46 protein-coding genes (1 of these 46 only partly in view) are annotated in these 57,671 nt (G+C 50.9%); all 46 read left to right on the top strand.

What is annotated here, in order from left to right; all coding sequences use genetic code 11:
• Positions 1 to 1,135: the 3' portion of a F0F1 ATP synthase subunit beta gene (gene atpD / locus CJP46_RS20400; RefSeq protein WP_094597477.1), read on the top strand. 269 nt of this gene lie to the left of the window's left edge; the window shows 1,135 of its 1,404 coding nt (coding positions 270–1,404); its start codon lies beyond the left edge, outside the window; its stop codon occupies positions 1,133 to 1,135.
• A gap of 53 nt (positions 1,136 to 1,188) precedes the next feature.
• The gene (locus CJP46_RS20395) at positions 1,189 to 1,593 is read left to right on the top strand and encodes a F0F1 ATP synthase subunit epsilon (protein ID WP_094597476.1); all 405 of its coding nucleotides are present in this window, start codon (positions 1,189 to 1,191) and stop codon (positions 1,591 to 1,593) included.
• Between the two features lie 343 nt (positions 1,594 to 1,936).
• Positions 1,937 to 2,194, top strand: a complete 258-nt coding sequence (locus tag CJP46_RS20390; protein ID WP_076174666.1) for a DUF1146 family protein — start codon at positions 1,937 to 1,939, stop codon at positions 2,192 to 2,194.
• Between the two features lie 398 nt (positions 2,195 to 2,592).
• Positions 2,593 to 3,948, top strand: a complete 1,356-nt coding sequence (gene murA, locus CJP46_RS20385) for a UDP-N-acetylglucosamine 1-carboxyvinyltransferase (RefSeq protein ID WP_094597475.1) — start codon at positions 2,593 to 2,595, stop codon at positions 3,946 to 3,948.
• Positions 3,949 to 4,491: 543 nt separating this feature from the next.
• Positions 4,492 to 5,835 (top strand): stage II sporulation protein D, encoded by a 1,344-nt coding sequence (gene spoIID / locus CJP46_RS20380; RefSeq protein WP_094597474.1) that lies wholly within the window; start codon positions 4,492 to 4,494, stop codon positions 5,833 to 5,835.
• Between the two features lie 69 nt (positions 5,836 to 5,904).
• On the top strand, positions 5,905 to 6,660 hold the full coding sequence (locus CJP46_RS20375) for a M23 family metallopeptidase (RefSeq protein ID WP_094597473.1): 756 nt from the start codon (positions 5,905 to 5,907) through the stop codon (positions 6,658 to 6,660).
• Positions 6,661 to 6,907: 247 nt separating this feature from the next.
• Entirely contained in the window at positions 6,908 to 7,195 is a 288-nt protein-coding gene (gene spoIIID, locus CJP46_RS20370) for a sporulation transcriptional regulator SpoIIID (RefSeq protein ID WP_089549722.1), read from the top strand.
• A gap of 232 nt (positions 7,196 to 7,427) precedes the next feature.
• Positions 7,428 to 8,426, top strand: coding sequence for a rod shape-determining protein (gene mreB, locus CJP46_RS20365; RefSeq protein WP_179281268.1), 999 nt, complete (start codon positions 7,428 to 7,430; stop codon positions 8,424 to 8,426).
• 196 nt (positions 8,427 to 8,622) lie between these two features.
• Positions 8,623 to 9,507, top strand: a complete 885-nt coding sequence (locus CJP46_RS20360; RefSeq protein ID WP_094597471.1) for a flagellar hook-basal body protein — start codon at positions 8,623 to 8,625, stop codon at positions 9,505 to 9,507.
• Positions 9,508 to 9,539: 32 nt separating this feature from the next.
• Complete coding sequence (locus CJP46_RS20355; protein ID WP_094597470.1) at positions 9,540 to 10,364, top strand: flagellar hook-basal body protein; 825 nt, start codon at positions 9,540 to 9,542, stop codon at positions 10,362 to 10,364.
• 10 nt (positions 10,365 to 10,374) lie between these two features.
• Positions 10,375 to 10,593 (top strand): DNA-directed RNA polymerase subunit beta, encoded by a 219-nt coding sequence (locus CJP46_RS20350; RefSeq protein WP_094597469.1) that lies wholly within the window; start codon positions 10,375 to 10,377, stop codon positions 10,591 to 10,593.
• A gap of 286 nt (positions 10,594 to 10,879) precedes the next feature.
• Positions 10,880 to 11,317: a 3-hydroxyacyl-ACP dehydratase FabZ gene (fabZ, locus tag CJP46_RS20345; RefSeq protein ID WP_076174644.1), complete on the top strand. Its 438-nt coding sequence runs from the start codon at positions 10,880 to 10,882 to the stop codon at positions 11,315 to 11,317.
• A 36-nt stretch (positions 11,318 to 11,353) separates the two neighbouring features.
• Positions 11,354 to 13,075, top strand: a complete 1,722-nt coding sequence (locus CJP46_RS20340) for a phospho-sugar mutase (RefSeq protein WP_094597468.1) — start codon at positions 11,354 to 11,356, stop codon at positions 13,073 to 13,075.
• Positions 13,076 to 13,161: 86 nt separating this feature from the next.
• Positions 13,162 to 15,180, top strand: coding sequence for a DUF5693 family protein (locus tag CJP46_RS20335; protein ID WP_094597467.1), 2,019 nt, complete (start codon positions 13,162 to 13,164; stop codon positions 15,178 to 15,180).
• On the top strand, positions 15,153 to 16,283 hold the full coding sequence (csaB, locus tag CJP46_RS20330; protein WP_094597466.1) for a polysaccharide pyruvyl transferase CsaB: 1,131 nt from the start codon (positions 15,153 to 15,155) through the stop codon (positions 16,281 to 16,283). Before CJP46_RS20335 ends, csaB begins: the two co-directional genes overlap by 28 nt.
• Before the next feature lie 19 nt (positions 16,284 to 16,302).
• Positions 16,303 to 17,067 carry a WecB/TagA/CpsF family glycosyltransferase gene (locus CJP46_RS20325; protein ID WP_256992440.1) on the top strand — a complete coding sequence of 255 codons (765 nt, stop codon included), beginning with the start codon at positions 16,303 to 16,305 and terminating at the stop codon, positions 17,065 to 17,067.
• A 113-nt stretch (positions 17,068 to 17,180) separates the two neighbouring features.
• Entirely contained in the window at positions 17,181 to 18,302 is a 1,122-nt protein-coding gene (locus CJP46_RS20320) for a glycosyltransferase family 4 protein (protein WP_094597465.1), read from the top strand.
• Positions 18,303 to 18,538: 236 nt separating this feature from the next.
• The gene (locus tag CJP46_RS20315) at positions 18,539 to 19,060 is read left to right on the top strand and encodes a stalk domain-containing protein (protein WP_094597464.1); all 522 of its coding nucleotides are present in this window, start codon (positions 18,539 to 18,541) and stop codon (positions 19,058 to 19,060) included.
• Positions 19,061 to 19,320: 260 nt separating this feature from the next.
• On the top strand, positions 19,321 to 23,259 hold the full coding sequence (locus tag CJP46_RS20310; protein WP_094597463.1) for an S-layer homology domain-containing protein: 3,939 nt from the start codon (positions 19,321 to 19,323) through the stop codon (positions 23,257 to 23,259).
• Between the two features lie 133 nt (positions 23,260 to 23,392).
• A complete protein-coding gene (locus CJP46_RS20305) occupies positions 23,393 to 23,734 on the top strand; it encodes a hypothetical protein (protein WP_094597462.1) in 342 nt (113 codons plus the stop codon).
• A 455-nt stretch (positions 23,735 to 24,189) separates the two neighbouring features.
• Positions 24,190 to 27,489, top strand: a complete 3,300-nt coding sequence (locus CJP46_RS20300; RefSeq protein WP_179281247.1) for an immunoglobulin-like domain-containing protein — start codon at positions 24,190 to 24,192, stop codon at positions 27,487 to 27,489.
• Between the two features lie 124 nt (positions 27,490 to 27,613).
• On the top strand, positions 27,614 to 28,156 hold the full coding sequence (locus CJP46_RS20295; protein ID WP_094597460.1) for a hypothetical protein: 543 nt from the start codon (positions 27,614 to 27,616) through the stop codon (positions 28,154 to 28,156).
• 115 nt (positions 28,157 to 28,271) lie between these two features.
• The gene (locus CJP46_RS20290; protein WP_094597459.1) at positions 28,272 to 28,544 is read left to right on the top strand and encodes an alpha/beta-type small acid-soluble spore protein; all 273 of its coding nucleotides are present in this window, start codon (positions 28,272 to 28,274) and stop codon (positions 28,542 to 28,544) included.
• Positions 28,545 to 28,748: 204 nt separating this feature from the next.
• The gene (gene metK, locus CJP46_RS20285; protein ID WP_094597458.1) at positions 28,749 to 29,951 is read left to right on the top strand and encodes a methionine adenosyltransferase; all 1,203 of its coding nucleotides are present in this window, start codon (positions 28,749 to 28,751) and stop codon (positions 29,949 to 29,951) included.
• Positions 29,952 to 30,172: 221 nt separating this feature from the next.
• On the top strand, positions 30,173 to 34,231 hold the full coding sequence (locus CJP46_RS20280) for an Ig-like domain-containing protein (RefSeq protein WP_094597457.1): 4,059 nt from the start codon (positions 30,173 to 30,175) through the stop codon (positions 34,229 to 34,231).
• A 294-nt stretch (positions 34,232 to 34,525) separates the two neighbouring features.
• The gene (locus tag CJP46_RS20275; protein ID WP_094597456.1) at positions 34,526 to 37,240 is read left to right on the top strand and encodes a stalk domain-containing protein; all 2,715 of its coding nucleotides are present in this window, start codon (positions 34,526 to 34,528) and stop codon (positions 37,238 to 37,240) included.
• A 92-nt stretch (positions 37,241 to 37,332) separates the two neighbouring features.
• A complete protein-coding gene (locus CJP46_RS20270; RefSeq protein ID WP_089549739.1) occupies positions 37,333 to 38,487 on the top strand; it encodes a sensor histidine kinase in 1,155 nt (384 codons plus the stop codon).
• 4 nt (positions 38,488 to 38,491) lie between these two features.
• Positions 38,492 to 39,214, top strand: coding sequence for a response regulator transcription factor (locus tag CJP46_RS20265; RefSeq protein WP_076174607.1), 723 nt, complete (start codon positions 38,492 to 38,494; stop codon positions 39,212 to 39,214).
• A 165-nt stretch (positions 39,215 to 39,379) separates the two neighbouring features.
• Entirely contained in the window at positions 39,380 to 39,790 is a 411-nt protein-coding gene (locus CJP46_RS20260) for a hypothetical protein (RefSeq protein WP_094597455.1), read from the top strand.
• 204 nt (positions 39,791 to 39,994) lie between these two features.
• Entirely contained in the window at positions 39,995 to 42,217 is a 2,223-nt protein-coding gene (locus CJP46_RS20255; protein ID WP_256992439.1) for a helicase-related protein, read from the top strand.
• Positions 42,218 to 42,238: 21 nt separating this feature from the next.
• Complete coding sequence (locus CJP46_RS20250; RefSeq protein WP_143813006.1) at positions 42,239 to 43,360, top strand: ComFC family protein; 1,122 nt, start codon at positions 42,239 to 42,241, stop codon at positions 43,358 to 43,360.
• A gap of 128 nt (positions 43,361 to 43,488) precedes the next feature.
• A complete protein-coding gene (locus CJP46_RS20245; protein ID WP_094597453.1) occupies positions 43,489 to 43,899 on the top strand; it encodes a TIGR03826 family flagellar region protein in 411 nt (136 codons plus the stop codon).
• A gap of 178 nt (positions 43,900 to 44,077) precedes the next feature.
• The gene (flgM, locus tag CJP46_RS20240) at positions 44,078 to 44,362 is read left to right on the top strand and encodes a flagellar biosynthesis anti-sigma factor FlgM (protein WP_094597452.1); all 285 of its coding nucleotides are present in this window, start codon (positions 44,078 to 44,080) and stop codon (positions 44,360 to 44,362) included.
• 10 nt (positions 44,363 to 44,372) lie between these two features.
• The gene (locus CJP46_RS20235; RefSeq protein WP_094597451.1) at positions 44,373 to 44,873 is read left to right on the top strand and encodes a flagellar protein FlgN; all 501 of its coding nucleotides are present in this window, start codon (positions 44,373 to 44,375) and stop codon (positions 44,871 to 44,873) included.
• 156 nt (positions 44,874 to 45,029) lie between these two features.
• Complete coding sequence (gene flgK, locus CJP46_RS20230) at positions 45,030 to 46,589, top strand: flagellar hook-associated protein FlgK (protein WP_094597450.1); 1,560 nt, start codon at positions 45,030 to 45,032, stop codon at positions 46,587 to 46,589.
• 22 nt (positions 46,590 to 46,611) lie between these two features.
• Positions 46,612 to 47,568, top strand: coding sequence for a flagellar hook-associated protein FlgL (flgL, locus tag CJP46_RS20225; RefSeq protein WP_094597449.1), 957 nt, complete (start codon positions 46,612 to 46,614; stop codon positions 47,566 to 47,568).
• 21 nt (positions 47,569 to 47,589) lie between these two features.
• A complete protein-coding gene (locus CJP46_RS20220) occupies positions 47,590 to 48,156 on the top strand; it encodes a DUF6470 family protein (protein WP_094597448.1) in 567 nt (188 codons plus the stop codon).
• Positions 48,157 to 48,301: 145 nt separating this feature from the next.
• Complete coding sequence (gene fliW / locus CJP46_RS20215; protein ID WP_094597447.1) at positions 48,302 to 48,751, top strand: flagellar assembly protein FliW; 450 nt, start codon at positions 48,302 to 48,304, stop codon at positions 48,749 to 48,751.
• 3 nt (positions 48,752 to 48,754) lie between these two features.
• Complete coding sequence (csrA, locus tag CJP46_RS20210) at positions 48,755 to 49,048, top strand: carbon storage regulator CsrA (protein ID WP_094597446.1); 294 nt, start codon at positions 48,755 to 48,757, stop codon at positions 49,046 to 49,048.
• 94 nt (positions 49,049 to 49,142) lie between these two features.
• The gene (locus CJP46_RS20205) at positions 49,143 to 50,498 is read left to right on the top strand and encodes a flagellin N-terminal helical domain-containing protein (protein WP_094597445.1); all 1,356 of its coding nucleotides are present in this window, start codon (positions 49,143 to 49,145) and stop codon (positions 50,496 to 50,498) included.
• Between the two features lie 139 nt (positions 50,499 to 50,637).
• Complete coding sequence (locus CJP46_RS20200) at positions 50,638 to 51,006, top strand: flagellar protein FlaG (RefSeq protein WP_179281246.1); 369 nt, start codon at positions 50,638 to 50,640, stop codon at positions 51,004 to 51,006.
• Between the two features lie 15 nt (positions 51,007 to 51,021).
• Positions 51,022 to 52,575, top strand: coding sequence for a flagellar filament capping protein FliD (gene fliD / locus CJP46_RS20195; protein WP_094597444.1), 1,554 nt, complete (start codon positions 51,022 to 51,024; stop codon positions 52,573 to 52,575).
• A 25-nt stretch (positions 52,576 to 52,600) separates the two neighbouring features.
• A complete protein-coding gene (gene fliS, locus CJP46_RS20190) occupies positions 52,601 to 52,999 on the top strand; it encodes a flagellar export chaperone FliS (RefSeq protein WP_094597443.1) in 399 nt (132 codons plus the stop codon).
• A complete protein-coding gene (fliT, locus tag CJP46_RS20185) occupies positions 52,992 to 53,327 on the top strand; it encodes a flagellar protein FliT (protein ID WP_094597442.1) in 336 nt (111 codons plus the stop codon). The genes fliS and fliT overlap by 8 nt, the downstream gene beginning before the upstream one ends.
• 335 nt (positions 53,328 to 53,662) lie before the next feature.
• On the top strand, positions 53,663 to 57,028 hold the full coding sequence (locus CJP46_RS20180) for an S-layer homology domain-containing protein (RefSeq protein ID WP_094597441.1): 3,366 nt from the start codon (positions 53,663 to 53,665) through the stop codon (positions 57,026 to 57,028).
• Positions 57,029 to 57,254: 226 nt separating this feature from the next.
• On the top strand, positions 57,255 to 57,452 hold the full coding sequence (locus CJP46_RS20175; protein WP_094597440.1) for a cold shock domain-containing protein: 198 nt from the start codon (positions 57,255 to 57,257) through the stop codon (positions 57,450 to 57,452).
• Positions 57,453 to 57,671 lie beyond the last annotated feature (219 nt).

Raw genomic sequence — 57,671 nt, 5'->3', positions numbered from 1 at the left:
TGGACGCGTATTTAACGTGTTGGGTCAGCCAATCGATGAAGCAGGCGAAGTGGCTTCCGAGGTTTCCAGCCCGATTCACCGTGAAGCTCCGAAATATGACGAACTGTCGACCCAAGCGGAAATGCTGGAGACAGGGATCAAAGTTATTGACCTTCTCGCTCCTTACCAAAAGGGCGGTAAAGTCGGTCTCTTCGGTGGTGCCGGTGTAGGTAAAACCGTTGCAATCCAGGAATTGATCAACAACATCGCTCAGGAACACGGCGGTATCTCCGTATTTGCGGGTGTAGGTGAACGTACCCGTGAAGGTAACGACCTGTACCACGAGATGAGCGATTCCGGCGTTATCAGCAAGACGGCGATGGTATTCGGTCAAATGAACGAACCACCGGGAGCCCGTCTTCGCGTAGCATTGACAGGTCTGACGATGGCCGAATATTTCCGTGATCAAGAAGGCAAAGACGTGCTGCTGTTTATCGATAACATTTTCCGCTTTACCCAAGCGGGTTCCGAAGTATCCGCCCTCCTCGGACGGATGCCTTCCGCGGTAGGTTACCAGCCAACGCTGGCTACCGAGATGGGTCAGCTTCAAGAGCGGATCACTTCCACGAAAAAAGGTTCGGTTACGTCGATCCAGGCGATCTATGTGCCTGCGGATGACTATACTGACCCGGCTCCAGCTACAACGTTCGCCCACTTGGACGCAACGACAAACCTGGAGCGTAAAATTTCCGAGATGGGTATCTATCCGGCGGTGGACCCGCTGGCATCGAGCTCCCGTATCCTGACGCCTGAAATCCTGGGCGAAGAGCACTACAACGTCGCACAAGGCGTTAAGCGTCTCCTGGCCCGTTACAACGAGCTTCAGGATATCATCGCCATCCTCGGTATGGATGAGCTTAGCGAGGACGACAAGCTGATCGTGGGCCGTGCCCGCAGAGTGCAGCGTTTCTTGTCCCAGCCATTCCACGTGGCCGAGGCGTTTAACGGCATGCCGGGGATTTATGTACCGGTTAAGGAAACGATTCGCAGTTTCAAGGAAATTCTCGAAGGCAAGCACGACGACCTTCCTGAAGCAGCCTTCCTCTTCGTTGGAACGATTGAACAAGCCGTAGAAAAAGCGAAGACGTTGGAATAGTATCCTGCCGGGAGCAAGCCGCTTCCGAAGTGAGCATTCAGGGAGGGATGTAAGTGAGCACCTTTTTATTGGAAATCGTCACACCGGACCACGTGGCTTATTCCGGAGAGGTGGACAGCCTGGTTGTACGCGGTGTGGAGGGTGAGCTCGGCATTCTGCCGAACCACATTCCGATGGTCACCCCGCTGCGGGTTGCTCCGATTGCCGTGACGAACGGCAAGAAAACTACCGAGATTGCGGTTAACGGCGGCTTTGTTGAAGTACGCAAAGACAAAGTTGTCGTTCTGGCTGAGAGCGCAGAGCTTCCTGAAGAGATCGATGTTGAACGCGCACGTGCCGCCAAAGAGCGCGCCGAGCGCCGTTTGGCAGCGGGCAAGCAGGATCAGATCGATTTCCGCCGTGCGGAAATGGCCCTGCAGAAAGCAATGAACCGGATCAATGTGGCCGGTCATAAATAATAGTAAAGAGAGCCTGTCTCGTTAAAGAGACAGGCCTTTTTATTGATACGGGTAAGCGCATGAAGGTATAGATCCTTGGAAACAAGGGGATTCTTCACTCATACATCCCGGAACTCCTTTTAGAACATCGGCGCTTACTAGTCCAAATGACCTATTTATTTCCGAGGAAATTAGACAGAAAGCGCTTTACGATAAATTATTTTAAAATAACGGATTTGGAACTGGATTCTTGAGGTCAAGGCAAGTATTATATAATAGTCCCTTGATGAGCTTGGTTGCCGGAAGGGACACTGCAGCGTTCATCGTTCTTCTTTTTAATCCAAGTGATGATGGAGGTAAGGGCATGGATTCGGACGTATCACAGAACATATCAAGCACCATCGGAGTCAGCGGTCTGATGTCCATTGTGGTGTCTTTGTTCTGCATCGGTTTGTCTTGGTGGGCACTCCAGAACCTGAAGCTGGATCTGTTTATCAGGCATCCTAAGGGAGCTCAGGGTAAACTGCTGCAGCTGCTGCTGGCGGTAGTTCTGGGGCATTTCGTTGCCAAGTTTCTGCTCGACTATATTGGCTGGAGCAACATGATCCGGTATATGTTTTAACAGGACAACGTTTGGTTATATCACTGGTAGGCTGCTTATAGGACTTCAGCAACCGGACGCGGTTGAAAGATGTCGAATAATAACATTTTTTTATGTCAACAATGAAAAAGAACAGTTTAGGTAAGGCTAGCGGTTCCACTTGCCATGGATGGCGAGAAAGCCTTACACGTTTAAAAAAATGTGGACATGGAGCCCGAAAAGTCTGATTTCGTAACTCATCCCGCCTAGCGTGCCCTGGGTACCGGCCGGCTTAAAGCGATAGTTCCTCCGGAGCATATTCGCCAAAAAACGCTTGTATCCGTCAAAAGGTCAGTGTTATGATGGAAGTTAGGGAATTAGCAATGTAATTTCTTGAATATCCAGAAATAATGGAAAAAATGGACGCGGAGGGAATCATGATGAGCAAATTTATCGTCCGCGGTGGCAATAAACTGACCGGAAGCGTGAAAGTCAGCGGGGCAAAAAATTCTGTTCTTCCGATCATCGCTGCCTCTCTTCTTGGGGAAGAAGGAGAAAGCATCATTATCGATGCGCCTCCTCTTGACGATGTAATTACAATCAGTAAAGTATTGGAATCCATAGGTGCAGTCATTACATATGAAAAGGATGTAATGAGGGTCAATGCCCAAACGATTACCTCATGTGAAGCGCCTTATGAGTGGGTGCGGAAGATGCGAGCGTCATTTCTGGTCATGGGTCCTCTGCTCACGAGAATGGGCCATACGCGAATTTCACTGCCGGGCGGGTGCGCCATCGGTACAAGACCTATTGATCAGCATTTGAAGGGTTTTGAAGCGCTGGGAGCCGAAATCAACCTGGGACATGGATACATTGAAGCGAAAAGTAATGGCAGACTGCGCGGGGCCAAGATCTATTTGGACGTGGCTAGCGTAGGTGCTACTGAAAATATTATGATGGCCGCCACGCTGGCTGAAGGCGTGACGGTGATCGAAAATGCGGCGAAAGAGCCGGAAATTGTCGATTTGGCGAACTACCTGAACGGTATGGGCGCGAAAGTGCGCGGCGCCGGTACCGGAGTCATCCGCATCGAAGGTGTGGAGAAGCTGCACGGTACTGAGCATACCGTCATTCCGGACCGGATCGAAGCAGGCACCTACATGGTGGCAGCCGCGATTACGGGCGGAGACGTATACGTTGAAGGCGCGATTCCGGACCATTTGGGCCCGGTGATTGCCAAGCTTGAGGAGATGGGCGTTGAGATCGAACCAGGCGAAAACGGCGTACGCGTGAAGGCGGATCACCCACTCAAAGCGGTTGATATTAAGACGCTGCCGTATCCGGGCTTCCCGACTGACATGCAGTCGCAAATGATGGCGCTGCTGCTTAAGTCGGAGGGCACGAGCGTCGTGACCGAAACCGTGTTCGAGAACCGTTTTATGCATGTGGATCAGTTCCAGCTGATGAATGCGGAGATCAAGGTAGAGGGCCGTACGGCCATCGTAACCGGCGGTGCCAAGCTGACGGGCGCCAAGGTATGCGCTACCGATCTTCGGGCCGGGGCAGCGTTGATTCTGGCGGGCCTCGTTTCGGAAGGAACGACAGAGGTCAGTGGAACGCATCATATCGACCGGGGTTACGTTCACCTGGCAGAGAAGCTGCAAGGCCTGGGAGCGGATATTTGGCGGATCTCCGTCGATGAGCCGACCTTAACTCAGCCGGCAGCGGCCAAGAAAGAGGCGGACAGCAAGGAAGAGGAAGTTAAGCTGGTGAACGTGCAGCCGACTTGGGTGTAAGTCCTTATTTGATCTTGTGATAGGCGGAACATTTACTGGAAACGATTCATTGTACTGTAAAGAAACAAATGGCCTTGAGTATGTGGCCATCCACCATAAGCAACCGAGAAAAGACCAGGCCCGTGCGGCCTGGTCTTTTCTGTCATTCTCTTTTCTGCGATTCCATCATGACCTTCATACTCTTCCTTATTATAATAAGAACATTTCAAAAGGGATGGGCACCATCCTACTCATTTTATTAGGCTATATTGATTAGCCCCATTCCATCCTTCTCCAGTGCAATTCGACCAACCTCTTTTGGGCAAGGCGCTGCCTATTTCTCCTCTTAAGGAATGAAAGGTTCCGATCCAAAAGGACAATCTCTGTTTCTCTTAAAAAGGGTTCTATCACTCTCAAGCCTCTCATAAGTATGAGTATCGGATGTGAACGGTGAAGACGGGAGCGGACTAAACTCGGCTTCCCATCGATTTCTGCCCGCCGCGCAGCCGGTATCCGGAAGGTCTAGTAACGAAGGACGAAGCATGGACGGAGGTTTGAGAGAATATGAAGGATCCACGCACACAATTAAAAATTCCCGTCGCTCCCAGAAGCGAAGCGCTCACGCCGGATGATCCGAGAAGCACGGCCCCGAAGCCGGGCAGGCCGCAGCTGACGCTGCTGCCCGGCAATGCTGCGCAGCCGCCAGAGGCTGCAGCGCCGGCCAGGCCGGAGCGCCAAAGCACGCTCCGGCCCGAAACCCCGGGCGCGCCTGGCGGCGCCCGGCACACCCCCGGGCGGCGCCCATGGACGCCGCCGCCAAGCCGCGGCCCGGCCAAAGGGCCGCGCCGCCCGGGCAGCGCCCGCAAGGTGCCCCCAGCCGCCCTGTGGGGGGCGGGCGGGGTGCTCGCATTGGCGCTGCTGCTGCCCACGCTGGTGGTGGTGACGACGAACCACCACCCAGCGCCGATGCCCGCGCCCATCCCGGCGCCGGCACCGGCCAAGCCAACCAAGCCGGCTGCGCCGCAAGCGGAGGCGCAGCTGCCGAACGTGTCCGTCTATCTGACGAAGACGGGACAAGTGGAAGTGCTGCCGATGGAAGACTACGTCACCGGCGTGCTGGCGGCCGAGATGCCGGCGGACTTTGAGCTCGAAGCGCTCAAAGCGCAGGCGATCGCGGCCCGCACCTTTATCGTCCGCCGCCTCGTCGACGGCGATATGAGCGGCGTGCCGGACCGCAAGGCCATGGTGACCGATACGGTCAGCCACCAGGCGTACATTTCCAAGGAAGTGTTAGACAAGGAGTGGAAGGGGCAGGGGAAAACTGCGGAGCTTGCTAAACTGCGCCGGGCGGTGCAGGAGACTCGCAATACGATCATGACGTATAAAGGCAAGCCGATTACGGCATCCTTTTTTTCTACCAGCAACGGGTATACCGAGAATTCGGAGGATTATTGGAAGGAAGACATTCCGTACCTCCGCAGCGTAGCCAGTCCTTGGGACAAAGCGTTGGCGCCGGGATATAAGGAAACGGTCACGATCAGCCGTAAAGATTTTCTCACGAAGCTTGGTTTGGCGGGACAAGCCATCACGGTATCAACGGGACAACCTTTTCTACAAGTCTTGTCTACGACGGAGGGGCACCGGATCAAAGAGATTTCCATCGGCGGACATGTCTTCAGCGGCCGGGAAGTGAGAGAGAAGCTGAACCTGCGCTCCAGCGAATTTTCTTGGGAGACTTCGGGCGCCGACATCCAGATCACCACATACGGATACGGGCATGGCGTCGGGATGAGCCAGTGGGGAGCGGACGGGATGGCCAAGGAAGGGTCCACCGCCACGCAAATTCTCAAACACTACTATACCGGCATCGACTTTATGCAAGCTTCAAAACTGCTCTCTAACATTTGAAAAAATAATATAAAGAGATACGTATAAAAGATTCCGCCCCGGTAACAATGTTACTGAGGTGATAAACATATGAATGAACAAAACAAAAGTAACCAAAACCACGGCGAAGCTCCTAAAAAAGTGCAAGGAGAGCCTGTAAATCAGCCTTCTTCGTGGAAAAAGCTGTTGTCCAAACGGTGGGTATACCCGGCAGCTTACGTGGCCGCAGCAGCAATTATACTAACCTTAGTGTGGGTCTACCAGGATACCAGCCAGAAGAACCTTACCCAAGACCCCGCTAATGTAACGGAGCAATCTACTACCGCTTCGAATGCTGCAGCCGGCAAGGACACTGCTACAGACGCCAAGGACAATGCTGTTGAAGTAACCGCCAATGCCGAAGGCATGGCTTGGCCGGTGGCGAATGCCAAAGACGTAAAAGTCGTGAAGCCGTTCTATGATGAAAATGGTAGCGAAGAAAATCATCAAGCCGCGATGGTTCAGTACGATGACACGTTCACTCCGAACGTCGGCGTCGACCTGGCCCGCGCAGATGACCAAGCATTTGACATCAAAGCCGCCCTCGGCGGAAAAGTAACTCGCGTCGACCTGAACCCGCCGTTGACCGGAACCGTGATTGAAATTACCCATGACAACAATCTGAAGACCGTATACCAAAGCCTCTCGGACGCCAAAGTTAAACTGGGCGACACCGTGAAGCAGGGAGATACGATCGGCACGGCCGGACGCAGCGAAATCGAGAAGGAACTGGGCAACCACGTACACTTTGAAGTGTATGACAATGGAACGCCGGTTAACCCGGAGACTGTTCTTCCGAAGCAATAACGTAAGGCTTTTCGCCAAACATGCAAAAAATAAGCCTAAAGGCAGGGATAATCCCTGCCTTTTTGTGTGCGATTCCTTGAGCATGCCGGGAATGCGCTTTGGGCAGAAACCCCGCTTTGCGGGGTTATTTTGCGCTGCCCGCAAAAATAAATGGGCCTTGCGGAGCTTGTCAGGCTTGGAAAGCGCGAATATATAGGCACGCCCCTCATATAATGTACCAAACTATCCACAGTAGGGAGGCGGGAACGTGCACGATTACATCAAAGAACGGACCATTAAAATTGGTCGTTGTATCGTGGAAACGAGACACACGGTCCGGACCATTGCCAAGGAATTTGGCGTATCGAAGAGCACAGTGCATAAGGATTTGACCGAACGTTTGCCGGAAATCAATCCCGATCTGGCTGATCAGGTTAAGCACATTCTTGAATACCACAAATCGATCCGTCATCTCCGGGGAGGCGAAGCGACCAAGATTAAGTATAAAAAGACCAGCGGGAAGAAACGGGAAGCCGTCGCTTCCGCCAAAGCCTGACCTGCTGGGCTTCCGGGCCCGGTTCATATGAACTTGCGTCAGGGCACACCTGTGCCCATTGTATCCCTCCCCTGAAGTATGATATGTTAAAAGATGGTATAAGGTCGAAAAATGTGATCCCTTTTTCCCAAAAATACATAACTTCCTGCCACATTCTGTCGAAATGGGACTTCGATAAGCGGTAACGGGGACTCTTTTACCATAAAATAATACTTTGGGGGCTCTTTTCATGATGTTTAGCAAGGATATTGGAATTGATCTTGGCACGGCCAACGTGCTGATTCATGTCAAAGGGAGGGGGGTTGTACTCAACGAGCCTTCTGTCGTGACGATCGAAAGCGAAACCAAAAGAGTCCTTGCCGTCGGGGAAGAAGCCCGGAGAATGGTTGGCCGCACGCCCGGCAATATCGTGGCGATTCGTCCGCTGCGCGATGGGGTCATTGCGGATTTTGCAATTACGGAAGCGATGCTGAAGTACTTCATCAGCAGTGTGGGAGGACGCAGCTGGAGCAGCCGGCCGCGGATTCTGATCTGCGCACCTACGAATATTACCTCCGTTGAACAGAAGGCCATCCGGGAAGCCGCCGAGCGAAGCGGGGCCAAGGATGTGTTCCTGGAAGAAGAACCGAAAGCTGCAGCCATTGGCGCGGGTATGGATATTTATCAGCCGAGCGGCAATATGGTCGTCGATATCGGCGGCGGAACGACGGATGTAGCCGTCCTGTCTATGGGCGACGTCGTTACCGCCTCTTCTATTAAAATGGCGGGGGACAAGTTCGACGAAGCCATCGTGAGGTATATTAAAAATAAATACAAGCTGCTCATCGGTGAACGCACCTCGGAGGATATCAAGATCAAGGTAGGCACCGTCCGTCCGGGCGGACGCCAGGATGAGATCGATATCCGTGGGCGCGACATGGTCAGCGGGCTGCCGCTTACCGTGACAGTCTCTTCCAACGAAGTTCAGGAAGCGCTGTGGGAACCGGTCTCGATGATCGTGGCTGCTGCCAAGTCGGTGCTGGAACGGACGCCTCCCGAGCTGTCCGCCGACATTATCGACCGCGGCGTCATTCTCACCGGCGGAGGTGCTTTGCTTGACGGGCTGGACGAGCTGCTCGCCGATGAACTGCACGTACCGGTGCTGATCGCAGAGGACCCGATGCATTGTGTCGTTAAGGGCACCGGACTGATGCTTGATCACTTGGACAAGGTCACCAAAAAAGCGTTCTAATCATACTTCCCCGGCCATGGGCCAGTTGAGCTTTGGAACTCTAAAAAAACCCGGACCAACGTCCGATATATGTACTAAGGATCGCGGGCTCTGAGGAGCCCGTTTATATAGATCGACGATGCCACTATATTATATGAAGATAAAATTTTAATTACCCAGTGTACAAGCACATGAAACAGGGAGGGACCCCATCTCAATGCTGAGAGGACTTTACACCGCCGCTGCCGGCATGATGACGCAGCAGAGCCGCCATGACACCGCCGTCCAAAATATTGCCAATATCAATACCCCCGGTTACAAGCAGGTGAATAGCGTAGCCCGTTCGTTCCCCGAGGTGCTGATTTCGATGATCGGCGGGGGAGCGGAAAATCCGAACCCGCAGATCGGCAAGCTGAACACGGGCGTTTTTGCTGAAGAAAGCTTGTCCATGTACCAGCAGGGCGTCATCACGGAGAGCGAGAAGCCGACCGATTTTGCGCTGGTGTCCGATATCGAAGTCACCGATCCGGCGACGGGCCAGAACATTCCGTTTGACGCATCCGGCAAGTATGTCGATGCGGACGGCAATGTGACCTACAAGCCGGAGGCGTACTTTACCGTCCGCAACGCGGATGGGGAAATCGGATATACAAAGGACGGCAGCTTCCAGGTCACTCCGGACGGCTTGCTGCTGACTTCGGCTGGATACCAGGTATTGGATGCCAATAATCAGCCGATTCGGTTGACAGGCTCGGTGGACAGCCTTAAAGTGAACGAGCAGGGGTTTATTGTGAATCCCGCAACGGGTGCGCCCGGAACAACACGGCTCGGCATTGCCGTCGTGGGGCAGCCCGGCCAGATGGTGCGCACGGGTGACGGATTGTTCAAGGTGGATGATACCGCAGCTGCCGGAGTCCGCGCATTGGGTAACACCGACCGCGTAGAAGTGCGGCAGCATTATTTGGAGCAGTCCAACGTGGATTCCTCTGCGGCGGTCGTAGACATGAACACGGCGCTTCGGGCCTATGAGGCCAATCAAAAGGTCGTGCAATTTTATGATAAAAGTTTGGACAAGGCTGTCAACGAGGTCGGCAAGGTATAGAGGATGCTACGCACTAGGGAGGGTGGACGTAAATGAATAACTCCATGATCAGCGCGATGGTATCCATGAATGCGTTACAGCGGAAGCTGGACGTGATCGCGGATAACATCGCCAACATCGATACGGACGGGTACAAACGGAAGGAGAGTTCCTTCGAGGACGTGCTGACGACGGTAACGCAGCAGCCGGACGGCTTCAAGCAGAACGGACGGGTTTCCGCGCTTGGATACACGAACGGTTTTGGCATGCGGATGACGGAAATCACCCGGGATATGCAGCAGGGACCGCTGAATCAGACGGGCAATCCGATGGATCTCGCCATTGAAGGCACGGGCCTGTTTGCGGTCGAAGCGGGCGGACGTACGGCTTATACCCGGGAAGGCGCCTTCCATTTTGTGCCCGATCCCGACCCTGCCAAGCCGGATAACATGGTGCTGGTCAACAATCAGGGGTATTTCGTTCTGGATGCGGACGGCAAACAGATCTCCGTTGCGAATGATGCCAAGGTAGCCTTTGATAAGGACGGACGCCTGATGGTGTCGGATGCGACCGGGACAACCGCCGTGACTACCATTCAGTTGGCGTCGCCGGTCCGCCCGGATGCGCTCGTGCAGATGGACGGCAACCTGTTTGTCATTCCCGCCAACCTGACGAAAGCTCAGGTGTTCGGCAATGCCCCTTATACCGCAGCCGCCTCCGGGACAACCATCCGTTCGGGATATTTGGAACAGTCAAATGTCGATTATGCGCAAGAAATAACGGATATGATGCAGGCGCAGCGCGCTTATCAGCTATCCGCCCGGGCACTGACATCCAGCGACACGATGATGAATCTGGCGAACAATATCCGTGGATAGGAGTTCTGCAATGAGTGAGAAAACCCAAGCAGCTGTCAAAGCGAAACCGGCCGTGCGGAAGACGGCAAGATGGAGAATCGTCATCCGCTGGATGATTCCGCTGTTTCTGCTGCTCGCTCTGGTTGGCGGGATGACCTTCGGTTATGTCTTTATCGGCAAACAGAGCCTGTCCGAGGTGTTTCAATGGAAGACTTGGCAGCATGTGATCGATTTGGTATTTGCGCCATGACGGCGCTTCTAACCGCTGACTTTTGACAGAAAACTCCTTCCATTCGGGAGTTTTCTTTTTTTGCTCGGAAAATGTATAATGATGGGGGACTTGCGAAGCCCATACAAAAGGGCCTCCCCCGTGCCGTTCATCAGGATCGGCATACCGGAGAAAGGCCCCTTATCTGAACCTTCACTTCTGCAGAGGGTGAAGGATAGTTTAATTTTTACCGAAATCTATGGATTTTATGCAGTATAACCCTTGAAAGTTGCGGTGATTTGTCTATTTTGAAAGGAGTTTGAGAGACGTGCTTAACGTGAAAGAAATTCAGGAGATCATCCCACACCGGCCTCCGTTTTTGCTGGTGGACCGCATTATCGAGATGGAAGTTGGCAAACGTGCGGTCGGGATCAAGAACGTTACCATTAATGAGCCTTTCTTTATCGGCCACTTTCCGGAGTATCCCGTGATGCCGGGCGTGCTGATCACCGAGGCGCTGGCGCAGGTTGGGGCAGCCGCCATTTTGAAGGAAGAGAGCAACCGGGGCAAAATCGGCTTTCTGGCCGGTCTCGACAACTTCCGCTTCCGTGGGCAAGTGGTGCCTGGCGATACGCTTCGCCTTGAGGTGGAGATTACCCGCTTGAAAGGAAGCATCGGAAAGGGACACGCCGTAGCCAAGGTCGACGATAAAGTGGTCGCTGAAGGCGACATCATGTTCGCCCTGTCCGACCCCGCACAATCTTAAGTACGATCATTCTTATTATGGAAAGGAGAAGCAGTAATGACACAGCAGCTAAGCAATCAAGCAAGTGAAAATGTCAAGCAATGGCTTCAAGATCCTTCTATAGATGAAGAAACGAAACGGGAGCTCGAAGGGCTGTCTGAGCAGCCGCTGGAGCTGGAAGACCGTTTCTACAAAGATTTGGAGTTCGGCACAGGCGGCCTCCGGGGCGTGATCGGTGCAGGAAGCAACCGCATCAACCGGTATACCGTCGGCAAGGCGACGCAAGGATTTGCACGCTACATACTGGAGCAGCACGGTTCGGCCGAAGGCAAGCCATCGGTCGTGATCGCCCATGATTCCCGCCACTTCTCGCCGGAGTTTGCACTTGAAGCCGCTCTGGTACTTGCAGGCAACGGCATCACAGCCAAGCTGTTCCCGTCCCTGCGCCCGACGCCGCAGCTGTCGTTCAGCGTGCGCCATCTGGGAGCGACCGGCGGCATCGTCATTACGGCGAGCCATAACCCGCCGGAGTATAACGGATACAAGGTGTATAACACCGAGGGCGGACAGCTCGTACCGGATGAAGCGGAAAAGGTCATTTCGTACATCCAGCAGATCGATTCTTTTGCTGCGGTGAAGCGGCTTGATCAGCAGGAAGCGGAGGCGAAGGGGCTGCTCGTGTGGCTCGGCCAAGAGGATGACGATGCGTTTATCCGTACTGTTGCCGATGTCAGCGTAAACCGCGAGGCCATTGCTTCGACGCTTGGCAAAGATTTTAAAATCGTCTACACGCCGCTTCATGGAACAGGAAATATTCCGGTTCGCCGCGTGTTGGAGGAAGTCGGTTTTACGAATGTGCATATCGTAGCGGAGCAGGAGCAGCCGGACGCCGAATTTTCGACCGTGAAGTCTCCGAACCCGGAAGAGCGCGAAGCGTTCACGCTGGCCATGAAGGTGGGTCAGAAGATCGGCGCCGACCTGCTGATCGGAACCGACCCGGATGCCGACCGCATGGGTGCGGTGGTGAAGAACCAGGCGGGCGAGTTCGTCGTATTGTCCGGTAACCAGTCCGGGGCACTCATGATTTATTATTTGCTCAGCCAGTTAAAAGAAGCCGGCAAGCTGCCAAGCAACGGGGCGGTCATCAAAACGATCGTGACCAGCGAGATGGGTGCGACGATTGCCCAGCATTTTGGCGCGGAAGTGTTCAATACGCTGACCGGCTTTAAATATATCGGGGAGAAAATGACCCAGTTCGAGGAGACCGGCTCCCACACGTATCTATTCGGATACGAGGAGAGCTACGGGTACCTCGCCGGCAACTATGCCCGCGACAAAGACGCCGTGCTGGCTTCGCTGCTCATCTGCGAAGCGGGTGCCTACTATAAAGCTCAAGGCAAGACGCTGTACGAGGTGCTGCAGGAGCTGTATGAACAGTTTGGCTATTTCCAGGAGAAACTGGAGTCCCGCACGCTGAAGGGCAAGGACGGCTTGGCCCAAATCCAGGCGAAAATGTCCGATTGGCGCAGCAACCCGCCGCAGACGGTGGCAGGAAAGACCGTTACGCAGGTGCTGGATTATTCGGAGGGGCTGGACGGCCTGCCGAAGGAAAACGTGCTGAAATATATGCTGGAAGACGGTTCTTGGTTCTGCCTGCGTCCATCGGGGACGGAACCGAAGATCAAGGTTTACTTTGCCGTGAGAGGCGATTCTCTGGACGATGCAAATGCGCGCATTCAGAAATTGTCCGATGAAGTGATGGCTAAGGTAGACGCCTAACATTTAAGAAATGGATATTCCGGGAGGCCGCGTGTTCGTCGAAGAACGCTGCGGATTCCCGGAGTTATTATGAGGAGGTACTTTTGGTGCATCAGAAATGGCAGCGTTGGAACACGGCATCCCGCAAATGGCTGTGGATTCTCGTCGTGCTGGGCATTATCGCCGCGATTCCGGTGATTTATGACCGCTACCGGACGGAGTCATCTTCCAATAACGTAGAGTTGGTGTATAACTATCGCGGGCTGGTGGAGACGGCTTCGTATCAAGCCCATCCGGAGGAATACCTTCAGCAGCAGCTGGATCAGCTGAAGGCGGCGGGCGTGACGAGCATGGCGATGTTCGAAAGTACGCTGGACGATTTTAAAAAATCCCGCCGCATCATGATGTATAATGCCGGGGACGTCGCCTCGATGACGAAGAGCGTCATCCCGACCAACGATAACTATACCTATATTCTGTTTACAAACGAAGAGAATGCGGGCCGCCTGTCTCCCCTGATCGAAGACACATTCACGGGGATCGGCATCACCGTCAAGCCATGGGAATTCAATGGGCAGAAGGGCTTGATTCTGGAAACTTCCCCGGAGGATGCCGTGCTTAAGCCAATGCAGCCAGATCCGATTGCATTCGAAATGCTGCGCAGCAAAGGGTTCAACATCGTACCGCGGATGTCCGATAGCCTTCCTTACAACCAGGAAGCGATGGAGAAGCTGCTGGCTTACTATCAGGCGAACGGCGTCAAACGCGTATTGTTTGAGGGCGATTCCGTTAAAGGCTTCAATGACAATGAGGACATGAACAGCCTTCAGGGCTTCGCCAACCTGCTGAACCAATACGGGATCGGCATTGCGGCCATCGAGAACCTGAAGCAGCCGCAGCAGGGGCTGTCCAAGCTGGCCTACGATACGGATTACAACGTAGCCCGTCTGTACTCCCTTAGCGACCGGGATGCTGCTGCGCTGAGTCCGGAGACGCTTGCCGACCGGTTTGCGCTGGCGACGAAGGACCGGAACATCCGGATGCTGTATATCAATGTGGCTCCTTCCCGCAACATGACCAAGGCCACGATTACCGATTCCGTGGATAACATCGTGAAAACCTTGCAGGAGCCGGGAAATGCCATCAAACAGATGGAAAACAACGGCTTCAAGATGGGACAAGCGGGAGCATTCCATATTTATGATTCGGCCGGACAGCGTTATTTTAAAATGGTCGTTGTGCTCGGAGGGGTTGCCTTTATTGCGCTCCTGGTTTCTTACTATATCCCGGCACTGACCCTTATCGCGTTTGTGCTTGGTCTAATCGGCAGCGCAGGACTGTATGTTCTCAAGCCAACCCTGTTTGAACAGGCGCTGGCGCTGCTCGTGGCCATCAGCGCACCGACCATTGCCGTGCTGCTGGCGGTGAGAAAGCTGAACGAGATGAATGCCGCCAATGCCGGGCTTGCGCCTGGACGCCGATTGGCTCATGCGGTCGTGACTTATATCAAGACGGCGATTATTTCACTCTGTGCGCTTCCTTATGTCATTGGGCTGCTGAACAACATTACGTACAGCCTCGTGCTGAGTCAGTTCCGCGGCGTCAGCCTGCTGCATGTGGCGCCAATCGGTCTCATCGCGATTTATGTCGTGCTGTACCGCGGCGGCAAACCGCTGCAGCAAATCGGTAAATTATTCCGCACCCCGATTACGCTGACCTGGGTAGTGGCAGCAGGGGTCATTGGTGTGTTAGGCTTATATTATCTGAGCCGCACCGGCAACGGGGGAAGCGTCAGCTCGATCGAAATGACGTTACGCACGATTCTGGAAAACACGTTCCACGTTCGTCCTCGGAACAAGGAGCTCGTTGCGCACGCGCTGTTCTTGCTTGGCATCTTCGTGTCGCTTAGATACCGCAACGTCGTTTACTTGATGATCTTTGCGGTCATCGGTCAGCTGTCGATGGTCGATACGTTCGCGCATATCCACTCGCCGATGAAAATTTCACTCGTTCGTGACCTGCTTGGCCTGGGTCTCGGATTTATCTTTGGCCTGATCGCCATTGGCGTATGGCAAGTACTGGAAGGGTGTTGGAAACGATGGGTACCACGTCTCAGAAGACCGTAGTCATCTCCGGATACTACGGGTTCCGGAACAGCGGGGATGAGGCGGTGCTCCAATCGATCTTAACCGCTCTGGAGGAGCGGGGTAAGGCGGCCGGCGTTGCGATTCGGCCGGTGGTCCTCTCCATCGATCCCGAGTGGACCAAGGCCACCTACGGCGTGGACGCGGTACACCGGATGAAGCTGGGTGAAGTCAGACAGGCGCTTAAGGAAAGCTCCGGCCTGATCAGCGGCGGCGGCAGCCTGCTGCAGGATGCCACCAGCTCCAAGACGATCCCTTATTATCTCGGAGTGATCAAGCTGGCCCAGTGGCTGAAGAAGCCGGTCTTTATCTACTCGCAAGGGATTGGGCCCGTCAACCGGAAGCTGTTTCATCCATTCATCAAAAGCGTGTTTAACCAATGTGAATATATATCGGTTCGGGATCAAGAGTCGGCGCATCTGCTGGAGCGCATGGGACTGGGCTGGAACCGGGTTCAGGTCGTGCCTGACCCCGTCATGGGCCTGACGACCGGGGGCGAGAAGCCGGAACTTCTGCAGCAGGACGCCGAACGTCCGCTGCCGGTGATCGGCATCTCGGTCCGGTATTGGGATCCGGAACGCCGGGAGCTGCAGGCCATGGCCGACGGGCTGAGCAAGCTGTGCCAGGAGCAGGCCGTGCATCTGCGCTTCCTGCCGTTCCATCTGCCTGACGACGTGAAAGCGTCGCAGGAGATGATTGACCGGCTGGGCGATGTGGCCGCGAACGGCAGCGTTGTGTCGGTGTGCCGCGATGTGGTTCACCCGCAGCAAATGCTGGCCGAGGTCGGCCGCTGCGACGTCGTCATCGGTATGAGGCTGCACAGCCTCATCTATGCCGCGAATCAGCTGGTGCCGATGATCGGGGTGTCCTATGACCCGAAGATCGATAACTTTTTGAAGCGGCTGGATCTGGAGCCTGTAGGGACGAGTGCTTCGCTGGCGCCTGAGGCGCTGAAGAGCGAGGTGTCCCGCCTGCTGAGCGAGAGCAGCCTCTGGCAGGAGGCGAACCGCGAACGCATCGCGGTGCTGAAGGAAGAGGCGCAGGCTCCGGCGCAGCATATCATTGATTTTTTGCAGCAGCAATAAAGGATAAGGTGATTATAGCGTGAACCAACCAAGCCAAGTGCCCACGGTACCGATTTTCGGCATACCGGTGAGCCGATGGGGCATGACCGATACCGTTCAATATTTAACCGGAGCCATCCAGTCGGATGAGCGCCGGCCGCATCAGATCATTACCGCCAATCCCATTATGGTGATGACGGCCCTTCAGGACCCCGCTTACATGGACGTCATGAGGGGAGCCGATCTGCTCGTCCCGGACGGGACGGGAGTGGTATGGGCGGCGGATAAGGCCGGATCGCCCGTGAAGGAACGCGTTGCAGGTTTTGACCTCCTACATGAATTGATGAAGGTCGGAGAAGACTATCACTGGAAAGTGTATTTGCTCGGTTCGACGTCCGAAGTGATTCAGGCGACGGCGGAGCGGTTACATTTGCAGTATCCGGGAGTTCAGATCTCGGGATTTCGTGATGGATACTTTTCCCAGGAGCAGGACGCCGATGTGATCGCGGCGATTCGCGAAGCGGAGCCGGACATCCTGTTCGTGGCACGTGCCGTGGATACGCAGGAACCGTGGATCGCTCGTTACAAGGAGCAGCTCGGCGTGCCGGTCATGATGGGCGTGGGCGGAAGCTTCGACGTCATTTCCGGCAAGTCCAAGCGGGCTCCGAAGCTGTTCCAGCAGCTGCGGGCGGAGTGGTTATACCGCCTGTTAAAGGAACCGACGCGAGCCAAAAGAATGCTTGCGCTGCCGAAATTCGTAGTGAAAGTGCTGCGGGATAAAGAAAACCTGACAAAACCCAGATAAAAAGATGAAATCGTCTTGAATAACCCGATATTTTGCGAAAAAACGGGATTGGTTTTATTTTTCGATCAGAGTATAATTCAATCCGGTAGAACAATTGGGGGTTGAACAATCACATGTTAATGCTAGCCATCATCGGATGTATCGTGTCACTCATCCTGGCACTGGTCCTGACGCCGCTCGTCAAGAAACTGGCGGTGAAGATCGGAGCCGTGGACGTACCGAATGCCCGAAAAGTGCATACGCGAATTATGCCTAGGCTTGGCGGTTTAGCCATATATCTTGCTTTTATATTAGCCATGTTCGCAGTCCTTCCGTTTGTCGCTGATCATTTCACAATGCGGGATTCCAACTTTATTAAGGCATTCCTGCTGGGCGGAACGCTGATCGTGCTTATCGGCGCACTCGACGACCGCTTCGAACTGTCGGCCAAGGTGAAGCTGCTCGGGCAGATCATTGCTGCTTGCGTGGTTGTGTTTGGATTCGATATCAAAGTGGACTTTGTCAATATTCCTTTTGCTGATAACTATTCATCGCTGGAAAACTGGATTTCCATTCCGCTGACCATCATCTGGATTATCGGCGTGACGAACGCCATTAACCTCATCGACGGTCTCGACGGCTTGGCAGCCGGCGTATCCGGCATCGCGATCGGCACCATCCTCGTGATGTCCCTGCTGATGGGCAACATGATGGTCGCCATGCTGTGTCTCTTGCTTCTTGGCGCCATCGTTGGTTTCTTGTACTTTAACTTCCACCCCGCCAAGATTTTCATGGGGGATACGGGATCGCTGTTCCTGGGCTTCTGTCTGGCGATGCTCTCCCTGCTTGGATTCAAGCAGATTGCGATCATCTCGTTTATCACCCCGCTGATCATCATCGGCGTGCCGCTGTCCGATACGTTCTTTGCGATCATCCGCCGCTGGGTACAGAAGAAACCGATTTTCGCCCCGGACAAGGGCCACCTGCATCACTGCCTTCGCGAAATCGGCTTCAGCCACCGCCAGTCGGTGCTGATCGTGTACGGCATCGCCGCATTCTTCGGCGTCCTGGCTGTCATCCAGTCCTCGGCGGCAATGTATGAAGCGAACTGGGTCACGTTCGTCGTGATCTGCATCATGATGTTCTTCCTGCAAATCGGCGCAGAGATCATCGGCCTCGTCGGCAAGACGAAGCGGCCGATCCTGAATCTGATCGCAAGGCTGCGGATGAAGGTTAGTGATAACCGTCATAATTAGGGTAAGATAATAAGCGTTATGCAATTATATATATTGTAAGTAGGACGTCGCACCTGGGGGTGCGGCGTTTTTTTGTTACTTATGGGGCAGTAATAAGTCTTTCTGACTATCCAAAATCAGGATGAACAGCCTATCGACAATAATTTAAAAAATAAATAAAGTTTGTTTAGTCAAATGCTAACTAGGTGGGTAATAAACATCAGTGTAAGTACTTTAACAAGGGGAGAAGGATACATATGAAAAAATTGATTATTGGTCTTACGGTTGGAATGCTCATCGGGTCCTCTACGGTAGCAATGGCTGCTACTTCGAGCACAGTGAAAGCTACGCTTGTGAAGTATAAAATCATCGCGAATGGAATTCCGAAACAAGTGGCATCCAACCAATTGTCCTATAATGGGAACACTTATGTTCAACTGCGCGATGCTGGCTCTATTTTTGGTTATAACACAACGTATGATGCGGCCAGCAAAACGATCAAGTTTATTCCAAAAGACGGAACCGAAGGCTGGGTTACACTTGGAGATTATGCCGGCGGAGCAAATTTCAAAATTGAAGTGGATATGAATAAACCTTATGTTTACAACCTGATCCGAGGAAAAGACGAAGTCATCGCTTCATTTAACACACAGGATCTCAAAGAAAAAGAAGAAAGAGGCTCGTCCACGACTACAAACGGGACGGTCATTTATTTCACCAAAATTAACGGATCGCTTGTTCTGAGCAAAGAAAGCTTGAAAAAAGCAGGATTAATGTAGAAACTACTTATACTTGAGTAATTTTAAGGATTCCAAGCCTGAAAAACACCGAGGTGTTTTCAGGCTTGGAATCCTTTTTTTGTTTTCTCTTTTTCCACTACTAGAACGATGCCTAACAAAGGGGGGACTTTTTTTCTAGATTTCCCTAAAAATTAGGTAGAAAGTATCCGATACAAAGAGTTAGAAGATCAATTGGAATTTCCAGTCATGATTACCGGAAATCTCACAAAAGTTAGGCGAAAAGGAGAGATCAAACATTTATGCACCGCATTAAAAAGACGTATGTTTGGATCATGCTCATGGCATTGATCGTTTCATTGTTTCCTGTAGGGTTAGCTCAGCCTGTGCATGCAGCGGCCTCGCAGCCGGCCACCTATTTTATACCGGATGACTTGGATCTGCGGAAAACATCGTTATTAACGACCGAAGTCTCCGAAGACCAAATTAGCAGGGGAAATGTGTATGTGTCCAGCAGTCCCACCCTTACCATAACCGGTACATACGCATATGTTACCGAGGATTCGCTCAAAGCAAAAGTGGAGCAGTTAAGCTCTAAAACTCTGCAGGGCGGCGGAATTGAATGGGTGACGGATTCGTCCCATTTTAAAGACGGGAATATTACGAAAGACACGACGTCTTCAGCCCAAAAGTTTAAAGCGACGAACTTGTCGCTGTTCCCGGGATTCAACAAGATTACCTTGTCGGGGTCGCAAAACGGGATTACGCGCTCAGACGTGTTCTACGTATTGTTTGACCAAGTTCCTTACGTTCAAAACCTGAAGTTGTTAGGATCCAGCCTGGGGGAAATTTACCTCAATGAAGGAACTCAAGTTGTATCGGACAAACAGTCCGTAACCCTTCAAGGGGATGTCAAAAATGCAACGGATGTTACCGTAGCCGTAAATAGTGATACTCCGCTGGTATCAACGTTAACGCAAACGGGTAAATTCTTTTCTCCTGCGTTGAAACTGAAAACGGGTCTTAACACGCTGACGATTGCGATCAAGAATGGCTCGGACTCAGTCTCCGTTACACGTGAGGTTTATTACTACGATAAGAAGAGTCCGTTTGTTACTTTGGACATGAACTATAACGGTAAGGACTACAACCTGTTGAATAACACGCCAACCGTTACTGATAACGGCCAAAATGGGTCTCCTACGGGTACTCTAACCGCAAGGGTTCTTCTTGATGACACGGGTAAATCCTTTAAAGATGCCGGTACGGTGTTGATCGATAACAATATTTTAACTCCAAATACGGACTACTCCGTATTGGATGAAATTGCAGTTCCAGCACCGGATGGGGTAACCCCGGCATATCGACTTGTCACCTTTAAAGTCAATTCTCTCGCTTTTGCTGCTGGTGTCCAAGCACAGAAAATTAAGCTCGGCGTTTCCTACGATAACAAGATTGATGCCGCTACTGACTTGATTTTCAAATATTTGCCTGGTGAAGTCGGCATTTTGACTATGAAGTACCTGAAGGGCTATCAGGAAGGCAACAAGTTAGCTGACACGAGTGTACTGCCACTGGATGGGACGGAACTTGAGTCCGATTCCTTCTACGTGCTCGTCCAAGCAGACCAGAATTTAGATGGTATCACTCCTGAGCCGGTGTTGAAGGCCGAGTATCTTCCTACGGGCAGCGTAAATGTAACCAAGGCTGGCTCGCAACCATCTGATTTGGCTAAGAGTGAAGCTGTATACAAAGTAACCGGGTTTTCCAACGGTAAGCAGCAGGTGAGATTCCATTTCAATGACTCCAGCGCTTATTATACGGTCAATATCACATATGCTACGAAGAACTATATTTATGTAGAAAATCTCTACGACGGTCAGACATTTGAAATTGACTCCAGTAAGGGAGAAGCAACGATTCGTCTGAAAGGTGAATACCGTGATTTTGAAAACATCTCGAATGCCGAACTGTTCGTCAACGGCCTGACGGGAACCGATTTGAAGCTTAGTTCGCCTTTTAAAGTTGACAATACAACCAAAACCTTTGATTTAAATCTTAAGGTTGATGTGTCAGGTCCTCTTTATTATGGAGAGAACCGGATCGTTCTGACAGGTTCTTCGATGGACGGTAAGGGCAATACACGGGTCGTCCGTAAAGAACTGCGAATTTATATCGTAGATACGAATGTTTCGAATATTACGACATTCCAGCCTTCCATTGCCGATGATGCAAACCGTGAATCGTTTAGCCAATTGAACTTGGCGCAGACGACAAGCAATCCGAAGCTGGATAAGATTCTGGAACGTTCTCCGCTGTTCGAATATAAGGACAACATTTATGAGACGAGCCAGTTGAAGTACGACTTGGTGATTCAAGGTGGCGGTGCGAAAATTATCAATCTGAACCTTGGATCGCAAAAATTCTTCTCGTCTCAAGATCAAAAAATTGACCTTTCAAAAGTGACAACGGGAACAACAGAGATCAAAACAGACAAGTTCCAATATAATGGCAAAGATTATGACTATGATCTGGCCATAGTTGATGGGAAGTTCTTACTGAGAATTCGGAACATTCCGTTTGATGCACCGGGAAGTCATGTCTATAATCTGGAGCTGATTAACAGTACAGGGGCGCGTACTAGCCAACGCCTTGAAATCACACGCGTCGTAGCACCGTTCCGTATTTTGTCACCGAAAGCAACGGTTGGAGACCAGATCGTGGTCAATAAGAACTTTGTGCGTTTCGATATCGAGGCAGAAGGAGCCACTCAAGTTCTGGTCGATAAAGGTGTAGCCACGAAGAGATCGGATATGAACGACCGTTTCTTCTATGATTATGTAGGACTGAAACCGGACAAATCCACGAAGATCAAAATTTCAATTGTAAGAGGCACGCAGACACTCACCCAAACGGTGGATGTTTATTATACCAGTGCTGTTACCGTGGACTCTCAATACATGACGGAGAAACCGGCTACTAAGTATAGTGCATTCAATAAAGCCTTGGAGCTTTCTTTCCCGAAAGGAACCGTACTGAAATCGGCGAATGTCGGCGTAGGGGAAGTGGCTAAGTTCTATCCTGACAACAAGTATCTGTTCGGCATTGCCGACCCGAAAGACGGAGTGTTGGAAAGAAAGAACGATTACGGAGACGTGATCGGCTTAAACAAGGACCAAAGAACGCCGAATGGGCAGGAGACGATCAAGCTGCCGGTAGACCTGCTGGAGTTCTTCAATTCTACGGCCAGAACCTATAACTTCACTCGAGTATCTAACGTATATTGGATTAATGCCGGATTAGGGGAATCAGGATCTCCGGATACGCCTGGTTATAAGCCATCAACAAATGGTTTGGCGCCATACTCTATTGAGGGTAACTTCAGAGATCTGTCGATCCTCGAGCCGGAAAGAAAAATCGTACCTTCCCAGCGGGGGACGTTGACCATTGCGTTTAACCCTGACGTAGTGGATGCAGCAGGTACAACCGTGACCGTATTCCGATTCACGGATAAAGCAGAATGGGAAAACATTGGCGGGGCCGTGAACACTAAAGCTCACACCATTACAGTACCTTTCGATGATTCGGGCTATTATGTCGTTATGAAGCAAAGCCGCGGGTTTAGTGATATTACGAAGCATCCTTGGGCAAGAGACATTCTAAATGCCCTTTATGCCAAAGGTATTATGTCCAACGTTCAAGCTGACGCCTTCGGTGCGGATGATCTGACGACTCGTGGTGAATTTGCCACTTTGCTGGTCAAAGGGCTCGACATCCCGCTGAATTACGATAATAATGTGCAGACCTATTTCGATATTGTACCTGGAGCCAAGACCGATACATGGGATTTCAAATACATTGAGACGGCGTCCAGAGCAGGCATTGTCACGGGCATTGGTGAGGGATACTTTGGTGTAGAAGAACCGATTACCCGTGAACAGGCAGCGGTCATGGTCGCACGTGCACTGAAACTGAAGATGCCAGCGAATGACGCTAAGCTTAAAGCCTCGTTAGATAAGCAGTTCCAGGATTCGGGGAAAATTGATATATACGCGCGTCCTGGTATTTCAGCTGTCGTGAGCGCTAAAATCATGGCCGGCCAGCCGATTACGATTACCGGTCAGAAGAAACCTTCTTATAATTTCAACCCGCAAAGCAGCATGACGCGTGCGGAAGCTGGTAAGATTGCCGTTGAGCTGCTCAAGAAGAGCACCAGCATCTTCCCTAAAAATCTAAGCTAGTACGGAACAGCCTCTTCCCCTTAATTTATGGGAAGAGGCTATCTTTTTCCAATTGCAACGCTTTGTAATTTGTCGGAAATTAGGATACAATGGCGTAGAACGATATTTTATCTTAGAGGGTGAAGGCAATCTTATGAAACCGATCTATTCGAAGGCGCAGCTGGATTATTTGAAGGCGAAGACTAAATTTGAGAATAAAGCTAACATTTTGGAGAAGAAAATCGAAACCACTCGGAAAACGAGAGAAGTTACGCAAGAAGTAATGGAGGGTCTTGTAATGGAGACCGGATTCCATGATGCATATAACGAGTTGGTCATTTCCGAAAACGAACTCATTGAATGGTCTCATTCGACAATTAAGCATGAAAAAACCTACCGCGAAAACAAGCAGCCGATTGAGCAAATGTACGACAACCTCAATACAAGCCCGGAAATGCGCGCACAAATCATTCAGCTTGCCATGAAAATTCGTTAATTTTTTGTAACCTTTGACTCATTTACAATATCCAACAAGGTGCCAATCGGCGCCTTGTTTTTTTGTTTTGCTTGTTTCAAGCAATTGAGGAAAGGTTAATGTCTTCCAGATATTTCTTGGACAAACAGGCCTTCTGACGTCTTTTATTATGGTTCGGTAACAATTTTGAAATTTTTTTAAAAAAGGTGCAACTTTTTAGAAACACGCGCGTCTAAGATGTAGAGTCAATTACGATGGGTATTTAACCAGCATTGCCCTAAGCAAGAAAGATGTCTATTTTTTAGAAAAATTATCTTTACGCTGTGTGGGGCCCATTGTATAATACTTAGGTAGGATTAGGAATCTACTCTTTTTTTTGCCGCTTTTCATTGATAAGTTTACCAGTTTCTGTGATATCGTCACAGACATCATTTATAAGAACCATGCTCAACTCGGGAAAGGGGGTGCACTGGCTAATGAGTAACACGAGCTACCCATTTAAAGAAAACTCTAATGTGATGAATGTTCAAGGAGGAGAAAAAAAGGTTATGAAGAAAATTTTGACAGTCGCTCTGTCTACAGCAATGGCATTCTCCATGTTTGCATCTGTAGCATTCGGTGATACCGCAGTAACTCCGCAACAAAAATTCGACGCTCTGGCAGCTAAAGGGATCTTCAACGGCTACCCAGACGGATCTGCTCATCTTGAAAAAGAAATGACTCGCGCTGAGTTCGCGAAAGTCATCACGAAGCTTCTTGGACTGAAAGAAGTAACTGGAACTCTTTCTTACAAAGACAAAGGTTATGACGCCAAGAACTGGGCAGTACCTTACATTGAAGCAGTAACTGCTGCTGGTATCATGCAAGGTCAAGACAGCGTGAAGAAAATCTTCAACTACAACGGAAAAGTAACCATTCAAGAAATGGCGACTGTTCTGACTCGTGCGCTGAAACTTGAAATCCCTGCAAACCCAGACAACAACGCAGCTGACTGGGCTAAAGGATATGTTCAAGCAGCCATCGACAAAGGCCTCATCTCTAAAGATGCTAACTTCAAAGCAAACGCTAGCCGTTCCCAACTGGTTGAAGCTGCATATGCAATCGACCAAGCGGCTAACATCACTTTCACTTACAAAGTAGTTGACCCAAGCAATGTTGAGTTCACGCTTTCTACTGGTGAAGTAGTAAAGGTTAAACTTGACAAGCCGCTTGAAGCCAACAAAGAAACTGAAGTGAAATTCAAAGACGCAGCTGGCAATGAGTACACTGCAAAAGTGACTTGGGCTGTAACGACTGCAACTAAAGTTCAAGGCGCTAGCGCTACGAACCTCAAAGAAGTAGTGGTTAAATTCGACGGTGAAGTTGATAAAGACACTGCTGAAAATGCAGCAAACTACACTTTGAGATCCGGTAAACAGGTTGACTCGGTTTCTTTGTCTGATGACAAGACTACTGCAACCCTCTTGCTTAAAGATGGTAGCGTATTGACTAACAACAAAACTGAAGCTGTTTCCGTTTCCAACGTAAAAGCTGGCGACAAAACAATCAGCGCAAGCAATGTTGAGTTCTCTGTTGTTGACAACTCGCTTCCTGAAGTTTCCTCAGTTAAATCTTTGGGAACAAAATCGCTGAAAGTTGTATTCAGTGAGCCTGTAAGCAATGTTACTCAAAGCAACTTCAGCCTTGACGGCAAAGAGTTCTTTGGTAAAGTGACTGTAAGCAACAACGACAGAACAGTTGTTCTGACACCATTCAGTACTACTGCACTTGCAGTTGGCGATCACAAAGTTACAGTAAGCGGAGTTAAGGATTATGCTGGATTTGTTTCCCTGGCATCTTCCCACGATTTCACTGTAGCTGAAGATACTACTGCACCAACTATTTCTGAAGCAACTGCTACTTTGGAAAGCGTAACAGTAACGTTCTCTGAAGATGTAGATGTTGACACAGTATCTGCAAGCAAAGTTTACTGGAAATCCGGTTCCAGTAAAATCACGGCTGTTAGCGTGAAACAACTGGCCGACAACAAATTCAGATTTGACTTTGGTGCTGATCGCGCTCTCCCAACTGGAGCAGTTTCGGTATTCGTTGAAGGAGTTAAAGACTACTCTGGTAACGAAATCGCTAAAGATACATCTGTTGTTGTAAATCCGGTAATCGACCAAACCCGTCCTGAAGTAGGCAATGTTACTGCTGATGACGCACGTACTATTAAAGTAACTTTCTCTAAGGCAGTTAACAAAGAAACTGCAGAAAAAGTAGCGAACTACACAGTTAAAGACAAAGATGGTAAAGCTATCTCTGTAAAATCTGCAACTCGCGATCTTAACGACAACAAAGTGGTTCGCGTAAGTCTCTATACTGATTTGTCTGTTGGAAACAACACACTGACAATTCAAAACGTTAAGGATGACACTAGACTGCAAAACACGTTGCTTGACTACACTGGAACAGTTACTTTGGCGGACAAAAACGCCCCAGAAATCGACTCTTCTGCTGTGAATACGCAGCAACGTCGTGTTGTCGTTAAGTTCAACAAGAAAATGGATGTTGAGTCATTAACTAACTACTCCAACTACCTTGTTGTTATCGATAACAAAACACAACCATTGACTCAAAGTATTGCAGATATTACTCCTCTGCAAGATGCATCTGCTGTAGCGATTACATTTGCTGACAGCATTAACGGTAAAACCGTAGTTCTTACAGATAAAGATGCTGCTCCAGGTTATACCAGCATTTCTAAATTGCAAATTCTTGCAGTAAGAGATGCTAACGGTAACGTTCTCAAAGAATTTACTACTAATTCTGGAGTCGTTACATTGGACCAAAGTACTCAAGTTAAACTTGGTGATAAGGTTGAGTTGGTAGACAGAAAAACTGTAAAAGTTAAGTTCAGCAATGGTATCTACTCTTACGCTGGAAATGCTATCGTAAACGCTAATGGAAATCCTGCTGTTTCCAGTATTGATGTTGACGGTACATCTACAGTAACAGTTCACTTTAATTCCGATCTGAATACTGATGGTTCTAATCTGGATCTAACTGTTTACTTGGATCGTTTGACTACAACTGCTGGCAATGTTGCTGGAACAGGTACCCTGAATGTTACTAAGGACACTCCTGGATTTACTGACAGTGTAGCTCCTGTTGTGGATACTGATAAGAAATTCGCTGTTACTGGAAATTCCTTCGTAATTCCATTCTCTGAAAGCATTAAATCTGCATCTAATGAAGCTGCAGTAGGTGCATTCAAGATTATCCGTAATAATGATAATAAGGAATTATTGGCAGTCGATAAAGACTTCACAGTAGAAATTATTAACGGAAATCAAGTTAAGGTTAACCTTAACGATGCTGCAACCAGAACTGTAGATACTTACTACCGTGTAAGTGTTATCGGTGCAAGTCTGATTACTGATGCAAAAGGTAACCCAATTTCTACCTTCGACAACGGAGTGAGCGATGTTGTTATTGCTGGTGCTACTGATACGACTGATGTTACTACCGCAGCAAAGGCTTTGACAGCAGCAGATCTTAAAGCCAACGGTGATGCTATCACTCTGCCTGAAAAAGGTGAAAATGGAACGACTATTTCTTGGGCGGCTGATAAGGGTACTGTAAACGGAACAACATACACTGTAGTTAGACCAGATAATGGTTCTGATACAGCTACATTGACTGCCACAATCAAAAAAGGCGATCAATCTACAACAAAAGCATTTGTTGTGACTGTGCCAACTGGTACTGATGAAGTTACAGTAGCAGCTAAGTAATTTTGCGATTATCAGAAAAGACTAGGGATCACATCTCTAGTCTTTTCTTTTTTTTATATTAGTCTATTGAATACCTTAATAAGTTCCTCTATCATTTAATAGAAATAAAATCAGGAGGTCCCTCATGAAATCCATCAAGAAAATAACCCTAACCGTGGTCGTTCTCGGCGCAGGCGTAGCCCTTGGCTCCATCTTTGACATCACCGCACAAGGCGCTGGTGTGACGGGCCAAGCCGGCACAGTCGATGATCCGGTCGTAACGAAGAGCTACGTTGATCAACAAATTCAAAAAGCGTTGGGCGGAGGAACAACAACGCCTACGACGCCAACCAATCCAACGGCACCAACGGATAATGGAAACAACAATTCCGGGAATAATAATTCTTCATCAAGTGACCAAGTTACGATTGTCACCGTAAAACCAGGTGAGAAGCTAATCGCAGCAGCAGGTGCTGAGTTTATCGTCCGTAATGGACACGCTGTAATCTACAGTGCAGACTCCAACGGCGTCGCCGATCTTACGGATGGTAAAGACGTTACCAATGGACAAGCCGTAGGAAACAACCATCTCATGTCCTTTCCAAGAGCAGGACGCGGTATTATGGTGCAAGATGGCGTCAAGTCCAGCTTGACCGTTATGGTTCGTGGCGGTTATTCGATCCAATAAAATCGAGCTACATAAGCTTATTTTTACCAGAAGTAACAATGATTTATACGTCTAGAGACGGCCGGATGACAAATACTACTCTTGCAAGACCATATTTGCAGGAGGTGTATCCATCATGGCAAGAAACAATCGTAAAGTGGTACCGGAAAGCCGTAATATGCTGAATCAAATGAAGTTCGAAATCGCTGCCGAGTTTGGACTGGGTGCGGCGTATGAAGCTGCAGGATTTAGCGGTGCGGACACCGAGTTTGCATCCGACCTGGGTGAAGCTGGGGGCCCTGGATTTGGCCGTGTGAACGGTGCACATCTGACATCCCGGGAGAACGGTTCGGTGGGCGGCGAAATGACGAAACGGCTCGTTCGTCAAGCGCAGCAAAACCTGCTGTAACAAGCTTTTTTCAAGGCGGGACAGAGGAGCACTCATGCTTTTTCCAAAGCCCATGTTCAACCTGCATTCATTGACATGGTTTGACAAATACGTTAATATGACATACGAGGATTGTACAACAACCTTTTCCTTTGCGGAAAAGGTTCATTTTTTGTTTAGAACCTATCTGCCGTTGTTATAATACCCTTATAGGAGGTTGATACAATGTCTGTAAAAGGACGTCATCTGTTCACATCCGAGTCCGTTACGGAAGGACATCCGGACAAGATTTGCGACCAGATCTCCGATGCGGTGCTTGACGCTTTTCTGGAAAATGACCCGAATGCCCGCGTGGCGTGCGAAGTCTCGGTTGCGACCGGTCTGGTGCTCGTCATCGGTGAAATCAGCACGAAATCCGAATATGTTGATATTCCAGCTATTGTTCGAAATACGGTAAAAGAAATCGGGTACACCCGTGCGAAGTATGGCTTTGACTCCAACACGATGGCCGTGTTGACATCGCTGAACGAGCAGTCGGCTGATATCGCCCAAGGCGTTAACGCCGCTCTGGAGAGCCGCGACCCTGCCCAAGTGGACAAGGAAACCGAAAACATCGGTGCTGGCGACCAAGGTCTGATGTTTGGTTTTGCGACTAACGAAACACCTGAACTGATGCCGCTTCCGATCGCGCTGTCCCACCGGATTGCCCGCCGCCTGTCTGAGGTGCGCAAGAACGGAACTCTGGACTACCTGCGTCCGGACGGTAAAACGCAAGTGACGATCGAGTATGTGGATGACAAGCCTGTTCGTGTAGATACGATCGTTGTTTCGACACAGCACTCGGAAGATGCGACGTTGGAGCAAATCCAGAAGGACGTGAAAGAGCAGGTCATACTGCCGGTTGTTCCTGCTGAACTGCTTGACGCCGAGACCAAGTATTATATCAATCCTACGGGGCGTTTTGTCATTGGCGGACCTCAAGGCGACGCTGGTTTAACAGGACGTAAAATTATCGTCGATACATACGGTGGATATGCCCGTCATGGCGGCGGTGCCTTCTCCGGTAAGGATCCGACGAAAGTGGACCGTTCCGCAGCATACGCAGCGCGTTACGTGGCGAAGAACCTGGTCGCTGCAGGACTTGCTGACAAATGCGAAATCCAATTGGCTTACGCCATTGGTGTAGCGACTCCGGTATCGATCAACGTCGATACGTATGGAACGGGTAAAGTAAGCGACGAGAAGCTCGTTGAGCTGATTCGCGCTAACTTTGATCTGCGCCCAACCGGCATCATCCGCATGCTGGATCTGCGCCGTCCGATCTACAAGCAAACCGCGGCATACGGTCATTTTGGCCGTACCGATGTGGATCTGCCTTGGGAGCGCGTGGACAAAGCGGAAGAGCTTCGTGCTCAAGCCGGTCTGTAATCGTAATAGTTACTATAATAGAAGAAATTTTAAAACCTCAGTTTGGCCTAACAGCCGGGCTGAGGTTTTTTGCATGCCGATCACTCGGAGCTTCTAGCTATGGACTAAACTTCCTACCAAAATTAACCGACATAGAAGTATAAGCGTGTGCCTGTGAAAAGAGCGACGAATGTATTTTTTGCAGGGGCGGAATACGAGGAAAGGTAGGTTTAAGCCATTCTATGAAAAAAATATCGGCATGCATTCTAGCACTCGCCATGGCATTGGACATAGGAATTACAGGGGGAGTGGGAGGAGGTACGGTTTCGGCAGCAGCCTCGGCGGTGCAGGGTCAAGCGAGCACACAAGTTGTCTCCACGCTGCCAGCGAATAAAGCTGTGGAGATCGGGAGACGACCGGATTTTCAGCTGACCTTTGATCAACCCGTACATATTGCAGATTCATCCGACGATTCAACGAAAGACCCGGTCGTCCGGATCATCGATTCGGCCCATCCGGAGGAAGCCAACCAAATCAAGCTCAGCCTGATCGATTTGAAGACGATGAATTCATCAAATCCAGAGCCAAATAAATTCACCTTCCAGCTGCCTTCAGGTAAATGGCTGTCCTATCAGACGACATACCAGGTGAAAGTCGAGGCAGGAGTCCTCTTGGACGCTACGGATCAGCCGTTGGACGAATCGACGTCTACGTTCACCACGCTAAGCAAGCTGGCTGTCGTGGACTACACGCCACAAGTGGGTTCAATCGGAGCCAGTACTTTCAACGCACTGCAGCTGTCTTTTAATGAAGAAATCCAAACGGGAAGCGGCAGCGTGCAGATCAAACGGGCATCTGACAACCAAGTGGTGGATACCATTACGCTGACGCAAGGGCAGACGAATTCGCGGGTACAAGTGGATGGGAAGAAGGTAAGCTTCACGTTATCCCGTTCTTTGGACAAAAACACCACGTATTATGTGTATATCCCTGCTGGCGCCATCACCTCGCTGGATGGGCAAGCGTTCGGCGGGTTGACGACGGGCGGGCAGTGGTATTTTACGACCCAGGGAGATACCGCGATTACGGCGAAATCGCCGCAAAGCGCCGCGACCGGGATTGCCACGAACAGTAAGCTTCAACTGACCTTCAACAACCCGGTATATCCGGGGCAGGGTACGATTGATTTGTATAAATCGAACGGCACCAAGGCGACTTCGATTAACGTCCAATCCACCCAGGTGACAGGCGGCGGGTCGACGGTCGTGACGATCGATCCGGGAAGCGTTTTGGCGTTCGGGACGTCATATTATGTGATCGTGCCTACAGGGGCTTTTCAGGACCGGGGAGGCAGCAACGTGGTGGGGATTACTTCAACCACAGGCTGGACCTTCACGACGGCTGCGGCGCCAGGCAGTACGACTCCGCTATCCGTGACCAGCTTGTCTCCAACCAATGGAAGCACCAGCGTGGCGGTGGATGCGACGCTGGTTATGAATTTTAACCGGGAAGTGGTTCGCGGTTCAGGGAATGTACTGCTCCGCAAATCCTCCAATGGTGCCAGTGTTCCGGTAACAGCCACGGCAAGCGGGACCCAGGTCAAAATCCAGCTGCAGTCCGGTTACACGCTCGACAAGGACGCGTCCTATTACGTGACCGTAGAGCCGGGGGCTTTTTACGACAAACTGAACCCTAGTATGAACTATGCCGGGATTACAAGCAGTACGGGCTGGACGTTCCAGACGAACACGTCGGACAAGCAAGCTCCAGTGCTGCAGAGCAGTGAGATGTACAGCAACACGACCATCCGGCTCGTATATAATGAAGCTTTGTATTCGGACTCCTGGCCATCGACGGCCAATTTTAACGTGACGGTGAATGATGAAGCACGGCGGATCAGTTATGTGTATACCTCCGGGGAAAGCGTATATGTCATTCTGGAGACCGGCGTCGCCGTAGGACAAAACGTGAAAATCAGCTACAGCGGCGGTTCCAGCCCGATCCGCGATATGGCGGGGAATGCGGCGGCGGCTTTTGGGGCCCGTGAGGTCGTGAATGGCGTGGACTCCGCGCTGCCGAAGCCGACCAGCGGCACGATTTCGGGAAGCACGGTGGTGCTGTATTTTAGCCAGTCGCTGAAAAGTCCATCTGCCAATGCCTACGAACAGTTCACCGTAACGGCGGACGGAACGAGCATGGGCGTCAAAAGCGTGAGTCAGAGCGGCCAGTCCTTGACGCTGTCCCTGAACACGTCCGTCGGCGACGGGCAGGTCGTAAGGGTCAGCTACAAATCGGGAGCTTACCCGATTCAGGATTCCCGCGGGCAAAATATGGCCGAATTCACGGACTATATCGTCCGCAACTATTGGGACACGAAGCCTCCGGTCTTCGACAAGGCGGAAGGCGGCGGCACGAAGCTGGTCCTGACGTATAACGAGCTGCTCAGCACGACCAATGTGCCGATGAAAAGCCAGTTTTCCGCACTGGTCAACAATGTGCCGAACTACGTGTCCGCGGTGGAAATCAAGGGCAATCAGGTGACCTTGACCCTGACCACTGCACTCAGCAAAGATAACAAGGTGACGATCTCGTACGTACCCGGTAACGCGCGCCTGACAGACCTGAACGGGAACTCGGCCGGTTACCTGAATTTGGAGCCGGTCACCGTTACAACGCTGCTCGATATGGGGGACATCCAATCGGCAGTGGTGCAAGGAGATACAATCCAGGTCGTGTTCAATAAAACGCTGGTGTCCCAGTCCTCTGTGACGGTAAACCAATTCCAAGTATTGGTGGATGGTACGACAGGCTCTCTAACCAGCGCTTCGGTGAATGGCAGCACGCTGACGATCAAGCTCAGCAATCCGGTCAGCAGCGGCCAAAAGGTGGAGCTGTCCTATATTCCAGGGGCAACGCCGCTCAGGGACAGCGCAGGCACCTATCTGAAGTATTTTAACAAAATCCCGGTCAGCAACACGGGCACGACGACAGGCAGCGGATCGACCGATCCAAATCGTCCGTCTTACCTTACGCTCATGGAGACAGGAGAATTTGGACAGGCCATGTTTGCGCTCGGTAATCAGGCGACGGCCGTGTCGGATGTCAAGACCCGCAACAATCAATATATTAAGCAGTACCGGGTCGATGGCGAGAAGCTGAAGCAGGCTTACCAATATATGCTTGGTTCTAGTGAAAAGCTGCACACGCTCGTTGTGGATGCGGCAGTCGGGTTGAGCTCAGCCTCGGTTACGTTCCCCTTGGACGCGCTGCAGCAAGTCTATAACATCGACCGCAGCGCGGTGCTGGCGGTGAAAGCCGGGGACGCCATATATATGGTACCTTTTAGCAAAATGAATCTGCCGGACATTGCCAGCAGCCTGAATACTAGCAGCTCTTCTATCACGCTTAACATCACGGTAGAGAAGCTGTCGACAGAGGCCGCCGCGGATTTGAGCAAGAAGCTGAACACCAGCTCCAGTCAAAAGATGACCGAGCCCGTAGACTTCTATGTATCCGCCGTGAATAACAGCTCGCCGAACAATCCGCTAGAGCTGAAGCTTAGCGGGGAATATCTCGTCCGGACGAGCAGCGCGCTGCAGGACAGCCGGTCCAGCCTGGTCCGCTTCGACAGCGGAGCGAACAAGCTGACCTACGTTCCCGGTGTGATTGACACGGCAGGCAGCCGCCGGGTATTCCATGCCAAGGTGAAGGGGAACTTCACCGTTTTCGGAGCGACGTTCTACAAGTATTACAGCGATCTCGGCAACCACTGGGCGAAAGACGCGATCAGCACGCTGTCTGCCAAGCAGGTCATCGAGGGCCGTACAAATACGCTGTTTGCCCCGGATCAGAGCATTACGCGCGCCGAGTTCGCCGAGCATGTGGCCCGGGCCCTCGGACTGGAAGGGGATGCGCAGAGCGCGGACCGCTTCTATGACGTGGTCAACATCGGCTCCAGCGCGTATATCGGGGCGGCGGCCAAGGCCGGTATCGTCACCGGTAATACGGATGGATCGTTCAAACCAAACAGCTCGATCACGCGCGAGCAGATGGGAATCATGATGGTCCGTGCCATGAACTATGCGGGATACAACTCGACGCTGAGCTATCCGGCGTCCACGTACCTGAAAGTTTTTAAGGACAGCAAGCAAATCCAGTATCCGGATTCCGCGGCCCGCGTGCTGAAAGAAGGCATTATCCAGGGTGTCACAGTGAACACGTTCCAGCCCCGGGGAAATGCAACCCGTGCTCAGGCGGCCGTCATGCTGCAGCGTCTGCTGGAGAAAATCGGGTACATGTAACCAGAGCCTTGAGCAGGTTAAATCTCTCACAAAATCATAGAGTTTCCATTTCGGTACGTCAGCCCTACTTCGGTAGGGCTTTTTTGTGGGATTTTCAGGTGGATTTTGCTAAAAAGATTAATTTTCCGTAACTTTTTTGGATAATTTCAGTCTATTTAATAGGGAGTTCATACTGGACCTAGATAATAGAGTCTGTGAGCTCATGCTTAACATGTATAGTCGGTTGGTCCTGTTTATGAACAAGCAACGATAGAATAGCATCGCGTATGAAGAAGATGGGAGAGTTAACAGTACATGAAATGGCATAATGATCGCATGGGGAACGAGCACAAGAAGGGTGCAGGCAAGAAGTGGATGGTCGTATCGCTGGCTGGCCTGCTGTTTATTACGCCTGTTATCGGCAGCGGCATCCCGCTGAACGGACATTCCATCGCTTCGGTGGCCAGCGCGGCCACGGCGGCGACCGTAACGAAGCTCAGCGAGAGCCCGGTCACGTCGGGGGCGATTCTGACCAAATACAAATTTACGACGACGCGCTCCGGCAAACAGGCGACGGCGCTGGCGGACGTCATCAAGGTGGATTTGCAGAATCCGAACGTCAAGATCGACGTCATGAATGGTCAGGACGGTGAGCTGACCACCAAGCAGAGTACCGGCGGCATGGTCAAAGAGACCGGTGCGGTAGCGGGCGTGAACGGGGACTATTTTAATACGGCCGGGGACGGGGCACCGATCGGGGGTCAGGTAACCAGCGGGGAACTGGTATCGACGCCTTCGGATCTGAAGGGCATGTATTCCTTTGCGGTAACCAAGGACGGCACGCCGGTGATCGATCAGTTTTCCTTTGACGGAGCGGTGACGGCTCAAGACGGCTCTTCGTTCCCGCTGGCCGGCGTCAACAAGGCGTCCTACACGCCGGAGAGTGGTACCTCGAATTACAGCCATGCGAATGCCATGTATATTTATACCAGCGCCTGGAAGTCAACGGTTCGTCCGAAGAGCAGCTCCACCACGCCGGTTGAGGTTCTGGTGCAAAACAACGTGATCACGCAAATTTCCGAGCCGGGCGGCTTCGATTTCGCGGTGCCGGAAGACGGGTACATCTTGCGGACCCACGGAACGGCGGCGCAATTCGTAACCAACCATTTGGCTGTTGGCCAAACGATCCAAACCGACTACAAGCTGCTGTCCAAAACGTCCGGACAGTCGCTTGACCCGGCCAACCTGCAAATGATGATCGGCGGGCACACGATTCTCGTGAACAACGGTGCGGCATCGGCCTTTTCGCGCGACGTATCCAGCATCGGAGGCTACCGCGCACGTACGGCGCTCGGGTATTCGAAGGATCAGCGCTACGCGTACATCGTAGCTGTCGAGAAGAATGACAACAGCTCCGGTATGTCGCTGTCCGAGCTGCAGACCTTTATGGTCAAAGCCGGCGTCTGGAAGGGCATGAACCTGGACGGAGGCGGCTCCACGACGATGGTGGACCGGCCGCTCGGCGAAACAAGCACGCAGCTGACGTTTGACACGGAATACGGCACAACCCAGCGCAGCGTCGTTAACGCCGTCGGCGTGTACACCCAGGCGCCGCAGGGCAGCCTGATGGGACTGAAGATCAGCGGCTCTTCCGCGATCCTGATCGGACAGCAGGCGTCGTTCCAGCTGAAAGGCTATGACACCTACTACAACCCGATCGACGTGTCCAGCCTGACGCCGACTTGGAAGTCGAGCAACGGCAACAGCGTCGTCAGCGGACAAACCGTGAAGGGCGTGAAGCCGGGAACATCGACGATCACCGCGGTCAGCGGTAAAGCCAGCGCCAGCATGCAGGTGAAGGTTATCGGCGGGGACGACCTGTCCGCGCTGAACGTCGGAACGGCAACGGCTCCGCTCAAGGCGGGCAGCACGGTCTCGGTTCCGGTCACGGCGGTGACGAAGGACGGGCAGAGCGTCGCGGTACCGGCCGGATCCCTGAAGTGGGAATTCGTCGGCTTTAAAGGCAGCGTGCAGGATGACAAGCTGACCGTAACATCGGTGAACGCGAATGCAAAAGTCGGCTACGCGATCGCCCGTTATAACGGCTTCAGCACGGTCGTCGTGTTGTCGGTGGCAGGCGAAGACATGTGGGAAAACTTCGAAAATGTCACATACCCGGTCGATTTCACGACCAACAGTGGCAGCCAGGTTACCGGATCGGCACAGGTGACGCAGGGAACCGGCGACCACGCCAATTCCAAAGTGCTCCAGCTGCAGTATGACATGACCGCCGGCAGCGGCAAAATGTATGCTTATGCACAGCTGAACGGCACTTCGGGCAAAGGCATCAACGCAGCAGCCACGTCAATGTCGATCGACGCGATGGGTGACAGCAGCCTGAACTGGATGCGCGCCGAACTGACGGACGCGAACGGTCAGACGGTGTACGTCGACCTGGCCAAAGCCATTGACTGGACGGGCTGGAAGACGATCAACGTGGACCTGAGCGGTCTTGGCATCGCCTTCCCGGCCAAGCTGAAGCGCGTCTATGTCGTCAACGTCGAAGAGGGCCAGGATGAGCGGGCGAAGACAGGCACGGTCGCTTTTGATAACATTAAATTCACGATGCCGTCGTTGTCAAGCGATGCAGGACTTCCAACCGGCAAGGTGATCATGGCGGTCGGGCAGAAATCCTATATGTCGAACGGCCAGAAGAAAGCGATGGACGCCGCACCGGTGATGAAGAACGGAACGACTTACATTCCGGTGAAATACGTACTGGATACATTTGGCGGACAAGCCACTTGGGATTCGGCCAATCAGCGGATCAGCGTTCTGCGGGGCAGCAAGCTGATGGACTTGACGGTTGGCAAAAAGGAATATATCCTAAACGGCAAGCGTAAAAGCGCGGAAGTCGCTCCATTTATTACTCAAGGTCGTACTTTAGTCCCACTTCGGCTCGTTTCAGAGCAATTAGGATTACAAGTAAATTGGGAACAAAACACGAAGACCATCACCATCCAATCATGATATGGTATGATATGTATAGAATTGAACTTAGGAAATGTGACTGCAGCTCATTCTATGTAGAACTGTAATGGTTAGAAATGGAGTAGAAATTCGTGGATTTTCAAGCCGATGCGATAGACCGAGTCATTAAGAATGCCATCCAGGTGGTGGAAAACAGCAAATATCAGATGTTCGAGATTCTCGAGACGGCCCGGGACGAGCTGCTCACGCTGAATCAGGAACTGCAGTTAGTGATGAAGGAAACCGTGGATACGCTGCAGAAGGTGGATCAGCTGGAGCTGAACTACCGGCGTTCCCGGATCCGGCTGACCGAGGTCAGCCGGGACTTCGTCCGGTACAAAGAGGATGATATTAGGCAGGCCTACGAGAAAGCGACGCAGCTGCAGCTTGATGTGATGATTTATCGCGAGAAGGAAATGTATTTGAAAGCCAGACGCGATGAACTCCAGAAGCGGGTGAGAAGTGTCGAAAACTCGATAGAACGTGCCGAATCCATCGGATCGCAGATGGGCGTTGTCATGGAATACCTGTCGGGAGAGCTGGGACAAGTGACCCGGATCATCGAGACGGCCAAGAACCGCCAGGTGATCGGTCTGAAAATCATTTTGGCGCAGGAAGAAGAGCGCAAACGCATCGCCCGTGAAATCCATGATGGCCCGGCGCAGCTGCTCGCTAACCTGGTCCTGAGAACCGAAATTGTGGAAAGAATGCTGCTGAAGCAGGAATTTAAGATGGTGCAGGACGAAATTGTAGATTTGAAGGGGCAAGTACGCTCCAGCCTTGAAGAAATGCGCAAGGTCATTTTTAATCTGCGTCCTATGGCACTCGATGATTTGGGACTGATCCCGACACTGCGCAAATACGCGCATGACTATGAGGAGAAGACCAAGATCCGTACCATGTTCGAAACGAGAGGGAAAGAGCATCGTCTTTCTTCTGCAATGGAGGCGGCGATCTACCGTCTGGTCCAGGAAGCATTGAGCAATGCGGCGAAGCATGCCCACCCAACCTATGTGTTAATTGAGATTACATATCAAGCGCAGATGGTTAAAATTGTCGTTCAAGACAATGGACTTGGATTCCGAGTCGAGCTTCTGGAACAGAAGAGCAAGGATCATTTCGGATTGATCGGAATGCGCGAGAGGGTAGAGCTTCTCGAAGGGAGAATGGAGATCGAATCGGCCGAGAACCAGGGCACGAAGATCATTATCCATATCCCAACGAACGTGGAAAAGGGAAAGGAGTAGTTGGATGGAAACGAGAGATTCCGGTAAAACAACCATTAAGGTCCTCCTGGCTGACGATCATCAACTGTTTCGCGAGGGTCTGAAGCGTATTTTGAACATGGAGGAAGACATTGAGGTCATCGGGGAATGCGGCGATGGTATTCAGGTGCTTGAATTCTGCAACGATATCAAACCCGACATTGTCCTGATGGATATTAATATGCCTGTGGAAAATGGTGTGGAGGCCACGGAGAAGCTCCGCGAGCTGTTTCCGGATGTAAAGGTCATTATTCTATCCATTCATGATGATGAGAGTTACGTATTCGAGACGCTTCGCAAGGGAGCGAACGGATACCTGCTCAAGGATATGGAAGCCGAGTCGTTGATCAATGCGATCCGTTCGGTTCAGGAAGGCTATGCATTCATTCATCCGAAAGTGACCGGCAAGCTGATTCAGCAGCTGCGGCGCATGACTTTCCTGAACGAAACGGGTGCCATGACAGAGAGCGGCGTCCGCGAAGCAGGCGTCAAGTTTGTGGCCGGCGAGAACAATCCGCTGACCCGGAGGGAAGCCGAAGTGCTGCGCCTGATGGCGGAAGGCAAGAGCAACAAGATGATCGGAGAGTTTCTATTCATTAGTGAGAAGACGGTCAAGAACCATGTCAGCAGCATCCTGCAGAAGATGGAAGTCGACGACCGTACGCAAGCAGTTATCAACTCGATTAAATACGGTTGGGTTACGCTCTAATACCATAATTTTGGGATGGCTGCTTGTCTCTGCCAAGGTTTGTGAAAATTTCCACTGTACCTTCGCTCATGCCCCTTTCGTCAGAGGTGTGGGCGATCCGGCCTTTATCATTCACCGTCCGGTTTGTACCCGCATATAGTGTGGGTATACAGGAGGTGAGTCTGCATGATGATTCCGCTTTTGTGGATCACGGCGGTATACGTGCTGGCGGGTGCGGCGGTTCACTTATTTCATGCTTGGCAGAAGCGCAAAAGTTCACCCTGGGTTCACTATACGCTGGTAACGTCCAACCATGAGGGACAGATCGAATGGTACATCCGGGCATTCGGGTGGTATTCGTTCGTTTCAGGTAAGAGGCTTCGTCTAACGGTGCTGGATGCAGCGTCCACAGATCAGACGGTGGAGATTGTCCGCCGGATGTACGGAACCGCGGGTATGGAATTGTCCGTCGTCCCGATGCAGTCCTCCGTGGAGAACGGAGATTTCGCAGAAACCTTGGTGCTGGGTGACGGCATGGCTTTCGAAATGATTGATTTAAGAAATCCGCATGAAGCGGAGCGCATTCCTTATGTATAATGCACGAGGTACTGCGTTCATGCCGGCAGGCGGCATAATGCAGAATACAGAGTGAAGCACACTCCAGAGGCGAGAGGCCCGGGGGTGTGCTTTTTTGCGTTGAGCGGAAGAGATTCACGAAGTGTTTGAGGTTTTCAATAAAAAGGATCGGATATTCGGATTTAACGTTTCACCGAAACTAGAAGGAAGAAAGGAGGCGGGCGTATGCGTGTCGCGGTATATGCCATCCGGCAAGGGCAGCGGTGGAGGATGAAGATTTCGCTGGACCTGCGTATCGACATCGTATGGTGGGAGTACATGTGCCGGAATGCCGGGATGAATGGAACGATGATTTTGCTGTCGGGGGACATGCCTTTAAGCTGGGCTTGCAAGGCGGCCAGTGCTTTTGCAGGCACGCCGGACATGGCGCACTGGAAGATGCAGCAGTGGAAGGGATGGTTGGAGGGGGAGCTGAGGGAGGAGATGGAAAGGGAACAGACCGGCGTTGATAGATCTCACGCGGGGGGGAATGGCTGGTCGGCTGGCAGAGATAGGCATGATTCTATAACAAAGGGCAGTCTTAGGGGAATGAAGGATCGGGGAGCGGGAGTTTGGGGCGAATTCAAGCCAAAGGGCCATGACAGAGCGGAGCGGGACGGATTCAAAGCTAAGGGCCATGAGGGAGAGGTGCGAGATGGATTCAAACCCAAGGGCAATGACGAGACGACGGGGGATAGATTCAAAGCCAAGGACCATGACAGAGTGGTACGGGATGGATTCAACCCTAAGGGCAATGAGAGAAAGATCGAGGATGGCTGTTCCGGGATGTGGCGCTGGGAGCTTGGCGAGCCACTAGCTCCTGCCGTATGGCAGGAGCTGATGCGTCATCCGGAGGAGGGGCAGTGGGCAGGAGACGTAAGGGATCCGGCTGTGCTCAGGGGACTTGCGGAGCAGGCCGCGCAGCTGGTGGACAGGCTGTGCGGCCGGTCGCTGCTCGCGGCGGAGGTCGACTCGCTGCTGAGCGACCGGGCGCCGGGGCTTGCCGGCGCCTGGCACAGTGCGGCGCAGCTGGCCTACCTGCAGGGCCAGCTAGCGATGGACGCGGGCGTGGCTGCCGCCGGCCCGCGCAGTAGCCGCCGCGGCGCGCTGCGCGCCGACCGCGGCCAGGCCCCCCGCTGCCGCCGGTGCGGCAGCGAAGCCACGGGCCGCACGGCCTGCGCCGCGTGCGGCCTCGCGGCCTGCGCCTACTGCGAGGCTTGCCTCGCGCTCGGGCGCAGCCGCGCCTGCTCGCTGCTGCTTCGCACAGCAGCGGATCCGGCCGTGCGGGGCACGGCCGGAGAGTCCACCGCCGCCGTTGCGGGGCGGTGGGGATTGAGCGCAGCCCAGGGCGATGCCGCCTGGGCTGCGCTGGGGTTTCTGGCGGAGCCGCCCAAAGGGGGCATCGCGCCCTCCCGCTTCCTCCTGTGGGCCGTGACGGGCGCGGGCAAAACCGAAATGATCTTCCCGCTGCTGGACTCCGTGCTGGCGGTGGGTGGGCGCGTCCTCGTGGCCACGCCGCGCCGGGACGTGGTGCTCGAACTCGCCCCACGCCTGGCCAAAGCATTCAGCGGTGTCCGGATCGTCACCCTGTACGGCGGCAGCGCCGAGCGCTGGGAGAGCGGCAATTTGACGCTTGCGACCACCCACCAGCTGATGCGGTTCTACCACGCATTTGACCTGGTGGTGATCGATGAGCTGGACGCCTTCCCGTACCACAACGACCCCATGCTGGCCCATGCGGCACAGCATGCCTGCAAGCCGGACGGGAAGTTTGTGTATTTGTCGGCGACGCCGCCGCGTCCGCTGCAGCGGGAGGTGTCCCGGGGCACGCTCCCGCATGCCAAGGTGCCCGTCAGGTACCACGGCCACCCGCTGCCTGTGCCGAAGCGGATCGCAATGCGCGGCGTGGAAACCTGCCTGCGGCAGCCGAAGCTGCTGGGACCGCTGGTCGCGGAGCTTCGGCGGTCGATCGACCGGGGGGCGCAGATCTTTTTGTTCGTCTCCCGGATTCGCCATATCGGGCCGCTCGTTGAGATTCTACGCCGCCGGTTCAAAGATATTTCGGTGGAAGGGACATCTTCTGAAGATTCTGGGCGTGGTGAGAAAGTCATGGCCTATCGGAAGAAGGAAATCCGTTTACTCGTAACGACGACCATTCTGGAGCGGGGAGTGACTGTTCCCCGCAGTGACGTGTATATTCTGGACGCGGACAGCAGCCTGTTCGATGATGCGTCGCTCGTCCAAATGGCCGGCCGGGCCGGGCGGTCTTCCGAGGATCCGGCGGGAAGGGTCATTTTTGCCTCATCCCAGTGGACGTTGTCCCAAAAGCTGGCCGTAAACCAGATCAAGGCGATGAACCGGATTGCCGGCAGGCACGGGTATTTGAAGGTGCAGCCTTCTAAGCCATAAGCTGATGGGAGGAATGTTGAGTTGAAGTCCAGTAGTTCCTTGTTACATATGATGCAGTATTTGCTGGCTCCACCCGGGGAAACGTGCCTGACCTGCGGCAGCCTGGGCCGCCTAGTCCGGGAATGGCCGGGCATCTGCCGATCCTGTGCGGAGGCGATCCCCTGGATTCATAAGCCTCGCTGCCTCTGCTGCGGCCGTGCCATCGGCTGTCCGGACTGTTTGCGGGAGGAGATGAGAGATCGTTCATTTGTCTGCAACCGGAGCGCCGTGCAGTATAACGGGGTGATGAGAGAATGGCTGGCCCAGTATAAGTATCGGGGGCATGAGAAATACGCCGATCTGCTTGTTCACATGCTGAGCCGGGCTTACCTGCAGATGCAGGAGGAGCTCAGCAGGCTTATGCTCGGTCTTAACCATGGCGTACCGCAAAGGGGATCTTTGTCGTCTATTGGAATTCCAACATCTTCGCCGAATTCAATTCTAGCGCGGGGCTCAGCCGCATCACCTGGCCGCTCAATCCAATCCTCAAGTCCGACGTTTCGATTATCGGATGCCTCTATTGGATTTTTCTCAACGTTTATTTTAAAGGCTGGCTCCGTTTTACACGAGGTGCCCTTTTTCAATAGATTAAGAGAATCATCGGACCAGACTATATGGAAGCCGGACGTGATTACTTATGTACCTGTAAGCGGCGTCCGTTTAAAGGAGCGGGGGTTTAATCAGGCGGAGGTGCTGGCGAGAGGGCTTGGAAGCAAGCAGAGGATCCCGGTCATGCCGCTTTTGGTCCGCAGGGAGCATACGGCCAAGCAGAGCTATAAAACCCGCCAGGAGCGAATTGATTCGATGAATAATGTGTTTGCTGGGTATGAGGAGGGTTTGGCAGCTGTCTTATCATTGTATAAGAGTAGATATGGGATGCCATCTTATGTAAGTCATAGTAATAGCGTGGTGACTCGTCATGAAAGCCGTGGACATGCTATAACGGCTCAAAATGCACCTCAGCCCCTGCAAATTCTTTTAATAGACGACATTTACACGACGGGGAGCACGATCAATGCGTGTGCAGAGGTGCTGCGGGATGCTTTGTACCGGGGATTGGGGCTTGCCGCCGAAGTATACAGCCTGACTTGGGCCCGGTCGTAATCCCGACAAAAATCATGTCAGGATTTACCGGAATTCGTAAATTAAGATGGACGAAGGGAGCCGGAATAAGGTAATCTAGAACCATATCATCATGGCTTGATTTGGTATTCGATAAGGGGAGAGTTATTGTGGAACTTGCGAATTGCCCTCGCTGCGGCAGATTGTTTGCCGCCAATTTCAGAGACATTTGCCCGAACTGCATCAAGGAGATCGAACGTGAATACGAGATTTGCGTGGATTATCTGCGGGAGCAGAAGGGTGCCAATATACAGGAGCTGTCGGAAGCGACGGGCGTTTCCGTCAAGCAGATTACGAGTTTTGTCCGTGAAGGCCGAATCTCGGTCATGAATGCACCGAACTTGATGTATCCGTGCGAGGTATGCGGTACGCTGATTCGTGAGGGGCATATGTGCGACTCCTGCCGCACCCGTCTGACCCGGGAGCTCAGCCAGGCTGCACAAGCAGGCCAAGATCAGGATTCCAGTCCTAGAAAACCGGGCGAAGGTGCCTACCGCGTCGTGGATAAATTCCACAAATAACCGACTGCCGCACTAAAAACGGCAGCAGCTATTAATAATGCTTCAGTGACGACCGATAAACTTAGTAAAGATTATCGGTTGTTTGCATTTTGCATGCGAACGGGCTGACGTGTCGGCTTCGTAAACCGGGTAAGTACCCGGTGGAGCAGCCCGCATATTGTGAAAGAAGGTGGAAGATATGAAAATTAATGATACCGGCAGAATTGGTGGAGTTAACCCTTATCAACGGAATTTGGAGACGCAGCGGCAGGAAACACAGAAGCCTGCACGCAAGAAGGACCAGGTTTCCATTTCCTCGGAGGCGATTGAAATGCTTGAGGCCCAGAGCCGTGCCAATGACCCGGAGAGAGCGAAGAAGCTCGAGGATCTGAAGCAGAGAATATCCTCCGGCACCTATCAAGTGGATGCAGGCAAGCTGGCCGATAAGCTGATGCCTTATTTTAAAGATTTCCCAAGGAATTAGGTGACCCCATATGTCTGTTCATACTTTAATCGACCTGCTGGAGCAGCTGGATACGGTTCATCTCCATATGCTGGACTTGACCGCGGAGAAGAAGAAAGCCATCATTGCCAACGAAGTAGAGTCTCTCATCAAGATCATGAACCAGGAAGCCAAGCTGGTAAAGCAGATCGAAATTCTCGAACAGAAGCGCGCGGTCTCAGCCCAGCAGTATTTACGCGAACGCGGCATCAAATCGGAGTTGAACCTGAATCTGACGGAACTGTCGCGGCTTGTTTTTGACGTGGAAGAGAAGAAGCGGCTGCTTGCCATTCAGGAGAAGCTGTCGGAGACCCTGCAGAAGCTGAAAAGGGCGAACGAGCTGAACCAGAAGCTGATCGAGCAGTCGCTTTCGTTTATAGATTTGTCCCTGGATATTCTGGTCGGCAGACCGAATCAGGATGTTACCTACCACCATCCGGCGGATCGGAGCGGGAACGTGGCCCGCAGCGGCCTTTTCGATTCAAGGGCTTAGGTCCTTTATAAAGTTTATTTTTCTTACCAGCATTACGAGTGTCGGGGCTCCCCGCAATGACATGAACCTACGACGACAGCAAAGAACCACAACGTGGGGCTAATGAGACATGGGTGAGCCCGGCTCTCCCCCGAACGTGAAGGAGGATATTGTTGCATGACATCCACATTCCATTCCATCGAGACGGCCAAGCGAAGTCTGTTTACGCAGACCACTGCACTGGGTACGACCGGCCATAACATCGCCAACGCGAATACGGAAGGCTTCAGCCGCCAAACGGTAAAAATGCAGGCGTCCCGCCCGATCGAGGCATACGGCATGAACCGCTCCAATGCGCCTGGGCAGCTGGGCACAGGGGTTGAATACCAGTCGGTTGAACGGATCCGCGAGAGCTTTCTCGATACGCAGTTTCGCAGCGAAAGCAATGCCAACGGCAGCTGGACGATCAAATCGGACACGCTGGACAAGCTGCAGGGCATTTTTAACGAACCGTCGGACACGGGCATCAGCAAGGTGCTCGGCAACTTCTGGAACTCCTGGTCCAACCTGAGCAAGGATCCGGAAAGTGCTTCGGCTCGCAAAGTCGTCAAGGAAAATGCGACGGCTTTGACGGATGCAATGAACTATATGAGCGGGCAATTGGATAAAATGAGCCAGGATTTGACCAACAATGTTGGCGTCAAAGCCAGCGAGGTTCAAAACTACCTGAACTCCATCGCGGACCTGAATCAGTCGATCACTCGGATCGAGGGGCTCGGGGACAACGCCAATGACCTCAGAGACCAACGCGACCTGCTGACGGACAAGCTGTCCAAAATCATTAACATCACGGTCCAGGACACCGATCAAGGCTATAACATTTCAATGGGTGGACAAGCCCTCGTTGAAGGGTTTGCCGTGAGTGCGGATGTGGATGGTGCCGGTCCGGATGACCGCGGCGCTTTTCTTGAAGCAGCCTACGCTTCAGGAAATTTGCAGGGCGGAGAGGTTTACGGCATCATTGCGTCCCGCGAAGGCTATGTGAAGGATTACCAGAAGCAGCTGAACGATCTGGCCAACACCTTGGCGAACGGCGATATCCAGATCACGATTCCTAAAGGCAGCGTACTGCCAGCCGGCGTCACACTCCCGGGTATTACCGGACGGGTGGTCGATCAGGATACCGTAGTGACTGTCAAGGGCTTGAACGGGCTGCACCAACTGGGATATACGATGGATGGGACCACGACGGGCGGTCTGCCTTTCTTTGAGTCTAGCGACGGCGGTCCAATTACAGCGGGAAATATTCGTCTGAACACGAAGATTGCTGAAGATCCAACCCTGATTGCCACCTCGATGCGAACCGAAGGCACGGGAACGGACGAGAAAGTCATTCAAGGGAACAACACGCTGGCTTTGCTTATGTCCAACATGAAGCAGACCAACTTTACTTCGCCGGACGGCACGCGCTCCACGACGATCGACGGCTACTACAGCTCGATGGTCGGACAGCTGGGGGTACAGGCCCAGGAAGCGAGCCGGCAGACGCAAAACTCGGACATTCTGGTACAGCAGGTCGAGAGCCAGCGCCAGTCGGTCAGCGGCGTGTCCCTGGACGAGGAGATGGCCAACCTGATCAAGTTCCAGCATGCGTACGGCGCGTCCGCGCGTTTTATGACCACGTTCGACCAGCTGCTGGATAAACTGATCAACTCTACAGGAACTGTAGGAAGATAACGGTAAAGAGGTGGGTTAACCAATGCTTAGAGTGACTTCCAATATGATGAACTCCCAGCTGCTCCTGAACTTGAACCGCAACGCGCGCGAGATGAACAACACACAGAACCAGCTGGCCACCGGCCGCAAGCTGAATCGTCCTTCGGACGATCCTGTGGGCATTACCTACTCGCTGCGCTACCGTTCGGAGCTGGCTTCCAATGACCAATACACATCCAACGTGGACAGCGCGCTGTCTTGGCTGGATTTTAACGATACGGTGCTCAGCGAAGCTGGAGATGTCGTGCAGCGTCTGCGCGAGCTGACAACCAAAGCGGCGAACGGCACGAATCCGCAGTCTGCCCTGGACAGTATCAAGCAGGAAGTGTCCCAGCTGAAGGAACAGCTGATCGATATTGCGAACAGCAAGCTGAACGGGAAGTATGTTTTTAACGGGGAAGCGTATGACAAGAAACCGTACGATTTTCCGAAAAACGATGACGGTACCTCCAACACGACCGGCTTGAACGCGGACGGGTCCTCCAATGGTATGGGGATTGCCGATATCGTTACGGATAAGGGCCTCATTAATTTCAGCGTTGGCGAAAGCGTAAAGCTCCCGATCAACATGACCGGTACGGACGTATTTGGGAATGGGAGCGATGCGGACAACATTTTCAACATTATCGAAAATATCACAAAAAATCTCGACGACGGCAACTTTGCCGGTCTGTCTTCTCAGCTTGATCTGATCGATAGCCGCACCGAGAAAATGCTCACCTCCCGCGCGGAGCTCGGCGCCAAAACGAACCGGATCGAGCTGATGCAGGACCGGTTGTCCGATCTCAACATCAACCTGACGGACCTTCAGGCCAAAACCGAAGACGCCGACTATGCGGAGCTGATCATGAACTCCAAAATCCAGGAGAACATTTATAACGCCTCGCTGTCTGCCGGCTCCAAAATCATTCAACCGACTCTGGTTGATTTTCTGAGATAGAATCGTTTGTAGGAGGAAGGTATGGTACAGCCTATTCTGCAAATCCGCCAGACCCGGGCCCAGCTTGGGATCGATGCGGACCTGGGTCAGTATTCCATCCGCCAGCCTAAGGCTGACGTGAACATGACCACCACTCCGTCGGAGCTGGAAATTCACCAGTACAAGCCGGAGCTTCATGTGGATCAATCCAAGGCGTTCTCGGCCTTCACCGGCGGCAACTTTATTGATATGAACAGCCGGATTTACTCCGGCTTTCAGGAGTTGTATTTGCAGGGGATTGCCCGAAGGGTCGAGGAAGGTAACCGTGCCGCGGCCATTCATATCTCCAGCAACACGATCGCGAATATTTATGGCGAGGACTGGCAGCCGGTTCCTTTTCCGGAGACGCGCACGCCAGCTTCCATAGATAACGTTGACATTCAGATCGATACGCGTCCGCCGGATATCGAGTTCCGGAAGGCGCATACAGATATCCAGGTGCAGGTGAACCGGCCGGAGATCGAATATACCCGGGGCAAGCTGGACATTTATATGAAGCAGTACGCGTCCGTGCAGTATATTCCGCCGGAGATTGATACCCAGCGCTGATGTTGGGCAGGTATGAAATGATTAGTCATGAAGTTATGAAACTAGCAGACGAAAGACTATAGATGGGCCTGACTGCCTTCTATAGTTTCTTTTTTGTTTATATAGATTGAACTAATGCTGATAAATGAACAAAGGAGTGAGCATCGTGATTATACAAACATCTTCGTGGGGAGAGCTAGAAGTAGCAGATGAACAGGTTTACGGTTTCCCTAAAGGTATGCCCGGATTTGAGGAAGAGACGGAATTTGCGCTGATTACGCTTGAGGACAGTCCGTTTAATTATTTGCAGTCGACGAAGGAAAAGGAGCTTGCTTTTCTGCTCGGCGATCCTTTTGCCTATTATCCGGAGTATGAGTTTGAACTGCCGGAGGCAGACAAAGAAGAGCTTAAAATTGAGCAGAACGTCTTCGTGCGCTGCATCATTTCACTAAAAGAGAAAGTGGAACAATCCACGATGAACTTGTTGGCCCCTGTTATCCTTAATCCGGATCATCGATTGGGTAAACAGGTCATTCTGCATAGTTCCAGGTATCAGACAAAGCATCTCCTGTGGTCGGATCCGGTCATGTCGTCGTCAGAAAAGGCGGGTGAATAAGCGATGCTGGTATTATCTCGAAAGAAGGGCGAATCGATCGTCATTCAGGATCAGATCGAACTGACCATTCTAAGCGTGGAAGGGGATACGGTAAAAGTAGGCATTTCTGCGCCTCCCCATATCGACATTTTTCGCAAGGAAGTCTACCTTTCCATTAAAGAGAGCAATCAGGAATCCGCCGCTCCGGCCCCTGCCAATCTAGAGGCGCTCATGCAGCGGATGAAAGATCAAACCAAGAAATCCAAAAAAAATATCAAAAAAACTCTAAAATGTTCATTGGGGACTGTCGATATATAAGTTAGACGCTGCTTCGGCAGGGCGGCCGACCTTTAATGAGGCAGCGTTTACCACATGGATGTGGTACTAATATATTTCAGGGAGGAAATACCCAATGATTATCAATCACAATATCGCGGCGCTGAACACTCACCGCCAACTGTCTATCAACACAACGAACACTAACAAAAATATCGAGAAACTGTCTTCCGGTCTTCGCATCAACCGTGCCGGTGATGACGCTGCCGGTTTGGCAATTTCCGAAAAAATGCGCGGACAAATCCGCGGTTTGGACCAAGCTTCCCGTAACGCTCAAGATGGCATCTCTTTGATCCAAACAGCTGAGGGTGCATTGAACGAAACTCACAGCATCCTGCAACGTATGCGTGAGCTGGCAGTACAGTCCGGCAACGATACAAATACAATTGATGACAGAAAAGAAATCCAAAAAGAAGTTGAACAGTTGAAATCTGAAATTAATCGTATTTCAGATACAACGGAGTTCAACACTCAAAAACTTTTAAATGGTAGCCTAGGGGTTACAGGAACTTCTTCTGATAAGACTAAAGTAGACATTACATCTGCTACGGGCTTAGCAAAAGGTAATTATACTGTGACTGTCGATACAGCTGCTACAAAAGCAAGTGCTGTTGCTGGTTCAGTAGACTTTACAACAGCAAAAGACGTTTCTGGTAAAGAATTGGTTATTAATGGAACGAAAATTGATTTTTCAGGCATGACAAATGCAACTGCGCAAGATATCGTAAATAAAATTAATGAATACAAAGATAAAACTGGTGTACAAGCGACTGGTACTGATTTTGTTAAACTAGATCAAACAAGTTTTGGATCTTCTGCAAAGATTACAGTAGGTGGCGCTGATGCTGCTGAATTCGGTGGCGCGGTTACAGCTGGCGTAGACGCAGTAGCTACAGTAGTTGGTCCAAATGGAGCAGCTGAGCAGGTAACAGGAATAGGCCAAACAGTAGGTTTCCACGGAGCTGAATTTATTGCAAAAGGTGCAGCAAATGATTCAGCAATTATTACGGTTGCTGGAGGTGGAGCAACACTTCAAATCGGCGCAAATAAAGATCAAAGCATGACAATTGATGTTAACGAAGTTAGTGCTAACACGCTTGGTGATAAAGCTAACAATAAGTTGGTGAAAGATGTTAGTTTGTTAACACAAACAGGTTCAAACGATGCGATTAAAGTTTTAGACGAAGCAATGAAACAAGTTTCTGGCGAACGTTCTAAACTTGGTGCTTTCCAAAACCGTTTAGAGCACACGATTAACAATTTGGGTGCCTCCTCCGAGAACTTAACTGCAGCTGAATCCCGTGTTCGTGACGTAGATATGGCAAAAGAAATGATGAACCAAACGAAGAATAACATCCTTGCTCAAGCTGCACAAGCTATGCTTGCACAAGCTAACCAACAGCCACAAGGCGTTCTGCAATTGCTTCGTTAAACTTGAAGTTATTACCAAAGAGTTCTGGGTTTTTCCCAGAACTCTTTTTCTTTTATACAATTATTCATCATCAACTAAATCTCCAAGCGCCAGAAGCCGATAATAGTATATATATATCCTTTTGTCGGAGGTAGCCAGGATGAATGTACAATTTTCCTTAACCGCGAGTACGTCATCTCAGAACAAAACAGATTGGGCGGCATCCATGAGTGGTGCAGCATCCATGATCCGAAACGGTGAAGATTTGGCATTGAAAGAAAAGCAGGGCGTTTCGGTTTCGATTGGAGAAGAGCAGCTGATCCGGAACATTGACAGGGCTGTAAAAACCCTTCAAGGGCCGGAAACAACCTTAGATATTAGTATTCACGATAAAACCCATGAAATTATGGTCAAAGTCCTCAATAAAGAAACAGGAGAAGTGATCAGAGAAGTTCCGCCGGAGAAAACCTTGGACTTGGTGGCCAAGATGATGGAACTGGCGGGCATTATGATTGACGCTAAAGTGTAAGGAGGAATTCCCAAAATGACACTTCGTATTAATGGCTTTTCAGGTATGGATATCGACAGTATGGTCAAGCAATTGATGACTGCTAAGCGAGTTCCATTGGATAAATTAAACCAACAGAAAACATATTTGTCCTGGCAGCGTGATAGCTATAGAGAAATGAATAGCAAGGTATTTGCTTTTAAAACAAAATTGTCTGCAACGGATCTCTTTGGCAAGACCAGTAACATGACTGCTCAAACGGCTGTGGTCGATGGGAATAAAGATGCAATTAAGGCCGAAGCTTCGGCTAATGCTTCAAGCGTTCCGATGAGCGTGACCGTGAAGAAGTTGGCTACCAAAGCCACGGTCGAGTCCACTGGCGAAATTAATATTAAAGATTCTTCCGGACCGACGCCCACTAAAGCCAGTTTGAATACCACGATTGGAGCTTTAAATGGTTATGTCGCAGCCACAGATCCTGCACCAACAGATGATAAGCCGGAAACGTTCCAAATTAAGGTCAATGACGTAGAGTTTAACTTTTCAACAAAAGACACGATTTCCAATGTACTTAGCAAAATCAATAATTCGAGTGCCAACGTAGTGGCAGCATTTGACGAAGTCAGCGGTAAGTTTTCGATTACTGCTAAAGAATACGGGACTACTAAGGAAATTAGCATTAGTGAAAGTGACTACGGTAATACGGGTACAAAGACTTCGAGTTTATTAGGATTGCTGAACCTTAAAGGAGCCCCGGTTCAAAGTGGCAAGGATGGAGAAGTTGAAATCAACACTTTGGATTCTAGCGGTACCGTGATAGGCACCAATAAATTCACAACCACTGATAATACACTAAAGGTCAACGGGATCAGCCTTACATTACTTAAAGAAACGGGATCCACTCCAGCTACCGTAACGACAACCATCGATACAACGAAGGCTGTAGACACGATCAAGTCCTTTATCGACACCTACAACGACCTCCTTAACACGATGAACACCAAGGTGGACGAGGAGAAATACCGTGACTTCCCGCCGCTGACTGACGAGCAAAGATCGGCCATGAAAGAAACAGAGATTACAGCCTGGGAAGCCAAGGCGAAGAGTGGCCTGCTGAAAAACGATGACATTCTCAAAGATACCGTTACCGCTATGCGTTCGGTGATCAACAACAGCTTAGGCCAACTCAGTTCAATGGGTATCACAACCGGCCAATATTTCGAAGGCGGCAAGCTGTATCTGGACGAGGAAAAGCTGAAGCAAGCTTTGCAAAGCAATCCTCAACAGTTATCCAACGTCTTCCTAGGTTCAGATGGAATTGTCAACAAACTATCAACGACCATGACAAGCACACTCCAGAAGTTCTCTGATCGTGCCGGTACGAACCGATACAGCGGGGACCTCAGCGCAGCTTTTAAAGACGAGAGCGTCATGGGGAAACAAATGAAGGAATATACGTCGCGCATCAGTGATTTGATTAAGCGGCTTGATGATCAAGAAACCCGATACTACAAACAATTCAGTGCCATGGAAACGGCCATGAACCAACTGCAGTCCCAGTCGTCTAGTCTGTTCGGAACTACCCAATAATTTTTTTAGTAAAGGGTGAAGACACTTGATAACATCTCCATATGAAAAATACCGTCAGTCATCCGTTCAAACATCCACACCGGGGCAGCTGCTCCTCATGCTGTATGATGGGGCTATCCGCTTCGTTCGCTCAGGAATTGACAGCCTGCAGAACAAAGATTTGCAGAAGGCCAATTTGAATTTAGGCAAAAGCCAAAGTATCGTCAACGAGCTGCTGTCTACGCTGGACAGAAGTTATGCCGTTTCGGAAGGGCTCGCTTCTTTATATGAATATATTAATCATCTGCTAATCGAATCCAATGTGAAGAAAACGACTGCACCTGCTGAAGAGGCGCTGGGGTATTTGACGGATCTGCGGGAAACCTTTGCCGAAGCCGCTAAAATGACAGCCGGCAGCTTGAGCCAAGAGACGGCGAATGGATAACCTGATCTCTTCGCTTCAATCTTTAACTGAAACCGTTGTAGCTCGCCTGCAGTATACGGCCTATGAGGAGCTGCAGGACTTTGTCCAGGAGCGTCAGCAGCTGATTGATGAACTGAACCGGCTCAAGCAGCACACCCCATTTTCACCGGGCCAAGTTGAGCAGTTACAAAGCATTTTACAGGCGGATCCGCTCATCCTCAACCGCATGAACCAGCTTAAAATGGAAGCCTCCGACTGGCTTCAGCACAGAGGACAAGCCAAAATGCAGCGGAGCGCTTACGAAGCAGCATACACACCAGATAGCTTTTTGATGGACCAAAGGAAGTAACACATAGCCTGACAACAAAGCCCAATATAGCAAGACACTGAAAAGACTAGAATCGATATTCTAGTCTTTTTTTGTTTTCATTTTTCAATTCAACTCTAGCAATGAAAAAAAGTAGCAGGAAACAAAAGGAACAAAAGTATAGATTTCCTTTGTCTAATTATGGTAGGATACAAGAAGTATTGATAGTCTTTAAGTCCTGGTTCTATTGTTATAAGTTTTCTAATTCTGCAGTTAAGGGAGGTTGAATATAGCAATATCGGGTAAAAAAAATGTCGATTTAGTTCATAATTTTCATTTTAACGCATAATTACATAAGTCCATAGGAGGATGTTCTTGTGAAAAAAGGTTTGCATGGTACGTTAACCGGATTGCTAGGTTTGGGGATGACTTTGGGTGCTGTCAGTCCCGCATTTGCGGCACAACCCGCAAAGGATATCAACGGTCACTGGGCTGAAAAACAGCTGCAGGAGTGGGTAAACCAAGGAACTTTGAAAGGTTTTGAGGATGGTACGGTTAAACCCAATCAATCGATTACTCGGGCTGAATTTATCGCATTGGTCAATCGTATTTTTGGATACACTGAATCTGCTCAAGTTCAATTTTCCGATCTGTCCAGCAGCAACTGGGCCTATACGGATGTGGCCAAGGCGGTTAAAGCTGGATATGTTCAAGGATACCAAGATCAAACGATACACCCTTCTGCTGATGTCACTCGCCAAGAAGCTGCGGCTATGATCGCCAAAGTCGTTGGACTGACAGCGGGACAGACGGATTCATTGTCCACCTTTAAAGATGCTGACCGTATTGCTGCATGGAGCAAGCAAGGTGTCGCCGCGGTCCTGGAAAGCAAAATCATGAACGGTTATCCGGATCAAACCTTTGAACCGCAGAAAAGTTTGACGAGAGCCGAAGCGGTTGTGCTGATTGACGCGGCTTTTGCGAAAAAAGCATCGGAGACCGTGACCTTTTATCAGGCTGGTACCTACGGCGGAACCGATAAAGAAATCCAGGTGATCCATGGAAACGTTGTCATCAGTGCTCCAGGAGTAACTCTCCAAAATGTAGAGATCGAAGGCAACCTGACCCTTGCCGAAGGGATTGGTGGCGGGGATGCCACGCTGAAAAACGTCAAAGTTCATGGAACTACCAACGTTGAGGGTGGCGGCGAAAACTCGATCCACTTCGTTGATTCCGTGCTGGTGAATATCGTTGTTAACAAAAAAGACGGAACGGTACGTATCGTTGCTGAAGGATCCACGGTCACCCAAAGCGTTGTTGTGAAGTCGTCGGCCAAATTGGAAGAAGACCATGCTAGCGGCAAGGGCTTTACGAACGTTGAATTGTCCAAGGAACTCCCGGCAAATGCAAAAGTTACACTGAACGGAACATTCGATGATGTTGATGTTTTCGCTGCATCCATTTCTGTTCAATTGGTTAAAGGTTCGATCGAAAACGTGCATGTGGACGGCTCAGCCGGAAATTCTTCCATTGAGCTCAGCAGTGAAGCGAAGATCGTGAAGCTTGTTTTGGATGCGGTTGCGAAACTCCTCGGTTCCGGCCAGATTCAAACCGCAACGATTAACGACGGCGCCAAAGGCTCTACTTTCCAAACTAAGCCCAACCAAACGGAAGGTTCTCAAAAAGATTCCATCCAAGTATCGACACCTGCATCCTCTAGCAACTCCGGCGGATCCAGCAGCGGTGGCAGCAGCGGCGGATCTAGCGGAGGAGGAAATAATGGTGGGGGAACGACGACTCCAGCAGCTCCTAAGACGGCTCTGTTAGCAGTAGGTTCTAAATCAGGGACAACTAAGCTAGTTGGTGTAGATCCATCGATGCAGTATAGCGTTAATGGAACGGATTTTATTAATATACTGGGGACCGAAGTTGACAATATCCCAGTATCTACTGGAACGATCATCAAAGTTCGGTATAGCGGGACATCCACTCAAAATCCATCTGAATCACAGGTGCTCCAAGTAACCGATGATGTAATCGGCCACAATCACTATACTGGGGAAGAGGCCTTGGCCTTTGTAAAACCACAGGACTTTGGCGTCATGCAGTTTTCCGGAGTTAACGGGTACAGTGTAGGTTTTGAACTCGTGGCTACTACTGCGAAGAATCTTAAAAAAGTCGAAGTTAGCTTGTATAAAGACGATACGCTTCTCCAAAAAAATGTAAGCAACACATTACTTGAAGAGTACCCGGATGCAACCCAACTCTCCAGTCCGTTTGATGTTACCGGGAAAGTATGGAATGGTAACTGGACTAATGAAGCATGGAATGGAAAACCGGATGATGTTCCTACCAAGGCTGTAATCGTCGTTACAGACTGGATGGGGAATACGTATACGGTGGAAAACACCAATCTGACCGGAGACCCGGAATTATTAGATCCTAAGCAATATACAGGAGAAGATGCACTTGCATTTGTAAAACCACAGGACTTTGGGGTAATGCAGTTTTCCGGAGTTAACGGCTATAATGTCGGATTTGAGCTTCAGAAAGTTACTGCTAAGGATATAAAATCGGTTGAAGTCAGCTTATTTAAAAACGACGTTCTTCTTCAGAAAAATGTGAGCAACACTTTGCTCATGGAGTATCCGAATGTAACCCAGCTTTCCAGTCCATTTGATGTTACCGGAAAAGTATGGAGCGGCAATTGGAAAAACGAAGCCTGGAACGGCACAGCTGAGGATGTACCAACGAGAGCAGTCATTGTGGTTACAGACTTGAAGGGGAACACGTATACGGTAGAGAGCTCGGATCCCACAGGGGACCCGTCTGCATTAATTCCTAAACATTATAAAGATAGTGAGGCACTGGCATTCGTAAAGCCCCAGGACTTTGGGGTAATGCAGTTCTCGGGAGTTAATGGTTATAGCGTTGGATTTGAACTTCAAACGGTTAAAGCCGGTGAGTTAAAGAAAGTTGAAGTCAGCTTATATAAAGACGGGGTACTGTTGCAACAAAATGTGAGCAATACATTGCTCGAGGAGTATTCAGAGGCGACTCAGCTTTCCAGTCCTTTTGATGTGAATGGTAATGTAGTGGACGATAACTGGACGTATGGAGCATGGAGCGGAACTCCAAGCGATGTACCTGACAAAGCTGTAATTGTTGTTACAGACTGGATGGGGAATACGTATACAGTTGAAAACACGAATTTGACCGGAGATCCGTCTGAATTAATTCCTAAACATTATACAGATAGCGATGCGCTGGCATTCGTTAAGCCCGAGGACTTTGGGGTAATGCAGTTCTCTGGTGTTAACGGCTACAGCGTAGGTTTTGTACTTCAAACGGTTAAAGCCGGTGAGCTAAAGAAAATCGAAGTCAGCTTATATAAAGACGGAGTACTGTTGCAAAAAAATGTGAGCAATACATTGCTCCGGGAGTATTCAGGGGCGACTCAACTCTCCAGTCCTTTTGATGTGAACGGTAATGTAGTGGACGATAGCTGGACGTACGGAGCATGGAGTGGAACTCCGGGCGATGTGCCTGACAAAGCTGTAATTGTCGTTACAGACTGGATGGGGAATACCTATACTGTAGAAAATACAAACTTAACAGGGGACCCATCTGTTCTGAATCCGGCTACTACACCTGAAAATAGTCCATCCTCTCCAAATGACACATCCAATGAAGAGGATACTATTGGTGATCCAACTGACATCGACCGGGAACCGACTGTTTAATTCCAAGTCCTTATATTTTTGCGAATTTTCCCGTTTCACTCGTTTTATTTTCGGTTAATAAACCATATAAATGATTACGTATCGACGTTCTGATTAACCACCCTTCTGGAATTTTATACAATTAAACCCCTTACCATTCCAATTGACAATGGACAAGTTTGGGTGGTATATTCAGGAATGTGGGCGTAAGTCACACCTTATTTGACGACGAAGGGAATGTTAGTGCATGCAAGGTAAAGTTAAATGGTTCAACGCAGAAAAAGGTTATGGCTTCATCGAGACTGCTGATGGTGGCGACGTATTCGTACACTTCTCCGCAATCCAAACGGATGGCTTCAAGACTTTGGAAGAAGGTCAAGACGTTGAATTCGACATCGTCGAAGGCGCTCGTGGACCGCAAGCAGCTAACGTAACGAAATTATAATCATCCGGCAAGGCCGACCTACATATACGGTTCGATGGTTAAGTAATTGAAGAACGGTAGCGATAAGACCCTGGATATCCAGGGTCTTTCTTTGTGTTCCGGTGGATTTTACCACGATCGAACTTGTTTCATTTCCTCCTGTGCGGTTAAGGAATTTTACCCTGCTTTAAGCGGACCGCGGGGATAAGTGAAGGGCTTTCAGCTGGCGGACAGCCGCCC

Origin of the sequence: Paenibacillus sp. XY044 (assembly GCF_002257645.1) — a bacterium.
Taxonomy (GTDB): Bacteria; Bacillota; Bacilli; order Paenibacillales; family Paenibacillaceae; genus Paenibacillus_AQ.
The sequence above is the reverse complement of the archived record's forward strand: the minus strand, read 5'-3'. Positions and strand labels throughout refer to the sequence as shown.

Bases quoted from the DNA above. Each gene is read 5' to 3' on its own strand.
- CJP46_RS20390 (WP_076174666.1), top strand. From the start codon at position 1,937: ATGGATTCGGACGTATCACAGAACATATCAAGCACCATCGGAGTCAGC.
- murA (WP_094597475.1), top strand. From the start codon at position 2,593: ATGAGCAAATTTATCGTCCGCGGTGGCAATAAACTGACCGGAAGCGTG.
- spoIID (WP_094597474.1), top strand. From the start codon at position 4,492: ATGAAGGATCCACGCACACAATTAAAAATTCCCGTCGCTCCCAGAAGC.
- CJP46_RS20375 (WP_094597473.1), top strand. From the start codon at position 5,905: ATGAATGAACAAAACAAAAGTAACCAAAACCACGGCGAAGCTCCTAAA.
- mreB (WP_179281268.1), top strand. From the start codon at position 7,428: ATGTTTAGCAAGGATATTGGAATTGATCTTGGCACGGCCAACGTGCTG.
- CJP46_RS20360 (WP_094597471.1), top strand. From the start codon at position 8,623: ATGCTGAGAGGACTTTACACCGCCGCTGCCGGCATGATGACGCAGCAG.
- CJP46_RS20355 (WP_094597470.1), top strand. From the start codon at position 9,540: ATGAATAACTCCATGATCAGCGCGATGGTATCCATGAATGCGTTACAG.
- CJP46_RS20350 (WP_094597469.1), top strand. From the start codon at position 10,375: ATGAGTGAGAAAACCCAAGCAGCTGTCAAAGCGAAACCGGCCGTGCGG.
- CJP46_RS20340 (WP_094597468.1), top strand. From the start codon at position 11,354: ATGACACAGCAGCTAAGCAATCAAGCAAGTGAAAATGTCAAGCAATGG.
- csaB (WP_094597466.1), top strand. From the start codon at position 15,153: ATGGGTACCACGTCTCAGAAGACCGTAGTCATCTCCGGATACTACGGG.
- CJP46_RS20320 (WP_094597465.1), top strand. From the start codon at position 17,181: ATGTTAATGCTAGCCATCATCGGATGTATCGTGTCACTCATCCTGGCA.
- CJP46_RS20315 (WP_094597464.1), top strand. From the start codon at position 18,539: ATGAAAAAATTGATTATTGGTCTTACGGTTGGAATGCTCATCGGGTCC.
- CJP46_RS20310 (WP_094597463.1), top strand. From the start codon at position 19,321: ATGCACCGCATTAAAAAGACGTATGTTTGGATCATGCTCATGGCATTG.
- CJP46_RS20305 (WP_094597462.1), top strand. From the start codon at position 23,393: ATGAAACCGATCTATTCGAAGGCGCAGCTGGATTATTTGAAGGCGAAG.
- CJP46_RS20300 (WP_179281247.1), top strand. From the start codon at position 24,190: ATGAGTAACACGAGCTACCCATTTAAAGAAAACTCTAATGTGATGAAT.
- CJP46_RS20295 (WP_094597460.1), top strand. From the start codon at position 27,614: ATGAAATCCATCAAGAAAATAACCCTAACCGTGGTCGTTCTCGGCGCA.
- CJP46_RS20290 (WP_094597459.1), top strand. From the start codon at position 28,272: ATGGCAAGAAACAATCGTAAAGTGGTACCGGAAAGCCGTAATATGCTG.
- metK (WP_094597458.1), top strand. From the start codon at position 28,749: ATGTCTGTAAAAGGACGTCATCTGTTCACATCCGAGTCCGTTACGGAA.
- CJP46_RS20280 (WP_094597457.1), top strand. From the start codon at position 30,173: ATGAAAAAAATATCGGCATGCATTCTAGCACTCGCCATGGCATTGGAC.
- CJP46_RS20275 (WP_094597456.1), top strand. From the start codon at position 34,526: ATGAAATGGCATAATGATCGCATGGGGAACGAGCACAAGAAGGGTGCA.
- CJP46_RS20265 (WP_076174607.1), top strand. From the start codon at position 38,492: ATGGAAACGAGAGATTCCGGTAAAACAACCATTAAGGTCCTCCTGGCT.
- CJP46_RS20260 (WP_094597455.1), top strand. From the start codon at position 39,380: ATGATGATTCCGCTTTTGTGGATCACGGCGGTATACGTGCTGGCGGGT.
- CJP46_RS20255 (WP_256992439.1), top strand. From the start codon at position 39,995: ATGCGTGTCGCGGTATATGCCATCCGGCAAGGGCAGCGGTGGAGGATG.
- flgM (WP_094597452.1), top strand. From the start codon at position 44,078: ATGAAAATTAATGATACCGGCAGAATTGGTGGAGTTAACCCTTATCAA.
- CJP46_RS20235 (WP_094597451.1), top strand. From the start codon at position 44,373: ATGTCTGTTCATACTTTAATCGACCTGCTGGAGCAGCTGGATACGGTT.
- flgK (WP_094597450.1), top strand. From the start codon at position 45,030: ATGACATCCACATTCCATTCCATCGAGACGGCCAAGCGAAGTCTGTTT.
- flgL (WP_094597449.1), top strand. From the start codon at position 46,612: ATGCTTAGAGTGACTTCCAATATGATGAACTCCCAGCTGCTCCTGAAC.
- CJP46_RS20220 (WP_094597448.1), top strand. From the start codon at position 47,590: ATGGTACAGCCTATTCTGCAAATCCGCCAGACCCGGGCCCAGCTTGGG.
- csrA (WP_094597446.1), top strand. From the start codon at position 48,755: ATGCTGGTATTATCTCGAAAGAAGGGCGAATCGATCGTCATTCAGGAT.
- CJP46_RS20205 (WP_094597445.1), top strand. From the start codon at position 49,143: ATGATTATCAATCACAATATCGCGGCGCTGAACACTCACCGCCAACTG.
- CJP46_RS20200 (WP_179281246.1), top strand. From the start codon at position 50,638: ATGAATGTACAATTTTCCTTAACCGCGAGTACGTCATCTCAGAACAAA.
- fliD (WP_094597444.1), top strand. From the start codon at position 51,022: ATGACACTTCGTATTAATGGCTTTTCAGGTATGGATATCGACAGTATG.
- fliT (WP_094597442.1), top strand. From the start codon at position 52,992: ATGGATAACCTGATCTCTTCGCTTCAATCTTTAACTGAAACCGTTGTA.
- CJP46_RS20175 (WP_094597440.1), top strand. From the start codon at position 57,255: ATGCAAGGTAAAGTTAAATGGTTCAACGCAGAAAAAGGTTATGGCTTC.